The sequence below is a fragment of the Eximiradius proteiniborus genome (assembly GCF_058546985.1).
The window spans coordinates 115,343-173,013 of the sequence record NZ_CM178592.1; the positions used below are offsets into that span (position 1 = coordinate 115,343).

Annotated in this window: 51 protein-coding genes, 3 tRNA genes and 1 other RNA gene (2 of these 55 running past the window's edge); 37 read left to right on the plus strand and 18 right to left on the minus strand. The window is 34.0% G+C overall.

The window, feature by feature from the left end; all coding sequences use genetic code 11:
• On the minus strand, nt 1-333 hold the beginning of the coding sequence (locus tag ACY2LT_RS00465) for a proline dehydrogenase family protein (RefSeq protein WP_491815628.1). The gene continues 564 nt to the left of window position 1, outside the view; only the first 333 of its 897 coding nucleotides appear in the window; it begins with the start codon at nt 331-333; the stop codon falls past the left edge of the window.
• 161 nt (nt 334-494) lie between these two features.
• On the opposite strand from ACY2LT_RS00465, the gene ACY2LT_RS00470 reads away from it, so the two are divergent.
• The 3 genes from ACY2LT_RS00470 to ACY2LT_RS00480 all read left to right on the plus strand — a co-directional run bounded on the left by ACY2LT_RS00470 (nt 495) and on the right by ACY2LT_RS00480 (nt 6,360).
• Nucleotides 495-722, plus strand: coding sequence for a hypothetical protein (locus ACY2LT_RS00470; RefSeq protein ID WP_491815629.1), 228 nt, complete (start codon nt 495-497; stop codon nt 720-722).
• A gap of 97 nt (nt 723-819) precedes the next feature.
• A complete protein-coding gene (locus ACY2LT_RS00475) occupies nt 820-3,672 on the plus strand; it encodes a S8/S53 family peptidase (RefSeq protein WP_491815630.1) in 2,853 nt (950 codons plus the stop codon).
• Between the two features lie 33 nt (nt 3,673-3,705).
• Complete coding sequence (locus tag ACY2LT_RS00480; protein ID WP_491815631.1) at nt 3,706-6,360, plus strand: glycoside hydrolase family 78 protein; 2,655 nt, start codon at nt 3,706-3,708, stop codon at nt 6,358-6,360.
• Between the two features lie 61 nt (nt 6,361-6,421).
• On the opposite strand, the gene ACY2LT_RS00485 is transcribed toward ACY2LT_RS00480, so the two are convergent.
• Both ACY2LT_RS00485 and ACY2LT_RS00490 read right to left on the minus strand, forming a co-directional pair.
• Nucleotides 6,422-6,505: transfer RNA gene (locus ACY2LT_RS00485), tRNA-Leu, on the minus strand.
• An 8-nt stretch (nt 6,506-6,513) separates the two neighbouring features.
• A tRNA-Ser gene (locus ACY2LT_RS00490) sits at nt 6,514-6,600 on the minus strand.
• Nucleotides 6,601-6,758: 158 nt separating this feature from the next.
• Here ACY2LT_RS00490 and tilS point away from each other — a divergent pair.
• The 4 genes from tilS to ACY2LT_RS00510 are packed head-to-tail and all read left to right on the plus strand — an operon-like array spanning nt 6,759 to nt 10,931.
• Nucleotides 6,759-8,462, plus strand: coding sequence for a tRNA lysidine(34) synthetase TilS (tilS, locus tag ACY2LT_RS00495; RefSeq protein ID WP_491815632.1), 1,704 nt, complete (start codon nt 6,759-6,761; stop codon nt 8,460-8,462).
• A gap of 7 nt (nt 8,463-8,469) precedes the next feature.
• Nucleotides 8,470-9,018, plus strand: coding sequence for a hypoxanthine phosphoribosyltransferase (gene hpt, locus ACY2LT_RS00500; RefSeq protein WP_491815633.1), 549 nt, complete (start codon nt 8,470-8,472; stop codon nt 9,016-9,018).
• Nucleotides 9,018-9,785, plus strand: a complete 768-nt coding sequence (truA, locus tag ACY2LT_RS00505) for a tRNA pseudouridine(38-40) synthase TruA (protein ID WP_491815635.1) — start codon at nt 9,018-9,020, stop codon at nt 9,783-9,785. The genes hpt and truA overlap by 1 nt, the downstream gene beginning before the upstream one ends.
• Before the next feature lie 3 nt (nt 9,786-9,788).
• Nucleotides 9,789-10,931: an amino acid kinase family protein gene (locus tag ACY2LT_RS00510; RefSeq protein ID WP_491815636.1), complete on the plus strand. Its 1,143-nt coding sequence runs from the start codon at nt 9,789-9,791 to the stop codon at nt 10,929-10,931.
• A gap of 56 nt (nt 10,932-10,987) precedes the next feature.
• Here the strand turns inward: ACY2LT_RS00510 and ACY2LT_RS00515 are convergent, their stop codons facing one another.
• Nucleotides 10,988-12,232 (minus strand): hypothetical protein, encoded by a 1,245-nt coding sequence (locus tag ACY2LT_RS00515; protein WP_491815638.1) that lies wholly within the window; start codon nt 12,230-12,232, stop codon nt 10,988-10,990.
• 136 nt (nt 12,233-12,368) lie between these two features.
• Nucleotides 12,369-12,467: signal recognition particle sRNA small type (gene ffs / locus ACY2LT_RS00520), an RNA gene on the minus strand.
• Between the two features lie 117 nt (nt 12,468-12,584).
• Here ffs and aspS point away from each other — a divergent pair.
• Nucleotides 12,585-14,354: an aspartate--tRNA ligase gene (gene aspS / locus ACY2LT_RS00525; RefSeq protein ID WP_491815640.1), complete on the plus strand. Its 1,770-nt coding sequence runs from the start codon at nt 12,585-12,587 to the stop codon at nt 14,352-14,354.
• A 51-nt stretch (nt 14,355-14,405) separates the two neighbouring features.
• Here the strand turns inward: aspS and tsaE are convergent, their stop codons facing one another.
• From tsaE to nth, 6 genes are all read right to left on the minus strand, one after another.
• Nucleotides 14,406-14,855 (minus strand): tRNA (adenosine(37)-N6)-threonylcarbamoyltransferase complex ATPase subunit type 1 TsaE, encoded by a 450-nt coding sequence (gene tsaE, locus ACY2LT_RS00530; RefSeq protein ID WP_491815642.1) that lies wholly within the window; start codon nt 14,853-14,855, stop codon nt 14,406-14,408.
• A gap of 39 nt (nt 14,856-14,894) precedes the next feature.
• Nucleotides 14,895-16,472 carry a T9SS response regulator signal transducer PorX gene (gene porX / locus ACY2LT_RS00535; RefSeq protein WP_491815644.1) on the minus strand — a complete coding sequence of 526 codons (1,578 nt, stop codon included), beginning with the start codon at nt 16,470-16,472 and terminating at the stop codon, nt 14,895-14,897.
• Between the two features lie 136 nt (nt 16,473-16,608).
• A complete protein-coding gene (locus tag ACY2LT_RS00540) occupies nt 16,609-17,937 on the minus strand; it encodes a PAS domain-containing protein (protein ID WP_491815645.1) in 1,329 nt (442 codons plus the stop codon).
• Nucleotides 17,938-17,939: 2 nt separating this feature from the next.
• Nucleotides 17,940-18,098 carry a CcmD family protein gene (locus tag ACY2LT_RS00545; protein WP_491815646.1) on the minus strand — a complete coding sequence of 53 codons (159 nt, stop codon included), beginning with the start codon at nt 18,096-18,098 and terminating at the stop codon, nt 17,940-17,942.
• Nucleotide 18,099: 1 nt separating this feature from the next.
• On the minus strand, nt 18,100-19,137 hold the full coding sequence (locus ACY2LT_RS00550; protein WP_491815647.1) for a cytochrome c biogenesis protein: 1,038 nt from the start codon (nt 19,135-19,137) through the stop codon (nt 18,100-18,102).
• A gap of 39 nt (nt 19,138-19,176) precedes the next feature.
• Nucleotides 19,177-19,800, minus strand: a complete 624-nt coding sequence (nth, locus tag ACY2LT_RS00555) for an endonuclease III (protein WP_491815648.1) — start codon at nt 19,798-19,800, stop codon at nt 19,177-19,179.
• Nucleotides 19,801-19,889: 89 nt separating this feature from the next.
• On the opposite strand from nth, the gene ACY2LT_RS00560 reads away from it, so the two are divergent.
• Nucleotides 19,890-20,774 carry a T9SS type A sorting domain-containing protein gene (locus ACY2LT_RS00560; RefSeq protein WP_491815649.1) on the plus strand — a complete coding sequence of 295 codons (885 nt, stop codon included), beginning with the start codon at nt 19,890-19,892 and terminating at the stop codon, nt 20,772-20,774.
• Here ACY2LT_RS00560 and ACY2LT_RS00565 read toward each other — a convergent pair.
• Nucleotides 20,771-21,856 carry a PorV/PorQ family protein gene (locus tag ACY2LT_RS00565; RefSeq protein ID WP_491815650.1) on the minus strand — a complete coding sequence of 362 codons (1,086 nt, stop codon included), beginning with the start codon at nt 21,854-21,856 and terminating at the stop codon, nt 20,771-20,773. The genes ACY2LT_RS00560 and ACY2LT_RS00565 overlap by 4 nt on opposite strands.
• Before the next feature lie 223 nt (nt 21,857-22,079).
• Between ACY2LT_RS00565 and ACY2LT_RS00570 the strand changes: the two genes are divergently transcribed.
• On the plus strand, nt 22,080-23,225 hold the full coding sequence (locus tag ACY2LT_RS00570; protein ID WP_491815652.1) for a hybrid sensor histidine kinase/response regulator: 1,146 nt from the start codon (nt 22,080-22,082) through the stop codon (nt 23,223-23,225).
• Nucleotides 23,226-23,303: 78 nt separating this feature from the next.
• Here ACY2LT_RS00570 and ACY2LT_RS00575 read toward each other — a convergent pair.
• A tRNA-Gly gene (locus ACY2LT_RS00575) sits at nt 23,304-23,376 on the minus strand.
• Nucleotides 23,377-23,531: 155 nt separating this feature from the next.
• On the opposite strand from ACY2LT_RS00575, the gene guaA reads away from it, so the two are divergent.
• From guaA to ACY2LT_RS00605, 6 genes are all read left to right on the plus strand, one after another.
• On the plus strand, nt 23,532-25,064 hold the full coding sequence (guaA, locus tag ACY2LT_RS00580) for a glutamine-hydrolyzing GMP synthase (RefSeq protein ID WP_491815653.1): 1,533 nt from the start codon (nt 23,532-23,534) through the stop codon (nt 25,062-25,064).
• A 16-nt stretch (nt 25,065-25,080) separates the two neighbouring features.
• Nucleotides 25,081-26,343: a UDP-N-acetylglucosamine 1-carboxyvinyltransferase gene (gene murA / locus ACY2LT_RS00585; RefSeq protein WP_491815655.1), complete on the plus strand. Its 1,263-nt coding sequence runs from the start codon at nt 25,081-25,083 to the stop codon at nt 26,341-26,343.
• Nucleotides 26,340-26,999 carry a radical SAM protein gene (locus ACY2LT_RS00590; protein ID WP_491815656.1) on the plus strand — a complete coding sequence of 220 codons (660 nt, stop codon included), beginning with the start codon at nt 26,340-26,342 and terminating at the stop codon, nt 26,997-26,999. The genes murA and ACY2LT_RS00590 overlap by 4 nt, the downstream gene beginning before the upstream one ends.
• A 165-nt stretch (nt 27,000-27,164) precedes the next feature.
• Nucleotides 27,165-27,449, plus strand: coding sequence for a hypothetical protein (locus tag ACY2LT_RS00595; RefSeq protein WP_491815657.1), 285 nt, complete (start codon nt 27,165-27,167; stop codon nt 27,447-27,449).
• Between the two features lie 159 nt (nt 27,450-27,608).
• Nucleotides 27,609-28,817 carry a sodium ion-translocating decarboxylase subunit beta gene (locus ACY2LT_RS00600; protein ID WP_491815659.1) on the plus strand — a complete coding sequence of 403 codons (1,209 nt, stop codon included), beginning with the start codon at nt 27,609-27,611 and terminating at the stop codon, nt 28,815-28,817.
• Nucleotides 28,814-28,993 carry a hypothetical protein gene (locus tag ACY2LT_RS00605; RefSeq protein WP_491815660.1) on the plus strand — a complete coding sequence of 60 codons (180 nt, stop codon included), beginning with the start codon at nt 28,814-28,816 and terminating at the stop codon, nt 28,991-28,993. The genes ACY2LT_RS00600 and ACY2LT_RS00605 overlap by 4 nt, the downstream gene beginning before the upstream one ends.
• Here the strand turns inward: ACY2LT_RS00605 and ACY2LT_RS00610 are convergent.
• A complete protein-coding gene (locus tag ACY2LT_RS00610; RefSeq protein ID WP_491815662.1) occupies nt 28,977-30,512 on the minus strand; it encodes an NAD(P)/FAD-dependent oxidoreductase in 1,536 nt (511 codons plus the stop codon). The genes ACY2LT_RS00605 and ACY2LT_RS00610 overlap by 17 nt on opposite strands.
• The gene (gene dnaE / locus ACY2LT_RS00615; RefSeq protein ID WP_491815663.1) at nt 30,487-34,026 is read right to left on the minus strand and encodes a DNA polymerase III subunit alpha; all 3,540 of its coding nucleotides are present in this window, start codon (nt 34,024-34,026) and stop codon (nt 30,487-30,489) included. Before dnaE ends, ACY2LT_RS00610 begins: the two co-directional genes overlap by 26 nt.
• Before the next feature lie 298 nt (nt 34,027-34,324).
• Here dnaE and ACY2LT_RS00620 point away from each other — a divergent pair, with 298 nt between their 5' ends.
• Genes ACY2LT_RS00620 through ACY2LT_RS00630 form a run of 3 tightly spaced genes read left to right on the plus strand, consistent with a single transcriptional unit; the run spans nt 34,325 to nt 36,616 of the window.
• On the plus strand, nt 34,325-35,878 hold the full coding sequence (locus ACY2LT_RS00620; protein WP_491815664.1) for an acyl-CoA carboxylase subunit beta: 1,554 nt from the start codon (nt 34,325-34,327) through the stop codon (nt 35,876-35,878).
• A gap of 11 nt (nt 35,879-35,889) precedes the next feature.
• Nucleotides 35,890-36,189, plus strand: a complete 300-nt coding sequence (locus tag ACY2LT_RS00625) for a hypothetical protein (protein ID WP_491815666.1) — start codon at nt 35,890-35,892, stop codon at nt 36,187-36,189.
• A 10-nt stretch (nt 36,190-36,199) separates the two neighbouring features.
• The gene (locus ACY2LT_RS00630; RefSeq protein WP_491815667.1) at nt 36,200-36,616 is read left to right on the plus strand and encodes a biotin/lipoyl-containing protein; all 417 of its coding nucleotides are present in this window, start codon (nt 36,200-36,202) and stop codon (nt 36,614-36,616) included.
• Nucleotides 36,617-36,662: 46 nt separating this feature from the next.
• Here ACY2LT_RS00630 and gmk read toward each other — a convergent pair whose 3' ends face one another.
• Together gmk and sucC are read right to left on the minus strand one after the other, a co-directional pair.
• Complete coding sequence (gene gmk, locus ACY2LT_RS00635) at nt 36,663-37,226, minus strand: guanylate kinase (RefSeq protein WP_491815669.1); 564 nt, start codon at nt 37,224-37,226, stop codon at nt 36,663-36,665.
• A 72-nt stretch (nt 37,227-37,298) separates the two neighbouring features.
• Complete coding sequence (sucC, locus tag ACY2LT_RS00640; RefSeq protein WP_491815670.1) at nt 37,299-38,540, minus strand: ADP-forming succinate--CoA ligase subunit beta; 1,242 nt, start codon at nt 38,538-38,540, stop codon at nt 37,299-37,301.
• A gap of 187 nt (nt 38,541-38,727) precedes the next feature.
• On the opposite strand from sucC, the gene ACY2LT_RS00645 reads away from it, so the two are divergent.
• The 16 genes from ACY2LT_RS00645 to ACY2LT_RS00720 all read left to right on the plus strand — a co-directional run bounded on the left by ACY2LT_RS00645 (nt 38,728) and on the right by ACY2LT_RS00720 (nt 54,337).
• On the plus strand, nt 38,728-39,360 hold the full coding sequence (locus ACY2LT_RS00645) for a protein-L-isoaspartate(D-aspartate) O-methyltransferase (RefSeq protein WP_491815671.1): 633 nt from the start codon (nt 38,728-38,730) through the stop codon (nt 39,358-39,360).
• On the plus strand, nt 39,353-40,291 hold the full coding sequence (gene miaA, locus ACY2LT_RS00650) for a tRNA (adenosine(37)-N6)-dimethylallyltransferase MiaA (protein WP_491815672.1): 939 nt from the start codon (nt 39,353-39,355) through the stop codon (nt 40,289-40,291). Before ACY2LT_RS00645 ends, miaA begins: the two co-directional genes overlap by 8 nt.
• Before the next feature lie 41 nt (nt 40,292-40,332).
• Nucleotides 40,333-41,172, plus strand: coding sequence for a phytoene/squalene synthase family protein (locus ACY2LT_RS00655; RefSeq protein ID WP_491815673.1), 840 nt, complete (start codon nt 40,333-40,335; stop codon nt 41,170-41,172).
• A complete protein-coding gene (locus ACY2LT_RS00660; protein WP_491815675.1) occupies nt 41,169-41,825 on the plus strand; it encodes a carotenoid biosynthesis protein in 657 nt (218 codons plus the stop codon). Before ACY2LT_RS00655 ends, ACY2LT_RS00660 begins: the two co-directional genes overlap by 4 nt.
• On the plus strand, nt 41,818-42,420 hold the full coding sequence (locus tag ACY2LT_RS00665; RefSeq protein ID WP_491815676.1) for a lysophospholipid acyltransferase family protein: 603 nt from the start codon (nt 41,818-41,820) through the stop codon (nt 42,418-42,420). Before ACY2LT_RS00660 ends, ACY2LT_RS00665 begins: the two co-directional genes overlap by 8 nt.
• 56 nt (nt 42,421-42,476) lie before the next feature.
• Nucleotides 42,477-43,517, plus strand: coding sequence for a glycosyltransferase family 2 protein (locus ACY2LT_RS00670; RefSeq protein WP_491815678.1), 1,041 nt, complete (start codon nt 42,477-42,479; stop codon nt 43,515-43,517).
• Nucleotides 43,493-44,233, plus strand: coding sequence for a tetratricopeptide repeat protein (locus ACY2LT_RS00675; RefSeq protein WP_491815679.1), 741 nt, complete (start codon nt 43,493-43,495; stop codon nt 44,231-44,233). Before ACY2LT_RS00670 ends, ACY2LT_RS00675 begins: the two co-directional genes overlap by 25 nt.
• Nucleotides 44,223-45,704, plus strand: a complete 1,482-nt coding sequence (locus ACY2LT_RS00680) for a phytoene desaturase family protein (RefSeq protein ID WP_491815681.1) — start codon at nt 44,223-44,225, stop codon at nt 45,702-45,704. The genes ACY2LT_RS00675 and ACY2LT_RS00680 overlap by 11 nt, the downstream gene beginning before the upstream one ends.
• A 62-nt stretch (nt 45,705-45,766) precedes the next feature.
• On the plus strand, nt 45,767-47,083 hold the full coding sequence (miaB, locus tag ACY2LT_RS00685) for a tRNA (N6-isopentenyl adenosine(37)-C2)-methylthiotransferase MiaB (RefSeq protein WP_491815682.1): 1,317 nt from the start codon (nt 45,767-45,769) through the stop codon (nt 47,081-47,083).
• Between the two features lie 16 nt (nt 47,084-47,099).
• Nucleotides 47,100-47,729 carry a tetratricopeptide repeat protein gene (locus tag ACY2LT_RS00690; protein WP_491815684.1) on the plus strand — a complete coding sequence of 210 codons (630 nt, stop codon included), beginning with the start codon at nt 47,100-47,102 and terminating at the stop codon, nt 47,727-47,729.
• Nucleotides 47,726-48,406 (plus strand): bifunctional demethylmenaquinone methyltransferase/2-methoxy-6-polyprenyl-1,4-benzoquinol methylase UbiE, encoded by a 681-nt coding sequence (gene ubiE / locus ACY2LT_RS00695; protein WP_491815685.1) that lies wholly within the window; start codon nt 47,726-47,728, stop codon nt 48,404-48,406. Before ACY2LT_RS00690 ends, ubiE begins: the two co-directional genes overlap by 4 nt.
• A gap of 1 nt (nt 48,407) precedes the next feature.
• Nucleotides 48,408-49,502, plus strand: a complete 1,095-nt coding sequence (locus tag ACY2LT_RS00700) for a hybrid sensor histidine kinase/response regulator (protein ID WP_491815686.1) — start codon at nt 48,408-48,410, stop codon at nt 49,500-49,502.
• Between the two features lie 12 nt (nt 49,503-49,514).
• The gene (locus ACY2LT_RS00705; protein ID WP_491815687.1) at nt 49,515-50,690 is read left to right on the plus strand and encodes a M20 metallopeptidase family protein; all 1,176 of its coding nucleotides are present in this window, start codon (nt 49,515-49,517) and stop codon (nt 50,688-50,690) included.
• Nucleotides 50,691-50,773: 83 nt separating this feature from the next.
• Entirely contained in the window at nt 50,774-52,390 is a 1,617-nt protein-coding gene (dnaX, locus tag ACY2LT_RS00710; RefSeq protein ID WP_491815688.1) for a DNA polymerase III subunit gamma/tau, read from the plus strand.
• An 8-nt stretch (nt 52,391-52,398) separates the two neighbouring features.
• Nucleotides 52,399-52,869, plus strand: coding sequence for a thioredoxin-dependent thiol peroxidase (gene bcp, locus ACY2LT_RS00715; protein ID WP_491815690.1), 471 nt, complete (start codon nt 52,399-52,401; stop codon nt 52,867-52,869).
• Complete coding sequence (locus tag ACY2LT_RS00720) at nt 52,862-54,337, plus strand: TatD family hydrolase (RefSeq protein WP_491815691.1); 1,476 nt, start codon at nt 52,862-52,864, stop codon at nt 54,335-54,337. Before bcp ends, ACY2LT_RS00720 begins: the two co-directional genes overlap by 8 nt.
• Before the next feature lie 83 nt (nt 54,338-54,420).
• Here ACY2LT_RS00720 and murQ read toward each other — a convergent pair whose 3' ends face one another.
• The gene (gene murQ / locus ACY2LT_RS00725) at nt 54,421-55,356 is read right to left on the minus strand and encodes an N-acetylmuramic acid 6-phosphate etherase (protein ID WP_491815692.1); all 936 of its coding nucleotides are present in this window, start codon (nt 55,354-55,356) and stop codon (nt 54,421-54,423) included.
• Between the two features lie 116 nt (nt 55,357-55,472).
• On the opposite strand from murQ, the gene ACY2LT_RS00730 reads away from it, so the two are divergent.
• Together ACY2LT_RS00730 and ACY2LT_RS00735 are read left to right on the plus strand one after the other, a co-directional pair.
• Entirely contained in the window at nt 55,473-56,549 is a 1,077-nt protein-coding gene (locus ACY2LT_RS00730; RefSeq protein ID WP_491815694.1) for an ABC transporter ATP-binding protein, read from the plus strand.
• A 201-nt stretch (nt 56,550-56,750) separates the two neighbouring features.
• Nucleotides 56,751-57,671, plus strand: partial view of an Ig-like domain-containing protein gene (locus tag ACY2LT_RS00735; protein WP_491815696.1) — the 5' portion only. Its footprint extends 765 nt past the window's final position; the window shows 921 of its 1,686 coding nt (coding positions 1-921); its start codon is at nt 56,751-56,753; its stop codon lies off the right edge, out of view.

Below are 57,671 nucleotides of genomic sequence, written 5' to 3' on the forward strand. Positions count from 1 at the left end.
TTTTCCTAAATACTTGATGTTTTCATAACAAAAATCAAAATCTACATCTAATCCTAACGAAGTTGGTTTAATTGAAAGGTATGTAGGTAAATCGTGCTTTACAATTGCCTCCAGAACTTTGGTGCATTCCTCTCTTTCTTGTAATGCTTTTTCTTTGGAACTGACAAACTCACCCAATACATCAATAGTAGTCATTCCTCCCAATTGAGCGAATTCTTTTGTAACTCGGACCGCATCTTCAAGTGTTTCGCCGGCAATATATTTTTTTGCAAATACATAGACCAAAGACTTTGGTACTAATGGTAAAGTTTTAATAATTAATTCATTAATCATAGTTCCGACCGTAATTTAATTTTGAAATTGATGCTGCAAATTTAATAATTTTTGAATAATGAATGTATAATTATTTTCTTTTAATCAAAAAAATATTTTGAAATATTTAAAATATTTATTATTTATACTCGTTAAATTTAAAAAAATGGGAGGAGTTATCTATGACAGTAGATGGTGTAAAATATCCAGAACCAACTGTACCAGAGAAGCCACAGAATAATGTTCAGATGGAACTGCAAAAGCAAATGCTTAAAGAAGCTACTATGGGAGCTACAAGCATCCAAAACCAAATGCTTCAAATGCTTGTTTCGTCGCAGCAAACTACTCAAAATCCGCAACAAACTGCTCAAAAGCAGCTCGAAAAAGGCTATCTCGATATTAAAGTATAGTTGTTTCGTTTCTTAATTATTAATATTTTTGTGTCATCTATTAAATCAATTCAAACGATTTAGTAGATGACTTTTGTTTTTTTATTCCGAGCTAATTATGAAAAAAATAGTATTTCTTTTCATTCTGTTTTTACTTGTTACTAATGAAGCTGATTCATATCTCAACATTCATTCAAAAAAATTATTGAGCGCCTACCACGAACGTCAGCTTTCAACTCCGGTGCTGTCCAACACTTTGCTTATTCGATACAAACAAGATTACTTCAATTCGAAAAATAAATCCAACTCAAGCAATAATAAATACTATAAAATATTAACTTCTGTTTTGCCTTTTAATGCTAAAATTACAAATAGAAAACATAATTTCTCTCCTGATAAGGTTGCAGAAATTGAACGCTCGGAAGAACCATTACTAAGAACATTTGTCGTCGAGTTCAATTCGCAGGAACATCCGCTTGATTTTGCTGAAAAAATCAAAAAAATTGACCCGCGTATTGAAATTGCAGAACCTTACTATGTCTATCAAACTTTGTCCACTCCAAACGACCCAAGATTTAACGAACAATATTTGTTTGCCAAAATTAAAGCAATTGATGCTTATAATATTTCCACTGGTTCACCTGATGTTGTTATTGCAATTAGTGATAATGGCATTTCACAAAATCATCCTGATCTGATTGATAATATTGCTATTAATGCTTCTGAGGTGCCAGACGATGGAATTGATAATGATGGTAATGGATATATTGATGATTACATTGGATGCAATTTAGCGTGGATGGATGATGGCACTCAACCTGGAAACACTTACCATATCGATTCTCACGGTACAGAAGTTGCTGGGATTGCTTCGGCAACAACTAACAATGGAATTGGAATTGCTGGTGTGGGATATAATTGCAAATTTTTCCCTATCAAATGTTCACCAAATAATAGCTTTGATGGTATTATCTATGGCTATCAGTCTATTATTTACGCTGCAATTCGAGGTTTCAAAGTAATTAATTGTAGCTGGGGTGGAGTAAAACCCTTCTCTGTTATTGAACAATCTATTATTGATTATGCTATTGCCAACGACTTGGCAATTGTTGCCGCTGCTGGAAATATTCGTTCGGGTATTTCTCAATACGAGGATTTCTATCCCGGCGCTTATCGTGGTGTTTTGTCTGTTGGTGAAGTTGACCAAAATGATAATGTTACTTATTTTACCACGTCTCTGTCAGCCGGTGTTAGATTTATGGCACCCGGTAAAGGCAATCTAACTACATCTGGTAATAGCTATGTTTTTGTATCCAATGGAACATCTTATTCATCTCCTGTTGTTGCTGGTGCTTTGGGTGTTGTTCGTGTTCGGTTCCCTGAATTATCGGCTCGTCAAGCTGCCGAGTGGCTTCGCATTAATGGTGATGATATTACAGATATTAACTTCACTAATAGCAAACTTATTCCAAATAGAATAAACCTGTTTAATGCACTTGCTCGCAATCCTTTTTCTTACTGTGCCCTTACTGTTGAAGACTTCTATTTTATGAATTCCAACAACGAAATTGTTGATAGATTTTCTGCCAACGACACTCTTCGATTGGTTCTCAAGCTAAAAAATCATTTAGGTCCTGCCGATAGTGTTTATTTCAATTTATCATTAGGCTATGCATTGCAGGAAAATATTGAGTTTATCAATTCTAATGTTTTCATTCCTAAAATATATGAAAATGAAGAATTGACAATTGACAGCTTTAAGTTTATAATAAATTCTAATTTTAAACAATTAATTATCTTACGCCTTGATATTAGAACGCAAGATGAAAAATATAGAGATTTTGCAAAAATCCCGTTCTATTTTGGGAAAGAAGTTACTACATTGTCGAATAATGTTCTCTGCTTCTCAGTAGGTGATCTGGGAACATTTGGCTATGATAATGATAGAAAAAACGGGGTTGGATTTGAATCATTCTCGCTTGGCAATCATCTCTTTCGTGGTGGATTAATGGCAATTGGAAATTCTGCCTATGCTTTTAGTTCTATTTATGGTCAAGATTTTTCAGGGAACGATTTTACTTCTGTTAAGAAATTTATTAATCCATCTAATGTTGGAATAATAGAAGCAAAAAGAACTATATCTACTGTTTTTAATGAAGTATTGGGAATACAGATTACTTCTGAATTCCTCTTTCCAAATCAAAATCAACCAGTTGTTAAAAATAAATTAACTCTTAAGAATGTTGGAAATATTGCTATATCACAACCTGCAATAGGTTATATCTTCGATTGGGATATTGATCAGAAAGCATCAAAGAACTATGTTGAGTACTTTCCCGATGCCATCCCTCCGAAATATTTAGATAAATCAAATATTTCTGCCGAAATTGCCTATTCCGTTGATAAAAAAACTTACGTTGGTGCTGTTGCTTTTTCTGAGAACCCAAGCACAACTGCCCAGTCTGCCGGATTAAATATGGATGATGTCTATAATCAAGGCGGGCTTAGTCAGTCCCGGCAAGTGCAATTGCTTTCTTCCGGTAATAGTATTCAGACTTCATTGCTTACTGACATCGGTTTTGTTGTTGGGATGAACTTCAATAACACACTGCTTCCGGGTGAACATACTTATTGTTACGTTTGCATTGCAACGGATTCCTCGCGTGAAAGTTTGGCTACTCTGCTTAAAACTTGCGTTGATTCAACATATAATTCAATTGCTGAATTTGATTCATTAAGTGATTTTGATTTGTTTCCAAATCCGGCTTCTCATTTCTTTAAAATATCGAACCCAAAATCTCTTGTTTTCAATCTTAAAATTTATAATTATATTGGTAATCTCGTTTTTGAAAAATCAAATGTTAGCAATAATTCGTTCTTTGATATTTCAAAATTTCAGAACGGTATTTATTTTGTTCACATTTCTTTTGAAAATAATATTTATGTTAAACAGTTAATAATTTCAAAGTGATAATTTTTACTCATAATATATAAGGATTTCATAATGAAAAAATTCAATTTTTTTGTTTTTCTATCGGCATTGCTATTTATTTCTGCTTATGCAAATGCTCAGAACTTTGGATTGTTCTCTCCACCTAACAATGTTAAGTGTGCTCCACCGAATATCCATCTCGCTTGGAATGCTGCTCCCGGCTTTAATTTTTATCGCCTTGTTGTTGCCACAGACACTAATTTAACCAATGTTGTCTTTACCAAAGATAGCATTACAATTCTCTACGATGACGTTGAAAATTTAAACTACTCAACCAAATACTATTGGCGAGTTACTGCTTGGCGATCAATTGATGATTCAATCCGTGTTTCGGAAATCTGGAATTTCACCACCCTTGCCCATCCTGTAACGACTTTGTTTCCAATCGATAGCTCATTTTGCGTAACAAAATCGACAAAGTTCGTTTGGAACAAAGATCCTTATGCTATTAAATATGTTTTACAAATTTCACGTGTCCCTACCTTTGTCGGACCTACTGTAACATTTGATACAATTGCAATTGATACAACTAAGTTTATTACAAATTTGCTTCCAAACACTCGCTATTGGTGGCGTGTTCGCGCTCTATACGGAGATTGTGATGGCTATTGGTCTGCTTCAAAGACTTTTAGGACCGTTCCTTCTCCAATGGTTCTATTAAAACCTGTAAATGCTGCTTTTGGTGTTGATATTTTACCCAATGCTGCTCAATTTAATGTGGATTTTGCTTGGGCAAACGTTGCTGATGCAGATTTTTATCATATTCAGATTACTGATTATATCCAGTCTGATTCTTTGCTATACGAAACTACCGTTAGTAATTCTACTGCTACAATCCAATTGCCCAATTTTAACTACAATAAAACTTATTACTGGCGAGTTCGTGCTCACATTGTAAATGATAGTTTAAATTGCTTTACAGAATTTTCCAACTGGAATAATTTCAAAACACCTTATGCAGCACCTGCTTTGCATACTCCTGCCAACAATGCAACTTGTGTAGATTTCGAACAACCTCTGATTTGGAAAAAAGTACCCGGTGCTTCTTCATACGAAGTAATTGTATCAAGTCAAATTGATTTTGCTGATACTTTGCACTTCGAAACAAATATTTCAGACACTCTTATTGCTTTCCCGTTTGATAGGGAACTATCTGTTTACTACTGGAAAGTTCGAGCAATAGACAATAATAATAATGGTTACTGGTCTGCTCCATTAGCCTTTACTACAAAGTTATTCCCGCCTGATTTCGAATATCCGGTTGATAAAAAAGGTGGCTATCCGCTTACTGTTCATTATGTTTGGAAAAGCAAAGGTACTGGAGCAAAATATAGCTTACAAGTATCCGATAAAGTTGATTTCTCTAATTTAATTGTTGATGTTGATAACCTGACCGAAAGAACTTTCACAGTTTACCACACCGAACATTTCAAATATTACTATTGGCGAGTCCGTGCGGAACTTAACGGCTGCTCAAGCGATTGGTCCAAACCATTTATATTTAGAACAAAACTTCCAGCGCCTGTTCTGCTAACTCCCGAGAATAGTGTTACCAATGTTAATCATACTCCTAATTTTACCTGGACACCTGTTTCAGGTGCAAGTGGCTATGAATTTATGCTCGACACAAAAAGCAATTTCTCAACTGCAATTACACGTACTAATATTCCAACTAATGAATTGCGTCTTGTTCAAACTTTAAATGAAAACACAACCTATTATTGGAAAGTAAGAGCTGTCAACGAAGAAGGAGCAAGCGACTGGTCTACTGTATTTACTTTCACAACCGGATTTTTCCTGCCAGAAACTCCTGTTATTATTTCTCCAGCAAATGAATCCAAGAAACACCCGATAAATGGATTGAAACTCGTTTGGCATTCTGCTTTCAGAGCTCAAACCTATCAGCTTCAAGTTACTAAACTACCTGATTTCACTCAACAACTTGTTGTTAATGTTACTGATTTAATTGATACAACATATATTTTAAATAATTTAGAGAACTATACAGTATATCTGTTTAGAGTTAGAGCTGTAAATCAGGGTGGTCCATCTGATTGGTCTGTTCCTTTTGCTTTCAGAACAATCAATTTGCCCCCGACTACTCCTCCTGATTTAACCATTCCGGCAAATGGTGCATTTAACCAACCTTTAGGTCTGAGAATTAGTTGGTTGCCTGTTCAGCGCGCCGAAGGATACCACGTTCAGGTTGCTACTGATGAAGCATTCCAAAACCTATTCCTTAATGAACCAGAAGTATATCTTACTTACTTCAATCTCTTAAATTTGTCTCCCAAAACTAAATACTATTGGAGAGTTAAAGCTTGGAACGAGGCAGGTGAAGGAGGTTGGTCAGAACCATATAATTTCACAACTATGGATTTAACATCTGTTTCAGATAATCTTTTGAATAAATATAATATGATTGTTTATCCAAATCCTGCAAACAATCAGCTTCAGTTTTCATTTGATTATTCAAAAGATGCTTATGCTAATATTTCTATATTTAATTTGAATGGAATTAAAGTTCTATCAAAAGATAATAATTTTGTTCAAACGGGTACAAACATTGTCAAATTTGACGTAAGCAGTTTACCAAACGGAATGTATTTATGGCAATTGTCCATCGATGGAGAAATTCTATCCGGATATCTTACCATAGCGAGATAATAGTAGCACCAAATAAACAAATGGGCTGATAAATTTTATCAGCCCATTTGTTTTTTGTTTGTGCCCGGAACAGGACTTGAACCTGCACGAGATTACTCTCACTACACCCTGAATGTAGCGCGTCTGCCAATTTCGCCATCCGGGCTACTCCAGCGGTGAGGGTGGGATTCGAACCCACGGTACCCTTGCGGGTACAACGGTTTTCGAGACCGCCCGATTCAACCACTCTCGCACCTCACCATTTAGAACTACAAATTTAGTGATATTTTGCCTTTTTGCCAAAAAATTTATTATTGATGTGTTTATTATATATAAGTCTCATTTTTAATTATCAGATTTATTTAATATTTATCAATAAAAATCTTTATTTTTGCATTTATTTTTAACTTAAATAACTAATGGCTAAAAAAAAGAAAATATTATCAGATGAAGAATTATTAGCTCTGTTAGCTGAAAATCCTGATATAGAAAAGCCGAATGAGCCTCAGCCTAATATTGATTCTCCTCAAAAAAATAAAAAAGAATCAAAGAAAAAATCAAACAAAGTATCGAAAAAAAATACTACATCAATTTTACTTGATAAGCCTTCTCCTATTGAAGACAAATCAAAAAAAGTTTCTAAACAACTCAAGAAACACAAAATTGATGCTTTTACTATTTATAGATTACCTAAAAGCAAATCTGTAACGAATCTCCAAAAAAATAACCAAACCTTTCTCAAATTTGTTCAGAAAGTTGAGCACTTTCTCATCAATGATATGTTGATAGATGGTGCATCAAAAATTGTTCTGGCTGTCAGCGGTGGGGTCGATTCAATGACTCTTCTTGATGTTATGGCTATTCTTGCTGAAAAATATCAATTCAAACTTGCTGTGGCACATTTTAATCATAATTTGCGTGGTGCAGACTCAAATAAAGACTTAGATTTTGTTAAAAACGAAGCAAAAAACTACGGTATCCCATTCTATTTTGCTAGCGGAAAAGTTAAAAAATATGCTGAAAAAAATAGTACTAGTATAGAAACTGCCGCTCGCGTTTTGCGATACAATTTTTTTGAAAGGGTTTCCCGTAATTTTAATGCTGACTTCGTTGCAACTGCACACACTGCTAACGATTCTGTCGAGACCTTTTTTATCAATCTTTTCAGAGGTTCCGGACTTACTGGACTTTGTGGTATTCCGTTTCGAAGGCAACTTATCAAAGATGTGCTTCTAATCAGACCCTTAATTGATTTCAAAAAAAACGAACTTATTGAATATGCTAATATTAGAAACATAAAATGGCGCGAAGATAACTCAAACTCTTTGCTTGAATATACCCGCAATAAAGTGAGACTTGACTTGATTCCTAAACTGGAAAACGATTTTAATCCTTCGATTATAGACGTTATTAATCGTACTACAAGATTAATACAATCTGCTGACAGAATTATTCATAATTACGTTAAAAAACATTTGCAAGATATTATTGAAAATGTTTCACCTGATAGTTTCTGCTTCAATATTCCAATTCTCTCCACTTTCGATAAGTTTGTTCAGGGCGAAATGATACAAACTGCTTTTCTAAAGTACTTCCGTCTATCTCCGCCCTCACTTGCAAAAATTGATAGAATTCTTGACCTGATTGATTCCGAGACTGGTGCATTTTTCGAAATTACTAAATCTATTACTGTTGCAAAGGATAGAAATCATCTCGTATTCTTCAGAAATTTCGATAAAAAGGAAATTAATTTAATTATCAACAAAATCGGAACTTATACTATTAATGGTTATAAAATTAACTTGCAAGAAGTTAATAAGCGGCAAGTAAAGCTTTCAAACTCTCCTAACGAAGAATATTTAGATTTCGACTTAGTTCCTTCTTTGCTCTATATAAGAAACTGGAAAGATGGCGATAGCTTCCAGCCTTTAGGAATGCAAGGAACCGTTAAAATCTCCGATTTCCTTACTAATCAAAAAATTTCTTTTTTAGAGCGTTCAAAAATTTTAGTTTTGTGTTCTAAAAATGATATAATTTGGGTTATTGGCAAAAGAATTAGTGAAAAATATAAGATAAAAGAAGATACAAAGAGATTTTTAAAAATTGAATTAAATAATATGTGAGCCTGATATGTTAGTACTCAAAAATGAAGTTGTTTTGAATGATAAAAAATTCAAAATTCTTATTTATCCTGAACAAATTCAGGAAGCAGTCGATAAAATTGCAAAACAAATCAATCACGATTATAAAGATAAAAAGCCTGTTTTCATAGTTACCTTGAAAGGTGCAATTATTTTTGCTGTCGATTTGCTTAAAAAAATTCAGATTGATTGCGAAATTGAAACAATCAGGGCAAAGAGTTACGGCTCCGGTATGGTTTCAGGCGGAAGTGTGCTTATCTCTCAAATGACTGGCAATATTTCTGGCAAAGATGTGATTATTGTTGAAGATATTGTTGATACCGGGCTTACTATTTTTCAATTAAGAAGAGAACTTGAGTTATACAAACCTAATTCCATTCGTGTTGCTACTTTTCTTCTGAAACCCTCGATGATTAGCAATCCGGTTGAAATTGATTATGTCGGAATTGAGATCCCGCCCGACTTTGTTGTCGGCTACGGTTTGGATTATGCTGAACTTGGAAGAAATCTCCCAGCTGTTTATGTGCTTAAAGAATAATGCCGAATATTGCATTACTAATAGAGTATGATGGCACAAACTATTCTGGATGGCAGTTCCAGCCAAATTCTATTTCAATTCAGGAATCTATAGAAAAAGCATTGCTTTATCTTTATAAAACAAAAGTTTCTGTTATCTCTGCTGGAAGAACCGATGCAGGAGTTCATTCCTGTGGTCAGGTGGCTAATTTCAAAGTTGAAAATAATCCTATTCCTATCGACAAAATTCCAAAAGCTGTCAATTCTTTACTTAATCCCGATATTAGAATAATTAATGCAAATTATGTTTCAGATGATTTTAATGCCCGCTATTCAGCAATTGCACGTGAATACATTTATAAGCTTTCAACAAAATACTCAGTTTTTGAGAGAAACAACTGGCATTATATTCCATTCAAAATAGACATTGATAAACTTTTTGAAATTGCGACTGTTTTTATTGGTTCTCATAATTTTACCTCATTTTCAAAGAATAATCCTGATACTAAATCATATGTCTGTAATGTAGAACATTCATTTTGGGAAAAAGTTGATGAACATCATTACTATTTTACAATTAAGGCAAATAGATTTGTCTATGGTATGGTTCGTACAATTATTGGGACAATGATAGACTACGCTCGTGGTTATAAATCGAAAGAAATTATTGTTTCAGCTTTAAATAATTTATCTCGAAATAATATTTCTGCTCTTGCACCTGCTTCTGGATTATATCTTTATAAAATTTACTATCCAAATGAGATATTTTCAACAACAGGAAGTGAATAAATAATGAATATTATTAAAATAGGTGGTATTCTCCTGAGTGAATATAGTAATTACTGTAAATTCAAGAATTTTATCGAACAAACTTCAAAACCTAACTTTATTGTTATTTCAGCTATTGGGAAAACTACTCGTCTTCTTCAAAAAGCCTCTTATTTGGCTTTCGAAAATAATTATGATAATGCAAAAGAAATTATCGATTCAATCAGAAATCTGCACATTTCACTTGCAAACAGTTTATTCGGCAAAGAAAATGATGTAAATATTCAATTAAATAATGTATTTCTAGAAATTGATAATCTTATCAAAGGTATTTCTATTACAAAAGAATTGAATCATAAAATTATAGATAAAATTATTTCAAAAGGCGAAGTGCTGAGCTCTATAATTGTATTTCACTACTTGAAAAGCAATAATTTCCCTGTTTCTTTGCTCAATGCAAATGATTATATCATTACAGATAATAATTTTGGTTCTGCAAATCCAATTTTTGATGAAACTAAAAAAAGATTAGAAAGCATCGAAATTCAAAATAAAATCTATCTTATTGCTGGATTTTACGGTTCCACACTTAATCGTGAGATTACAACAATGGGATACGAAAGTTCAAATTTAACTGCAGCATTATTGGCTTCTGTCTTTGATGTTAATTCTGTTACTATAATTACTGATGTCGATTGTATTTACTCTGCAGATCCAAAAATCATCAAAAATCCAATCCCGGTGGAAAAAATTAGCAGCCGAACTGCTCAACTTCTCTCAAAATTCGGTCTCAAATTAATTCATCGCCAAATGATTGAAGTTATTGAAAATAAAGATATATTATTAAAATATACTTCGCTTAATCGTTCTCTATCTACGATAATTGCCCCTGGATTTGTTGATGTAAGCATTCCGATTATTTGTTATAACGACAGCATTGAAAACGACTCTGATCTTCTATTGTTAAATCGCTCGAAACCAACATCTTATGTCGCTATTGCCAATGTGAATAATGTGTTATTAGTGAATATAATAGAATTTCTTAATTCGAAAAATCTTACATTTGCAATTAACTATTCAAGCGAGAATAATTTTTTGGTGTTATATTTCAACGAGCAACTGACTAATGAAATATTGCAACAATTTCACGAAATAATTGTATGCTAATAAAAAAAAGAGAGTGCCAAATGACTTGACACTCTCCATACTTTCAGTAATTCTAACTAAAAGAACAAGTAAAAAACTAACAAAAACCTTAAACTATTAACTGCTTCAGAATCTTCCACTTTTTTGTTTGCTGGAGAAATCTTTTTCCCATAGTAAGCAGATGTCCATTCAGTTTCAAATCCAATTTTTGTTTTGTTGTAATTATAAGCAATTCTTGGGAAAACTTTGATGATTTTTTCTATGTCAAGACCACGACCGTAAACGCTTCCCGAAGGAGCAATGTCATCAGCTGCGCCCAAATTCTGTAAATATCCACCAACAATACCATATTCCCACTCATCTTTATACATTAGTTCCATCCATCCAGCAAAAGATGAAATAGGAGTAAATTCATATTTATGATTTACATTATCAATCGATTTTATTCCATATCCGCCAATTGTAAGAAAATCAGGATTATTTTGGAAATAATTGCCTTGTGCCTTTATCTGGAATTTATCGATTTTTACTTTTATATTGGCACTTGCTGAAAATGTTGTTGCCTTGTCTTCATTTTTATATCTGTCAGTTCCCATTGTGTAATATGTAAATGGACGGAATGTTTTTGCCGAAGCAGCCAGTCCTGCATAAAATTGAGGTGTAGAGTAATTAATACCAAAACTTGCCTCTGGAACTCCTGAATTTCTTACATATTTGCTTGAATATCCATCAGGTCCATCGATTGTAAAATCACGCTGTGTATTTATAGCAGCGAATAAATTAATATTATCAAACTTCTGCATTAATTTTATCTGTGGAGAACGATTAAATGGAATTAATGGAATGCCAGTATTGAAATTTAATACATCTGGAAAATTCTCTGTTGCAAACAATGGATGCCAGGATTGACCTGCACGTATAGTTGTGTTATCAAAAATCAAATCAACATAAGCGTGTCGAAGTCTTAATGAATTAATATCTGCATCAGTTGTCCCTAAAAATTCTGTTTCTATATATCCCGAAGTTTTTCCTCCAAAAATACCAGGTCCATCAATTTTAGCTCCCAGTCTTGTTTGAATAGAAAGTATGTGGAAATTGCCAACTTCATTCAAATCTTCACCGTTTTTGTCTAAATTCTTGCTGCTGGGCCATAAAGTAATGTGATCCTCTCTAATTGAAACCATATTTCGTGTGTTATAAAATGCATCAGTTTTAATAAATCCCATAAATTTAATACTGAAAGCATCGCTTTGAGCAAACAAACCAAAATTTGCAATTAATAATGTTGCAATTGTTGCAATTAAAATTTTAGAAAGTTTCATAGGAACCCCATTTATGAAAAAAAACAATTACATAGCACTAATAAAGAATTAATACTCTATTTATTATTTTATGAGTAAAAATTAATTCAATTTTAATTTTACTTTACTTGATAGATTGCAAAAAATGGATAAAAAATAAGGCCAAGCTTACCTGAACACTCTAAGATTTTGCCTACCGTTGCTTCCTTCCGGACCTGGCGGGGTTTGGCAACTCTTAGCTGTTAGGGGCTTGACCCGATAAATTTCTTTAAGAACTACAAAATTAACAAAATTATTGATAAATACAAAATTTTTTGAAAAAACTTGAATTTTAGTTAATTTAATATTCTTTATTAAATCACTTGGTGTAATTATGAATTGGTGCAAAAGAAATATTAAATGTGGAGAAATATCTGGCTCTCACCTAAATAATGAAGTTGTCATTAACGGTTGGATCGATACTGTTAGAAATATGGGAGGAATGATATTTTTCGATGTTCGTGATAGATACGGATTAGTTCAGGCTGTAATCGAACCGGAAAACAATCCGGAACTTGCCGAACGAGCAAAAGAACTTCGTTCAGAATATGTTATTTGGCTTAAAGGAGTTGTCAGAAAACGGGAAAATCCAAACCCAAATATTCCAACCGGTTTGTTCGAAATCCTTACAAATAATTTTGGTATAATTAATAAATCAGAAGTGCCTCCTTTTGAAATTAAAAACAATATCGGAACTAACGAAGAAATAAAACTTCGTTATCGTTATCTTGATCTGCGTCGTCCAATTATGCAGAACTATTTTATAGTCCGTAATAAATTATATCATATCACTCACAATTACTTTTTCGAAAATGATTTCATTGAAGTGGAAACTCCTGTTTTGATGAAATCTACTCCGGAAGGTGCTCGGGATTTTCTTGTTCCCAGCCGAATAAACAAAGGTAAATTCTATGCTTTGCCTCAGTCTCCTCAAATTTATAAACAAATCTTGATGATTTCGGGCTTCGATAGATATATGCAAATTGTTAAATGCTTCCGGGATGAAGACCTTCGCTCAGACCGCCAACCTGAATTCACTCAAATAGACGTTGAAATGTCTTTCGTTGATAGAGATGATGTTCTGTCTCTTATCGAAAAATATATAGCTCGGGTGTGGAAAGAAGTCTTAAACATCGAAATTACCACACCTTTTATTAAAATGAGTTACGACGAAGCTATGACACGTTTCGGTAGCGACAAGCCAGACCTTCGATTCGGTATGGAAATAAAAGAGTTATCTGATGTTGTGATGAATTCTGAATTCAAAGTTTTTGCCGAAACTCTTCAAAACGGTGGCAAGATTTATGCTATCAATGCAAAGAATTGCTCAGACTTTTCTCGAAAACAAATTGATGAACTTACTGAGTTTGCTAAAAAATATGGTGCAAAAGGTCTTGCTTACATTAAATTTTTGCAAAATGGTGAAATTAATTCTCCAATTGCCAAGTTCTTATCAGAAAACGAAATAAACTCCATTAAGTCAGTTCTAGATGCAGAAGAAGGCGACTTATTACTTATTTCCTCCGACAAAAAATATAAAGCATTAACAATTTTGGGTGCTTTGCGATTAGAAATTGCTCGTAGAACAGGAATTTTGGATTCTGTAAAGGATAATTTCAGTTTCCATTGGGTTGTTGATTTTCCATTGCTTGAATTTGATGAGGAGGCTAATCGTTACATTGCTATACACCATCCGTTTACTTCACCAATGGACGAAGATATTCCGCTTTTAGATGTTTCCCCTGATAAAGTACGTGCTAAAGCGTATGATTTAGTTATTAATGGTTCAGAAGTCGGGGGTGGTAGCATTCGTATTCACGATGGAGAAATACAGAAAAAAATGTTTGAACTAATTGGACTGGACGAGCAATCTGCCGAAAATAAATTCGGATTTTTACTTAGAGCTCTCAAGTTTGGTGCTCCTCCTCACGGAGGCATAGCCCTCGGATTGGATAGATTAGTGATGATATTGACCGGTACAGACAATATCCGTGATGTTATTGCTTTCCCCAAAACAACTACCGGCCTGTCTCTTATGGATGGTGCCCCATCCGAAGTGGACCAATCTCAGCTCGATGAATTAGGTATTTCACTAAAATTATAAAGAAAAAAAGGTTGTCCTCTGGACAACCTTTTTTTAATAAATGACAAACAATTAATTTTCAGATGTGATTTCTATTAATCTTTCATTTACATTTTCAAAATCAGCTTTAATTAGTATTCTATAATTAACAAACTTTACTATTTCAAAAGAATTTTCTGCCCATTCGACAAGCTTTATTGAGTCCGCTGAATATAAACATTCTTCAAACCCAATTTCTAATAGTTCCTTCTTTTCTTTCACTCTGTATAAGTCAATGTGAAAAATCGCAATCTCTTCGCCATTGAGCATTCCATTATATTGATTGATTATTGTAAACGTAGGACTTGTAACAATTTCTTCAACATTGAAATACTTACAAATGCCTTTAATAAACTCGGTTTTTCCTACTCCAATGTCGCCATAAAAGAGAACTACATCGCCCTTTTTTAATTTCTCTGCGAAGCTTTTGCCAAGCTCAATTGTTTCTGCTTCACTCTTTGTTGTATATGTTTGTGTTTCCATTCCTCAAATATACAAATAAAGCATAAAATTGCAAACAGATTATCTCTGCTCTAATTCAATTATTGGAACTATCATTTCTTCAAGTGAAATTCCACCGTGCTGCAAACTATCTTTGTATCTGTTCAAATACTGATGATAATCAGTTGGATAAACGAAATAGTAGTCTTCTTTGGCAATAATATTGTTTACAGAAATACCTAATGATGGAATTTTATATTTAGTCAAATCAGGAATTTGCATAGCGTGCCGTTTATCTGCCTTAACGTTTTTCCCAAATTTATATCTCAAATTAGTTGAAGTATCTCTATCGCCCAATACCTTTACTCCTCGCATACAGCGTATCGATCCATGGTCAGTTGTTATTATTATCTTAATATCTTTTCTTTCTGATAATGATTTTAATATCCCGAATAAACTTGAATGCCTGAACCACGAACTTGTCAGGCTTCTATATGCAGCTTCGTCTGGGGCAATCTCTTTCAGAATAGCATAATCCGAACGACTATGAGCAATCATATCCACTGCATTTATTACAACTGCTGTTATGCTGTTATCAACATAATCATTTATTTCGCGTTCGATTTTTCTACCAAAATCTGTATCGAAAATTTTAATAAAACCAACCTTTCCATTCGTTTTAATCCGTCTTCGTTCAAGCCAGGTTTCGAGTAATTCTTTTTCATACGCGTTTTGCTTGTGGTCTTCTGTGTTCGAATCAACATTCCACCATTGTGGAAAATATTTTTTTATATCAATAGGGTATAGCCCTGCAAATATTGAATTTCGAGCATAGGGAGTGGCTGTCGGAAGAATTGAAGAATAATAATTTGTTTTGAATGTATAATATGGTTGAAGTAGCTCTTTCATCATCAACCATTGGTCTAATCTCATACAATCAACTACAAAATAAAATACTTTTTTGCCTTCCCGAAGATGTGGAAGCACATAATAATCCGACACGTGTGGCGATAATACTGGATAATCATCATTTCGTTTGTCGTCAGGGTGATTGATCCAATCAATATAATTATTCTCGACAAATTTTGAAAATTCCGTATTACATTCACGCCACTTGTCTTGTAAAGTTTGAATTAATCCCTCTTCGTTATGTCTATCGAGTTCTATTGACCAGTTTACCAACTGAATATATATATCTCTCCAATCGCCCCAATTTAGCGGTTCGAGCATCTTCATCGAAAGTTGCGCAAATCCCGAAAGGTAGTCCTGTGTGAATTTTTCTTTTTCAATGCGTTCTCCTTCGATGAATTTTTTGCAGGCAAGTAATATTTGTGTAGGATTTACAGGCTTTGTAAGATAATCGTCTATCTTTTTTCCAATTGCCTCTTCCATTACGCTTTCTGCTTCATTCTTAGTAACCATTACAATTGGAGTTGTAGAGTCAATTTCTTTTATCCGTGATAACGTTTCAAGTCCACTTATCCCCACCATCATTTCGTCCAAAAAAATCAAATCATAATGCGTTCGGCGAACCATTTCTATTGCATCCTCGCCGTTTGTTGCCGTCTCTGTTTCAAAACCACGTTGATTTAGTAAAATAATATGTGGTTTCAACAACTCGATCTCATCGTCAATCCACAGGATTTTCCCTTTTTTCATTTAATTTTTCCTTAAAATAAATTGAACAGTGGTCTTGAACTGCTACATATTACTCCTTTGTTTCTTTCCAATTGACGAGTAAGTTACAAAATTAATTTTTGTCTTGTATGATTTTGATGATTAGCTAAAACTAATTTTAAAGAAAAATCCTGATAATATTAGTTGGTTTATTGCTGGAATTTACTAATACAACTTGTTTAGCATAAAAATTAGGGGTAGATACCTTCGTAATTTCCTTTGTTTCTATTGCTTCGATTGTTTTTGTATCAAAAATATCCGCATCTTCACTACTAAAAATATCTTCGTCTGTTTTCCCTTTAATTTGCTCCTTAGGAATACTAAATTTTTGCACAAAAGAATTGTTTACATATTCATATTTTCTTGATGGAAGCGATAAAATTGCTATCGGTGCAGGAATATTATCTAAAAATGTGCTAAGCGACCTGATCAACGATTGATATTCTGTATTCTTATTCATTAGCCATTTTTGATTGTTTTCTAATTCCACAAGTCTTGCTTCGGATTGCTTTGCAATTTGAGAATAATATTTTAGAGCCTTCGAGAGCTTTTCAATTTCATCTTTTGGTGTATTTGCAGAAAAAATTGGAAGATCATCTTTGATTATTGTAATTGTTCCAATCACTTCTTTTCTGTGGTTAAAATTCGGAAAAATTGTGAATACAACTTGTTGATCATTGCTTTTTACTGCAAATTTTACAGGCTTTTTCAATGATATGCATCTTGCATTTTGCTCAATTCTATACTTTATTTCATCAACGCTTTCATTTATAAAAATTTCATTATATAATCTTCCTTCAATTGGTGCTGTTTTGAGTAAATTAATATTACTGCTGAAAAAAAATCTCTTTGCAGAATTGTTCATAAACTCAATTTCATTCTTCATATTAAGAATGAAAACGCCTTCTTCGATTATATTAAGTGTGTCCCGCACAACTTTTCTCATTTCGTTTATTTCTTCGATATGCTTATCCTGTGCGGATTTAATAATTTGATTTGTTGGGATTACTTTAAAAAATGATTTGAAATTCTTGCCTAATCGTTTTATTTTCCAAGTTAATAAAAAGATTTCTCCGCTTTCCTTTTCGCCGACAATTCGTATTACTTTTTCTTCAAGTGTTCCTTCAACAAATTTGTTAATCAATTCTTCAATAGAATCTCCTTGTTCAGTACTATTGGGAAGTTCTTTGCTCGTTGCTTTGGTGTTGTGGGTTATTTTATAAATTACTTTCAAAAGATTTTCACCGCGTTCAAAATCGTCGATAGCTTCTTCAAATATTAAATCAATTGCACCTTCTGCATTAATTATTCTCATATCTCCGCGAGTTTCAACAACTGCCATCTCTGCATTTTGCAAGACCTCATTGCATTTATCTTCTAAAATCAGGATTTTTCTTTTAAGTTCAGCTATTTCATCTTTATATTTTTGTTCTCGGTCGTGTTGCATTGTTAATCATTATTATTTTGTTCAATATATTCTTTATATGTTTTTTCAATTTTTGTAAGCTTCCTGTCTATTGAAAACATATACATACCAATTCCGAAAATAATAATTAGCACTATAGTAAGCACAATGAATATCGAATTATCGTGAAAAAATTGTTCCATATTATTCCTCCACACTTTTCTTTATTATGTTTGTCCTATAATTCACATTTAGCATCCAGAAGAAAATCAGAGTAAAACCAATTACGCACAATGAAAACGAAAACATTAATGATGAATCAAGCATTCCTTTTTGTGTGCTTAATATTGGTCCGCTCATCCCTCCGCCTTGCGAACCTGGATGAAGCCCTGCTGTTATCCTTGGTAGTACAAATACAAGGAAAGGTACTGTAACAAAAGCTATTATTGAATATACAGCCGATGCTTTCGCCCGAATATCCTCTCGTTCAATGCTGCCGCGCAATGCAAAATATGCGAAATATATCAATAATAGTATAAAAATCGATGTTTCTCTCGGGTCCCAATTCCAAAAGCTTCCCCAATTGAATTTTGCCCAAACCGAACCCGAAACAGTAGCAAGAATAGCAAAAAGCGTCCCTAACGAAGCAGATGTTGCCGCCATCACATCATCATTTATTTCTTTCCTTCTTAAATACTTCGCCGCAAAAAACATTGAAATAAAATATGCCAATACTGCTATCCAAGCCATTGGAACGTGAAAGTTCAAAATTTTTATCCTATCATCTAATGATAAAACATACGGATAACTAATCCACGGCTTTGACTGAACGATTTCCTTCAACAACAATCTGTTTTCTTCCAATATCTTAACCTTTATTATCCAATGATTTGATTTTTTCAAGACTTCTAAGTTCTTTTCATTCACAAATAATTTATGTGGCTTATCAACATAACTATTTGTTCCATAAATCTCTATGAAATTTCTATTTCCTTCTTCATAAACAGTGTGTTCTTTGATGAAAATTTCTGTTGGAATTGGCATATTGTTTATATACGGTGCAATTTCGTCAATCTCCGATATTGATGCAGCAACACGTGGATACAAAGTGAGGATTGCCCCGGAAATTAATATCGCTATTGTTAATAATTTCCAAATAAATGGTTTTTCTTGCTTTAAACCTTTGTAAAATCCAATCAAGATAGCTAAACTAAATCCGCTTAATATTACTAATAATTTCATAACATATAAGAATGAGTATTAATACAAAATTAATTTATCTTAATTCTTAATATTTTCCAAATAATATTTACAGTATTGCGAAATAACACATTCATTGCATTTAGGATTTCTCGCCGTGCATACTTTTCGACCATGACTAATAAAATAATGAGTAAATATTACCCATTTTTCCTTTGGGATTAGTTCCATAAGTTTTCTTTCAATAATTTCAGCATTTTTTGTCGATACAAATCCCAATCTGTTGCTTATCTTAATTACGTGTGTATCTACAACTATTGCTGGAACGCTATAGCAATGCCCAAGTACTACATTAGCGGTTTTTCGTCCTACTCCGGGCAATTTTATTAATTCTTCCAACTGAGAAGGCACTTCTCCGTTATATTGTTTCAGTATCATTTCGCTCATCTCTTTTATATGCTTTGCTTTTGCTTTATAATATCCGGTCGAGAAAATCTCTTTCTCTAACTTCTCAATCGGAACATTTACGTAATCTTCTGGTTTCTTATATTTTTCAAATAGTGATGGAGTAACCTTGTTCACTCTTTCATCTGTGCATTGAGCAGATAATATTGTGGCAATTAATAATTCGAATGGATTAGAAAAATTCAACTGTATTTTAACATTCGTATATTCATTCGATAAAATATCTAATATTTTTGACATTCTCTGTTTTTCATTCATAATCTACTTGAATTTCTTTATTAAAAAAAAATAACTCAATAATTTTGCTTAAACGAATTGGTGAAAAAAATATGAAAAGATTTTTCTTTATTCTGATAATTTTATTAAGCAATACTTATTTATATTGCGGTACTTTTATTGATACAGTCTATTCATTTGTTCCTGGTTCAGGGCAAAACGCTGGGCAATCAACAGAATATTTCCCGAATAATATTTTTGGTGCTCCATCTGGCAATGCTTCTTGGACTATTCCGGAGTCACGCCCGGAAGAACTATGTTCTATTGGCATTGGAGGTGAAATTATTGTTGGAATAATAAATGGTGTTATTCGAAATGGGGAAGGGGTTGATTTTGTTATCTTTGAAAATGCTTTTCAGAGGCTAATAGATAATAAAATTTTCGCAGAACCTGCTATTGTATCTGTCAGTCAGGATGGAGTTAATTTTATTACTTTCCCTTATAACGAATGGACGCTCGAAGGTATGGCAGGCAAAACACCTACCAATGGGCAAATATCTCCATTCGATTATCCAAATTGTGGCGGTGATGGTTTTGATTTGAGCAATTTGGGGCTGGATTATATCACGCATATAAAAATTAAAGATGTGTCTTTGATTGTTTCAATAAACGAAACTCATCCATATTATCAACCTCAATTTTTAGTCTCTGGATTTGATTTAGATGCCGTTTCAATTATTTACCCAGATTATTCTTCTATCATTAACGAAACTATCGATAGACCGTCTATTCAAGAAACAAATGATAGATTAATTGTTAGTTTAAGTAAAGGCACAATAAGTATTTACAATATTCAAGGTATTATGGTTTATAGCTTAGAGGCTAATTCTTTTTGCGAAATACCAAAAAGTAGTCTTCCAAATGGATTTCTGATAATCTCAGTTTATGACAGTTCGAATAATCTTTTGATTACTAAAAAAGTTGTAAATTTCTATTAGAATTCAAATACTAATGAAATATTATGAAACAATCCACTCTCTGCATTTATTTCTTTACCAACCGTATAATCAATATGAGATTTGAAAGGTATATTGGGAAATAGTTCGTCTAATTTCGGTCTGAGCGAAATTCCTGTTCCCCAATATGTATTTGGGAAGAACTGTGGTTTACCGTATTTATCTCCATAAACAGAAATTCCACCACGTATTCCTATTAATTCGTGCAAAACCATCTCAGTTCCAATAATAAAAGTTGGTGTCAAATCATATTGATTGTAAACTGCATCCATCGATATTATCAAATATCTTGTTGGAGGTATATAAACAGTTTCTTCTTCACCATCAGTAGTAGAACGTGTTGTATAGACTTGTTCATTAAATCCGAATTCAATGCCAATACCAGCTCTGATTGTGAATGGAATATTTTCTGTGCTATGATTTTGCGTATTCCAAAGCATCGTGCCGCCAATATTCTGGACGGCTAATCCAAATGAAAACAAATCAAATACATTAAATTTTGCTCCTACATCGAGCGCCACTCCTGTTGCTTCAGTTGGAACTCCTGTTAGGTTATCTATCAAATACTTTAATCCAAATCCAATACTTGCAAACTCCATACTGTATGCACCATAAGCACCTATATTGTATTGATACGAAGAAAGCTGCTTATACGGATTACCACGAATATCTCTTTGAGTAAATGAACCAGCATATTGGCTATTGATGCCAAAGCCAACTCCTACATTGTCAGTAACTTGCTGTGCATAAGCAAGCGTTACGTTTGTTCTGTCAAAACCTAAATTTGAGGCAGACGATGCAACAATCGGTGTTGGCGAGAAAAAGCCAACTCCCGCTGGATTATAATAGATAGCAAAGGGGTCATTCGCAATTGCTGTAAAGGCTCCTCCCATAGCAAGTCCTCTGCCACCAACGTTTCTCGATAACCACGATTGAGCATAACCGCCATTCGTTTGGAATGAATACAAAGGTAAAGAGGATAGCCCAAGCAAGAATAATACTAACAGCCATTTGTTTCTATTGATTTGGCTAATATTACGCAATATATTTGTTTTCTTTTTCATTTTTTGCTCGATAATATTTGTATTTCAAGCCATTAATTCATTTCTGTTTATTAATATCAATTATTATGCCACCGTGTTTTTGTTTAAGAATTGATTAATAGTAAATTTCAAATATTATTATTCTTTGAAGGTAAAGTAATCATCAATATTAATTAATCAATTTTACTGAATTATTTACGTCAAAAAAATATTCAGCTATTAATTAATTACAGAGAGAATTGTTATGGTCGGGAACCAATTTTTAATCCTTGTAGTTGATGATAATCCGAAAAATTTGCAAATATTAAGTGCTGTCCTCTACAAAGAAGGATATACTGTTTTATTTGCATCGAATGGTAAGCAGGCTCTTGATATGGCTCAAAATCAAGTCCCGGATTTAATCCTGCTGGATATTAATTTGCCTGATATTGATGGGTTTGAAGTTTGCAAGAAACTAAAACAGAATTCCCTTACAAAGGATATTCCTATTATGTTTATTACAGGTAGAATTGAAACAGAGGATATTGTTTTAGGCTTTAAAGTTGGTGCCGAGGACTACATTACTAAACCATTCAATATTGTTGAGCTATTAAGTAGGGTGAATACGCATTTGAATTTAAAACGTTCTCGGGATGAAGTAGTCCGTTATAGCAAAGAACTCGAGAAAACACAAACCGAGCTTAAACAAGCTATTGCCCAACGCGATAAGTTCTTCTCCATTATTGCACACGATTTGCGAGGCCCCTTCACCGGGTTTATCGGTTTGTCTGAACTCTTGGTTGATGCTTACGATTCTTTAGAACGTGCAGATATTCAGCAAATTGCCAATAGTATGAATTCAGCCGCAAAAAAATTATTCGAATTTCTCGAAAATTTGCTCGAATGGTCTCGCTCGCAAATCGGTGGTTTGCAGTATAACCCTATTATTATTGATGTACACGACCTTTTCGATAGAGTATCTAGTCTTTTTAAAGATACTGCCAACAATAAAAATATCGAATTCGTAAAAGAAATTCAGGATGATTTATTCATCTGGGCTGATAATTATCAGACAAACACAATTCTCAGAAACCTTGTTTCCAATGCTATTAAGTTTTCTTATCCAAATAGTAAAATTATTCTCGGGGCTCGCGACTTCGGGGATAGTGTTGAAATTTACGTCAAAGATTTTGGTGTTGGGCTTTCCGACGAAGCAAAAGATAAAGTTTTCCGTATTGAAGCAAAATATACCACACCAGGCACAGAGAACGAACCCGGGACAGGCTTAGGACTTGTTCTATGCAAAGAACTTGCAGAAAAACAAAATGGCGTTCTCTACTTCGAGACTGAAAAAAATAAAGGAACTACTTTTTTTGTTAAGCTTCCAAAGCCTACTCAAAACCATTCTTAATAAAAAAGCCCTGCTATCGGGGGGATTGTGACAGCAAGGCACGCAGCATAAAGAGGAAGAGACGAACTTTGTTCGTCGAGCGAAAGACGAGACTCGAACTCGCGACCCCAACCTTGGCAAGGTTGTGCTCTACCAACTGAGCTACTTTCGCTTTATACCAAAGAACAACCGTTTGGTGAATACAAAAATATATTCTTTTTTTTAACTATGCAAGAAAAATTTTATCAATCTTCGATTTTTTTATTCATTTTTTATTTATTCCACTTTTATTATTTTTGTTTTTTTATTTCTAATTCTTAGGATATTATGGAAAAAATTGTAATCTTAGATTTTGGTTCTCAATATACTCAGATTATTGCCCGTAAAATTAGAGAATTGAATGTTTATGCTGAAATTTATCCTTTTTCAATAGATATTGATACTATTAAAGCCATTTCTCCCAAAGGAATAATCCTATCTGGTGGTCCTTCGAGTGTTTATTCTGAAAATGCTCCTATCCCTAAATTCGATGTCTTTTCTTTGGGGGTTCCTGTCTTAGGTATTTGTTATGGTTTGCAACTTATTGCTTATCAGTTAGGTGGTGAGGTCAACAAAGCTGCAAAACGTGAATATGGTAGAGCAAATTTAATTGTGGACAAATCCGACTTGATATTTGAAGGTGTGTCCCAAAGTTCACAAGTTTGGATGAGCCACGGTGATTCTCTTACGAAAATTCCTGATGGCTTCGAAATTATTGCTCATACTGAAAATGCCCCAATTGCCGCTATTCGCAATCAAGAGAAAAAAATATATGGCGTGCAATTCCATCCTGAAGTGCATCATTCGCTCGATGGAGTAAAAATTCTTGAAAATTTCGTCCGAAAAATCTGCCTCTGTCGGGAAGTTTGGGATATGCACTCTTTTGTTGATAGTGCAATTAAAAAAATTCAGGATGAGGTTGGTGCAAGCGAAGTCATTTGTGCTCTTTCGGGTGGTGTCGATTCAACCGTTCTTGCTGTTTTGCTTAGCAAAGCAATCGGAAATAAACTGCATTGCATACACATAGATACTGGATTAATGCGATTTCAAGAAAGTGCAAAATTAATGAAACTGTTCAAAGATAATTTCAATATCTCAATCGATTTAGTTGATGCAAGCGATGTTTTCCTTTCCCGTCTAAAAGGTGTTACCGACCCTGAACAAAAAAGAAAAATTATCGGTAATACTTTTATCGAGCTTTTCGAAATCGAAGCAAAAAAATTTAATAATGCAAAATGGCTTGCTCAGGGAACTCTCTACCCTGATGTTATTGAATCTGTTAGCGTTAAAGGTCCTTCTGCTGTAATCAAATCTCACCATAACGTTGGAGGCTTACCCGAAAAAATGGGTCTTAAATTAATAGAGCCTTTTCGAGATTTGTTCAAAGACGAAGTTCGTGCTGTAGGTCGTCAGCTTGGTGTTCCGGAGTGGTTTATTAAGCGACATCCTTTCCCTGGTCCCGGTCTTGCAATCAGGATTATTGGTGAAATTTCACAAGAACGAATTGAAATTTTGCAAAAAGCTGATGACATATACATTCAGGAAATTACCGAAGCTGGGTTGTACGATAAAATTTGGCAAGCTTTTGCTGTTTTATTGCCGGTGCAAAGTGTTGGTGTTATGGGCGACGAAAGAACCTATGAAAACGTTTGTGCGTTACGGGCGGTTACTTCTGTTGATGGTATGACTGCAGACTGGTTCCAGTTTCCTTATGATGTTTTAGCAAAAATCAGTAATAGAATAATTAATGAAATTCAGGGTATAAATCGCGTTGTTTATGATATAACAAGCAAACCACCCGGAACGATCGAATGGGAATAATTTCAAAGGTATTACTATGGATAAATTTGTAATTCAAGGTGGAAATAGATTAGTTGGTCGTGTGAAAATCTCCGGTGCTAAAAATGGTTCTTTGGCTCTTATGCCCGCAACTTTATTAGCACCCGGAACCTACCATCTGAAAAACACCCCAAATTTACGTGATGTCTGGACTATGTCCCGGCTGATGAACAGTTTGGGTGCTTTCTGCGAACTTAATGGAAACGAATTGTTCATTGATACGACTAATATCATAAGTTTTGAAGCACCTTACGAGCACGTCAAAAAAATGCGGGCTTCTTTCTATGTTCTTGGACCACTTGTCTCTCGCTATGGATACGCAAAAGTTTCTATGCCAGGTGGTTGTGCTTGGGGACCACGTCCGGTTGATTTGCATCTGAAAGGGCTCGAGAAACTTGGTGCTGATATTTCTCTCGAAAGCGGTTACGTCGTTGCCAAAGCCGAACGGCTAATTGGCAATCGCTTTCATTTTGATGTTTCAAGCGTTGGAGCAACGGGCAATTTGCTTATGGCTGCTGCTCTTGCAAAGGGCACTTCTCTTCTTACTAATGCCGCCACAGAACCTGAAATTACTGCTCTTGCTCGCTTTCTTGTGAAAATGGGCGCCAAAATTGATGGTATTGGTACGCCTCAACTTGAAATTGAAGGTGTTGATTCTCTTCATCCGGCGGACGAAATCACTATTCCTGATAGAATAGAAACTGCTACTTATTTAATTGCAGCTGCAATTACTGGTGGTAAATTGGAACTCGAAAACACAAACCCTTATCACCTTACCGCTGTTATTGCTAAATTAGAAGAAGCCGGTTGCGATATCGATGTCAATGCTGATAAAATATCTATAGAAATGAACGGCAAGCCAAAACCTGTCGATATTACAGCAACTATATACCCCGGTTTCCCAACTGACGTTCAATCTCAATGGACAGCTTTGATGCTTGCTGCCGAGGGCACTTCAAAAATTACTGATACAATTTATCCTGATAGGTTTAAGCATGTTCCAGAATTAATTCGACTGGGTGCTAATGTTGAAGTTGTTGATAATTCTGCTATTGTTCAAGGTGGTCGCAAACTTTCCGGAGCAACAGTTATGGCTTCCGACCTTCGCGCCGGAGCTTCGCTTGTGCTTGCTGCACTTATTGCTGAAGGCACAACAGAGGTGCTTCGTGTATATCACATTGACCGTGGCTATGAAAATTTTGAGCAAAGACTTCAATCCATTGGTGCTAATATCAAAAGAGTTAAAACTGATTTAATATGACAGAGAAATTAAATATAAATGAGATTTTCTTTTCCATTCAGGGCGAAGGAACACGAGCAGGATTGCCATGTATTTTTATTCGTATGCAAGGATGTATGCTTCGCTGCCACTGGTGCGACACTGACTACGCTCTCGAACTAAATATCAACAAAAATATTATGTCTATTGACGAAATTCTTGAAAAAATAAAAGAATACAAATGCAAGTTTGTCGAACTTACTGGTGGCGAGCCACTTGCCCAGGATAATACATACATTTTAGCAAAGTACCTGTGTGATTTAGGTTATCAGGTTGCTATCGAAACAAACGGATACGCTGATGTTTCCAAGCTGGATAGTCGTGTTATTAAAATTATGGATATGAAATGTCCCGGCTCAGGTATGAGTAAATTTAATAATTATTCCAATCTCAATTACCTTGATAAAAAAGATGAAGTAAAATTTGTCATTTCTGATGAAAACGACTTCCTATGGGCTAAAGATATTATCATAAAATATAATCTGATAGAGCGCGTAGCTGCTGTCTTGGTTTCTCCTGCTTTTGGACTAATTGAACCTCGCAAATTAGCTGAATTAATTCTCTCTTCATCTCTCAATATTAGATTGCAACTCCAAATTCATAAATATATCTGGGAACCAAATACCCGCGGTGTATAAAGTTTTTTTTCTCGATATTTTTTTATACATAATTTTCTTCTAATTTTGCATATAATTAAATTGTAAAGTTTTTAAGTATGATTGCAGATAATAGTCATAGTAGCATTTCTGAAACAGACTATTTATCACAAATAATTTCTTTTTTATTATTTCAAGGCAGGAAAAATGGAAATTTTGTTAATTCTGGCAATTTTAGCCATAATAACTTGGCTATTTAGATTTTTCGGCTTAAAATATTATTACCATCTCAAAAATATTGAAGAAAAAAAGTTTTTAGAAAAAAATGAAATTTCAGACGACGAACTAATAGCAATATTAACCGCCGCTTGCGAATCAGTGCTAAATAAATCTGTGATAGTCAGAAGCATTAAGTTTCTCCAAAACCCAAATGATTCAGCTTGGTCGAGAATTGGAAAACTTCACATTATGCAATCTCATTATTTAAGATAATTTGTTAATTAAAATAGATATATGTTTATGAAAAATCCGCTTATACTGTCGCTAATTGTTTATGCAATAGCATCTTTAATCTCATTCTTCGTGGTTTTTGTTATTAAATCGGTTTATTCCTTCTTAAAAATTATTAAAAAGAATTAGGGATTTTTACAAATGGGTGAGTTCGATATTGTCAATATGTTTCAAGGTATTTCAACTTTCTTTTCTGCTCCTCTTCTTATCTCTTTGGGTAGAATATTCTTGATTTTTTTAGGTGGGCTGCTTGTATATTTAGGAAGGAAAGAAATACTGGAGCCGCTTTTAATGATTCCTATGGGTTTAGGGATGGCTGCCATTAATGCTGGGGTTTTGATACTCGATAATGGTGCTCACGGCACTCTTTTTATCAATCCTATGATTTCCGATTACAATGAACTTCTTACAATACTGCAAATTGATTTCCTCCAACCTGTCTTTACTTATACATTTAGTAATGGATTAATTGCTTGTGTTGTTTTTATGGGTATCGGGACTTTGCTCGATGTCGGTTTTCTTCTTGCAAGACCTTTTACCAGTATGTTTATTGCTCTGTGTGCAGAACTTGGAACAATTCTAACATTTCCGATTGCTGTTTGGATGGGGCTTTCACCGAATGATGCTGCCTCAATAGCAATGGTTGGTGGAGCGGATGGTCCTATGGTGCTTTTTGCTTCACTGATGTTATCGAAAAATTTATTCATTCCAATAACAGTTGTCGCATATTTATATCTTGGATTAACTTATGGTGGCTATCCATATTTAATAAAATTAATGGTTCCGAAAGAATTACGAGCTATTAAAATGCCGCCACCAAAAAAAATATTAGTAATTTCCTCAAACGAAAAATTAGCATTCTCATTCGTTACGTGCGTTGTACTGTGCTTGCTATTCCCGGTTGCTGCACCTTTATTCTTTTCTCTGTTTTTAGGTGTGGCTATTCGCGAGTCCGGCATTAATCATTATATTTCTCTTGTTAGCGGACCAATGTTGTACACTGCTACTCTCTTTCTCGGCATTCTATTGGGGGTGTTATGTGAAGCAAGCATTATTCTAAATCCCGCTGTTTTTAAACTCCTTGTGCTTGGTATTTTAGCGTTGCTGCTTTCAGGAATTGGGGGTATTCTTGGCGGATATATTATGTTTTTCATAACTAAAGGTAAATTTAACCCTGTTATTGGAATTGCTGGTGTTAGTTGCGTCCCAACAACTGCAAAAGTTGCTCAAAAATCAGTCTTTAAAGAAAATCCTAACTCTATCGTTATGCCTGATGCGTTAGGAGCAAATATTTCTGGAGTTATCACAAGTGCTATTATTGCTGCAATTTTTGTAACATTGCTTAAATGAAAAAATATTATTTATTCTGGATAATTGGAATTCTAACCTCTGTTATTGGAATCTCTCTTACAAAAACATTACCGGCAGGTTCTCTCGGGAACTCTGCCGGTTATATACTTGCTTTTACAGGTCTTTCGATTATCGCTTTTGGAATTAAAAAGAATGCCACTAAATCAAAGTTGTAGCTGCCTTTATACCATCAACTGCTGAACTTATTATTCCACCTGCTCTTCCGCTTCCTTCTCCAATCACAAATAAATTAGCATATCCAGCAGCTAAATAATTCTCGTCTCTTATTACTTGTATTGGTGATGAAGTTTTGCTTTCAAATCCCATTATTACTCCTTCCTCGAAACCTTTTATTTTCCTTGAAAATTCTATTAATGACTTTCGTAACGACTGATATATCGCATCTGGGAATAATTCTCTGAAATCATAATCAAAAAGTCCAAATGAATAACTTGTTTCTGGGAACCTATTACTTCTTTTCTCTTCAATGAAGTTCTGGATGATATTTGCTGGAAGCTCAAAATTATTATGAAGTTCGTAGAAAACTTGTTCTTTTTGTTCAAGCCAATCTAAAGCTTCATTAGGTGTTATTTCCTTATTCAATAATTCTGGCAAAAAAATCCCTGCAACAATTGCTGAATTCGCCCACGGTGAACTTCTGCTGTAATAACTCATCCCGTTTACTATGCTCAATCCTTTTTGGGGACTTGCTTGCACTATTTTGCCCCCCGGACACATACAAAAAGAATAAACTGGAAGTGCATTTGTTGCTTTGTGAGTTAATTTATACTCTGCTGCTTTAAGTCCGTTGATTTTTTTCTTGCCCCATTGCGAAAGATTAATTATTTCTTGCAAATGCTCTACTCTCGAACCAATAGCAAATGCTTTATTCTGAAACTTCACACCTTTTCCTAATAACAATCGATATGTGTCATACGCAGAATGTCCACAAGCAACGAATAAATAATCGCAGTCAATCTTTCCTTTATCTGTTTCAATTGCAACTACTTGTCTATCGTTGATTACTATGTCTTGTAATGTTGTTTCAAATAAAATCTTGCCACCAATTTCCTCAAATTTTTGCCTTAAATTTCTTACCACTTTAATTAAGTTGTTTGTTCCTATATGTGGGTGCGATAAATAACGTATTTCCTCTGGCGCTCCCGCCTCAATATAACTTTCAATGACAAAATTCTTTTCTTTATCTATGTTTTTTGTTCGAGAAGTCAGTTTCCCATCTGAAAATGTTCCGGCTCCACCTTCTCCAAAAGCATAGTTAGCACTTTCACAGAATTCGCCTTTTTGCTCAAACTTGCTAATCAACTTACTCCGTTTTGCAACTTCACTTCCTCTCTCAATAATAATTGTCTCGTATCCTGCTTTTTGTAGAATATATCCCGCAAAAAAACCAGCTGGACCACTGCCAACAACACATATTTTATTATCTCTTTTTCTAAATTTAATATCTAAAAAATTGCTTTTAAAACTGAATTTGCTATCACCTTTGAATACATTTATTCTTATTTTCCAATGTATATCTCTTTTGTTTCTTGCATCAAGGCTTTTCAAAACTATATCATAAGAAAACAAATTGCTTCCTACCATTCGGGCAATTTGTTGCTCCAGTTCTGCTTTTGAATATTCAATCGGTAAGCGAACTTCAATTGTATTAATTTTTACTCCATCGATTTCCATTTTTCTTTGTTGTCTTTTCAACGTTGGATATTAGTAATCTTATATTTTCTTCACCAAAAATTTCGCATAATAAATCAATATTTTTAGTGCTAACAGAAAAATTTTGATTAAATGCTATATAATTTTTCTTTGATTCACCATTTTTAATAAAAAATTGTATCTTAGTTTCTTTGTCAGATTTTTCAAGCTTATCTGCCATCTCTTCAATCTTTTTTTCAGTAATATTATCGACATCAATCCATATTTTGAAGCCTTCTACATATTTCTGGAAAAATTCTTCAATGCTGTATGCCTGGTCGGCTACAATTTCAATAAATTCTCCGCTAAACGAAGAGTTACCCACAACTACCAATGGCTTATCTTTTTCAATAACACTCTGATACTGACAATAAGCATCGCTCCAAAAAATCACCCTCAATTTGCTGGTAAAATCTTCCAGAGTTATAAATCCAACTGTATTTTTATTCTTGTCCAATCTTGTTCTGATTTCAGAAACAAGCCCCATAACACGCAGATAATCTCCGATTTGAGGATTATCTACATTCGAAAAATTAAAATTATTCACAGACTTCAATATTATTTCATACTCTTGTAGTGGATGTCCTGAAATATAAAAATTCAGATATTCTTTTTCTTTTTCTAATTTTTTGCTTTGTTCCCATTCTTCTACATTCGACAATTTTGGCATCTTGGGTTCGGCATCGCTCTGACCACCGAACAAACTATCTGTTGCCTCTGCTTTGTAGTTTTGGTAAGCCTTTGCATAATCTAAAGCAGTTTCAATGGATTCAAATAAGGAAGCTCTGCTATTCGGATGAAGCTTATCAAAAGCACCAGCACAAATTAGTGCTTCAATCGTTCTTCGATTAATTAGCGAAGTATCGACACGCCTCACAAAATCAAAAAACGAAGTGAAATCTCCACCCCTTCTTGCTTGAACAATGTTGTCCACCGCTGGAATTCCGACATTTTTTATTGCTGCAAGTCCAAAATAAATCACATTTCCTCTCGCGATAAAATTTGTTGCAGACTGATTTATATCTGGAGGTAATACTTTTATATTAAACTTTTTTGCTTCATCAATTAATTCAACAATTTTATCCTGATTATTTATTTCATTTGTCATATTCGCGGCTAAAAATTCAGCAGGATAATGTGTTTTTAACCAAGCTGTTTGGAATGCAAGATAGGAATAAGCAAGCGAATGTGATTTATTAAAACCATAATTTGCAAACTTTTCAATTAAATCAAATATTTCCTGAGCTAATTTTTCATTGATACCATTATTCTTTGCTCCTTCAATAAATAATGGTTTCATTTTATCCATCTCTGATTTTTTCTTTTTTCCCATAGCTCTTCGCAAAATATCTGCCTGACCAAGTGAAAAACCTGCAATTTTTTGAACAAGCTGCATCACTTGCTCCTGATAAACTATTATCCCATAAGTATTTTTCAGTGATTCTTCCATATATGGGTGCAGATATTCAATTGGTTTTCGTCCAAACTTTCTATCAATAAACTCAGGAATATTTTCCATTGGTCCTGGTCGATACAAAGCGTTCATTGCTGTAAGTTCTTCTAAATTCTGTGGCTTTAATTTCCTCAGATAATCTTGCATCCCGTCAGATTCAAATTGAAACACAGCAAGCGTATGTCCCTCACTTATCAGATTATATGTCTTAGGGTCATCAAAATCAATTTTGTCAATGTCAATATCTTTTCCGTAATTTTCCTTTATCATATTTAGTGTATTTTCAATTACTGAAAGTGTTTTTAACCCCAAAAAATCCATTTTGACAAGTCCAGCTGATTCCAATTCAGCCATAGAGTATTGTGTAACAACATCATTAGAATCTTTATCACTTTTAGCTGGTGGAACAACAGGGACAAAATCGGTAATCTCACCAGGGGCAATTACTACTCCTGCTGCGTGTGTTGATACAGCTCTATTTCGATTTTCAAGCATTTTGGAATATTCAATCAATTCTTGAAGCTTTTCATCTTTTGTTTCTTTCAGCCATTTCAGGTCAGGAAGTTCTATCGCATCAACTATTGGTAGTACCTTTCCCAGAATAACAGGTATTTTGGAAGTTATTTCTTTTACCGTGTTCAGCGGTATGCTCAAAACCCTTGCTACATCAGTCAAAACAGCGCGGCTGGATAATTTACTGAATGTAATGATTTGTGCAACTGCATTCGCACCATATTTTTCTTTAACATAGTCAATTACTCTGTATCTCTTGTCGTCTGCAAAATCAATATCTATATCAGGCATCGAAATTCTGTCGGGATTTAAAAATCTTTCGAAAAGCAAATTATATTTAAGCGGGTCAACGTTTGTTATATCAAGTGCATATGCTACAATACTTCCGGCAGCTGAGCCTCTCCCTGGTCCCACTCTCACACCGCGTTCCTTTGCTGCTCTGATAAAGTCCCATACAATTAAAAAATATCCCGGAAATTTCATATTTTTAATTACTTCCAGTTCATATTCTGCTCTTTGAATGATTTCTTCCGTTACTTTATCATATTTATTTTTTAACCCTTCGAAAACAAGTTCCCGTAAATAATCATCTAATGTTTCAGCTTTAGAATGAACCGGAATAGGAAATTCTGGCATATACAATGTTTTTAAATCAAGCTGGCAATTGCATTTTTCTGCAATTTCAAGTGTTGATGCGATTGCTTCGGGAAAATCTTTAAATATTTCCACCATCTGAGCAGAAGTTTTAAAGTGAAATTCAGGCGTTCTATACCTTAATTTTTTATAATCAACTGCTTCGCTGCCCGATGCATCTCTGATATGCAATAATATATTATGAGCAATTGCTTCTTCCTGCTTCATATAATGAATATCATTGGTAGCAACAAGCTTTATACCAAGCTCCTTTGCTAATTTTGGCATATCACGAAGCACAATTTTGTCTTCATCATAAAAATGATTCTGAATTTCTAAATAAAAATCATCTCCAAATAATTCTTTGTAGTATTTTGCTTCTGCTTTTGCGGTTTCATAATCTCCTTTTAGCAAATGCGATGATACCACTCCTCCAAGACAAGCAGAAGTGCAAATAAGCCCCTCGCTGTATTTCTCGAGCACTTCTTTATCAATTCTTGGTCGGTAATAAAAACCTTCCAAGTGCCCAATTGAAGTCAATTTTATTAGATTTTTGTATCCCGTAATATCCTTTGCTAACAACAAGAGATGATAATAATTCTTCTTTTTTGTATCTGCTTTCAGAGACGTTTTGTCGAAACGCGAACCACTCGCTATATATGCTTCAAAACCAATAATTGGCTTAATTTGATATTCTTCTCCTTTCTCTTTTAAACTTTTATTTACATTTAACACTTCCTGATAAAATTCTATTGTTCCATACATTACTCCGTGGTCAGTCAATGCTATTGCTGGCTGTCTATCCTCAACAGCCGCAGCAACTAATTCTTTTATCGTAGGTAGAGCATCTAATATTGAATAATGACTATGATTATGCAAATGAACAAACTGAGGCATTTTTTACCCTTAAATTCATAATGATACCTGACAAATATAACGAATATTGAAAATCCAATTGCGATAGATTTTCAAATGTGGAAAATTTAATTTGATAATGTTTTATTGATATTAATATCTCGATAAAATCCGTAAAAATATTAAAATTTGTTAATAATAATTTGTAAGTCCTTGTATTTATTGGGGTTGTTGAGAATTGAGAATTATCGATAAATTTGTATCAAAAAGTTGTATAAGTAAGATATATTTTATAGTTTTGTATCATTAAAATCGTTTTTACAAAAAACTAATAATGAGTATGGCAACAGTAAAAGAAAAAATCGAAGAGCTTAAGAAAAAAGAAGCAGAAATCCTTCTTGGTGGAGGTATCGACAAAATCGAAGCTCAGCACAATGCAGGTAAATTGCTTGCACGTGAGAGACTTCATCTTTTATTTGATAATGGATTTTATGATGAAATTAACAAGTTTGTAGAGCATTCCGGCGACGCTTTTGGAATGGAAGGTAAAAAGTTGCCGGGTGATGGTGTTGTTACCGCTATGGGTGCGATCAATGGTCGCCTTGCATATGCTTCATCCCAGGATTTTACTGTTATGGGTGGCAGTGTCGGTGGACGCCATGCTTGGAAAATTTGCGAAGTTATGCTTAAAGCATTAAAAAATGGTGTTCCTTATGTCGCTTTCAACGATAGTGGTGGAGCTCGTATTCAAGAACCTATCAATTCACTTCGTGGCTATGGTGAAATTTTCTATCACAATGTTTTGTTGTCGGGCGTTGTTCCTCAGATTGCAATAATTGCCGGTCCTTGTGCTGGTGGTGCTGCTTATTCTCCTGCTTTAATGGACTTTATTATAATGGTTCAAGGCATTGGTAAATTGTTTATTGCAGGTCCTAATGTTGTTAAAGAAGCTACTGGTGTTGCAATCTCTGCCGAAGAACTTGGTGGTGCAATGGCTCAGGCAAGCCACAGCGGTAATGTCCACTTCGTTGCTCAAAACGATGCAGAAGCAATTGAAATTTGTAAAAGATTGCTTTCGTATATGCCTCAAAACAATACCGAAAATCCTCCTTCTTATGGTGATGGAACAATTCAAATTATCGAAGACCCATACCTCAATGAAATTGTTCCGGACGACCATCGCGAAGCTTACGATATGATGGAAATCCTTCTCCGTGTATTCGACCCCGGCAGTATAATGGAAGTGCAGGAACATTTTGCTAAAAATATGATTGTTGCCTTTGCTCGTCTTAACGGTAATGTAGTAGGTATTGTTGCTAACCAACCGAAAGAAAAATTTGGCTGTATAGATATTGACGCTTCAGATAAAGCTTCTCGCTTTATTCGTTTCTGCAATGCCTTTAATATTCCTCTCATCTCTTTTGTTGATGTTCCGGGATTCTTGCCAGGTGTAGAACAAGAATTTGGCGGAATTATCCGTCACGGAGCTAAAATGCTCTTTTCGTTATCTGCCGCCACTGTTCCAAAAGTTACAATTATTGTGCGTAAAGCTTATGGTGGTGCTTATCTTGCAATGAGTGCTAAAAGTTTAGGTGCCGACCGTGTAGCTGCTTGGCCAACTGCTGAAATTGCAGTTATGGGTGCTGAAGGTGCTGTTTCTGTGCTTTTCAAAGATGAAATTAAAAATGCTCCCGATCCAAAAGCTAAACGCAGAGAACTTATCGAAGAATACAGGATTCAATTCGCTTCGCCTTATCCAGCTGCAGAATCTGGTTTGGTTGATGCTATCATTGAACCTATGAAAACAAGACAATATCTCTCTATTGCTCTCGAATCTTTGAAAAACAAGAGAGATTTACGTCCACAAAAGAAACACGGACTTATTCCTTTATAATAGGAGTTCTTATGCTCGATAAATTAATTGAACAAGCAGCTTTAGTGCTTGTTATCGTTCCTCAAAACCCAAATAGCAAAGAAGTTATTGCTGCGCTTACTTCGTCGCTAAATACATCCAAGCAATTAAATAGTGCAGACAATGAGCAATCTAATTCCATCGACAAAGAAACTGTGGCTGCTATTACTGCTGCTGCAAGCTTTGTTCTCGGTCGTGCTTTTCAGATTCGTAAGATAAAATTTGTTCGCGACCAGGCTGATACTTCTTGGTCTCGTATTGGGAAATTGAAATTGTTTAGTTCACAAGAATAAAAGGTTTTTTATGAAAAAATTAAGAATAACTGTAAATGGAAAAGAATATGAGGTAGAAGTTGAAGTATTAGAAGATACTGATTCATCATCTGGACCTCAGCTTCCCTTTGTGCCTCCAGTTGCACAGGTTACTCCAATGACTCCTCCGCCTACGGCTTTTGCATCAGAACCTCGCCAGAAAGGTGCTTTCAAAGCCTCGACTTCTGCTTCTGATGCTAACTCACTTACTTCTCCTATGAACGGTGTCGTTATCGAAGTGCCTGTTAAACCCGGTGATTCCGTAAAAGAAGGACAAGTTGTTGTTATCCTCGAAGCTATGAAAATGAAAACTAATATTTCTTCTTCTCGAGATGGTGTTATTGCCGATATTAAAGTTAAAGTTAATGATTCCGTTGAATCAGGACAAGTTCTTCTTACCTATAAATAAGATTAATGGTTTTAGAAAGAGGCTGTTTTTTAAACAGCCTCTTTTTTTATTGGCAATTATCAATAAATACCTGTTCCACTTTTTGCAAAGTCTCTTCTAATATGTCGTTTACAATAATTTGATCAAATTCTTTGCTCATAGAAATTTCCAGTTCTGCCCTTGCAAGTCTATTTTTTAATTGCTCTTCTGATTCTGTTCCACGCTTTTTCAGCCTTTCAATCAATACCTCTTTAGATGGTGGTGCCAAAAATATCAGGAGAGTATCATTAGGAAAATGCTTTTTTAAAGACAAAGCACCTTTTACGTCAATATCAAAAAGCATAATTTTATTGTTGTCTATCGCTTTCTGTACTTCGCTTTTCAAGGTTCCGTAATAATTACCAAAAAGTTCTTCCCACTCGATTAATTGATTTTGTGCTATCAATTCTTCAAATTTTTCTTTAGTCAGAAAAAAATAGTCTTTTCCATCTACTTCATTTGGACGCCGCTGACGGGTTGTTGCAGAAACTGAAAAAATCACATCTGGAAATTTATTTAAAATATGTCTGGTAACAACCGATTTCCCTCCACCACTCGGTGCAGAAATTGCAACTAATTTCTTTTTGTTCATATCTTTCCTTCTTGTTATTCAATAAAAAAGACAGGTTCTTTCCCTGTCTTATTATATTTAATTATATGTTCTTTAATTATTGCTTAATACTTTTGATACAAGTTCTGCAGCTTCTTTCAAATCGGAAGCTACTTCGAATTGTAATCCAGAATTCAATAAAATTTGCTTGCCTTCTTCTGCGTTTGTTCCATCTAATCGCACTATTACAGGCAAATTCACTTGAACTGTCTTTAATGCTTCCACTATCCCGTTCGCAACTTTATCGCATCGAACAATTCCACCAAAAATGTTTATTAATACTGCCTTAACGTTTGAGTCGCTCATCATAATTTTGAATGCATTCGCAATTCGTTCAACGTTTGCACCTCCCCCGACATCAAGAAAATTCGCCGGCGAGCCACCCGATAGCTTTATCATATCCATCGTAGCCATTGCAAGCCCGGCACCGTTTACCATACAACCAACATTTCCATCTAATTTAATATAGTTCAAATCGTATTTCGATGCCTCAACTTCTAATGGATCTTCTTCGCTTATATCTCGCAATTCTAAATACTCCGGATGCCTGAAAATAGCATTATCGTCAAAAGTGATTTTTGCATCGAGTAAAACAAAATTATTATCGCTGGTCAGGACAAGTGGATTGATTTCGAGCAAACTGCAATCAAGTTCATCATAAGCTATCACTAATTTATGGATAAAATCTATAAAATTTTTATATGCTGCACCTTCCAAACCTAACCCAAATGCAAGTCTACGCGCTTGATAATCTTGAAATCCAATTTTAGGTTCAATTATTTCTTTCAAAATTAATTCTGGTGTCTCTTCTGCAACTTTTTCGATTTCCATTCCACCCTGAGTGGATGCCATAATAGTATTTTTCCCAAGTTGGCGATCAAGAACTATTCCAACATAATATTCACGTTCTATGCTGCATCCTTCTTCAATTAAAATTCGATTAACTATTTTGCCTTCTGCTCCGGTTTGCAATGTAACAAGCTTATTCCCAAAAATTTCCTTCGATATTCTATATGCTTTATCAGCTAACTGACCGTTTTTAATAATTGTAACTCCGTGTAATTGTTTTCCTTCAAACATTACAGGTTCATTTGTATCTGCGTTTTGAATAATACCTTTTCCTCTTCCTCCGGCGTGTATTTGTGCTTTCAACACAACCACACTTGTTCCCTGAGATTCAAATAAATCCCACGTCAATTTGCCTACTTCATCTGCTGAATATGCAACTGCACTTTTTAATATTGGAAGTTCATATTTTCTCAGTAACTCTTTTGCTTGATGTTCATGAATTTTCATATAATATCCTCAATGTAATTAATTTCGTATGTTATTTCAAATTTTATTAATCGAATATATTTTTTTTTTATTTTTTAATGTTTAATAATTGATAGAATTATTTTCATTAATCTTCAAAAATCATTATTTTAATTTATATTTAATAATTATCTGTTAATTAAAATTGGTTATTAATCCTAAATACTTTTTGGAAGAAAGAAATAAATTAATCGTCTCTCTTCGCCGTAAAGGAATAAAAGATGAGCGAGTGCTTACTGCTATTCAGAAAGTCCCGCGTGAAATTTTTGTCCCGGACGACCAAAAGGAAAAAGCTTACATAGATAACGCTCTCCCAATTGAGTGTGGTCAAAGCATTTCGCAACCTTACACAGTTGCTTATATGACGGAACTTCTTGATACCTTCGAAGGTTGCAAAGTGTTGGAAATTGGCACTGGCAGTGGATACCAATGTGCCATTCTTCAGATTCTTGGTTGTATTGTCTACTCTATTGAACGAATTGAATTTTTGCATAATAAAGTCAAAAAAATTTTTGCAAGTCTTAATATTCAAGCAAACTTGTTTTTGGGCGATGGCTCGAAAGGCTTACCTGAATTTGCCCCTTTCGATAGAATAATGGTTACCGCTGCTGCTCCGGACATCCCTTCTTGCTTAATTAATCAACTGGAAATAGGTGGAAAGCTTGTCATCCCGGTTGGTTCCCGAAGTGAACAAATAATGACACTTGTTATTCGTTCCTCTTCAAGTCAATACGAAATTATTAGGAAAGATTCTTTTAGATTCGTTCCACTTATCGGAGAAGAAGGTTGGAGTAATGAATAAAATTGAATTGTTTATTATTGCAGGTCCTACTGCATCTGGTAAAACAGAACTTGCTCTTGCTCTAACTGACTATTTACCTGTTGAAATTATCTCGGCTGATTCCCGCCAAATATATAGATTTATGGATATTGGAACTGCCAAGCCTACCGAAGATGAACTGAAACGCGCTCCACATCATTTTATCAACATAAAAAATCCTGATGAATACTATTCTGCAGGTATGTTTGAAAGGGATGCCGATAATGCTATTCAAGACATTATTTCTCGTGGTAAGATTCCTGTTGTGGTTGGTGGTTCTGGACTATACATCAAGGCACTTTGTGAAGGCTTTTTCCACGACGATACCCCTTCTGATGAACTCCTTGCAATCAGAGAGCAACTTGAACAAGAATTAGCTGAAAAAGGTAGATTAGCTATTTATCAAGAACTTTCCGCTGTTGACCCTGTTTCTGCTCAAAAATATTCGGATATGAACCCGCGCAGAATTATTCGAGCTTTATCTCATTACCGACTTACTGGCATTCCTTTTTCTGTTTCTCATCATTCTCAGTTTGTTGAAAAAAATTATAATTGCTGTTATTTTGCAATAGATAATCCAAGAATAGTTCTGTACGAGAAAATCAATCTTAGAACTGTTCAAATGTGGAATAATGGACTTCTTAAAGAAACTGTGCAACTTCTCGAAATGGGATATTCTGAAAACTTGAATGCTCTCAACACTGTTGGTTACAAAGAAACTATCCAATTCATAAAAGGGCAATTGAGTGAAAAAGATACAATTTCTAAAATTCAACAAAACACGCGTCATTATGCTAAACGCCAGCTCACCTGGTTCAGAAATCAGTGCCCCGAAATAATATGGTTAAATAAGAATTTAACAGAAAATACGAAGTTTATTGTAGATTTTGTTAAGAAAAAATATTTAATTTGAAATTTAGAATACAATTTTACAGTTATCTATTTTAAAAAAATATGCTTGAATTATATAAATCAGTCTCCTTTAAAATTAGCGAGATTATTACCAAACAATATAGCACTTCGTTTTCTCTTGCTACGAGTTTTTTGGAGAAAGAAAAGCGAGAAGCTATATTTGCAATTTATGGATTTGTTCGTCTTTCAGATGAAATTGTCGATACTTTTCACAACTTCGACAAAGAGAAACTGCTCAATGAATTAGAAGAAGATTTGCAATATGCATTAAAGCATAGGATTAGCTCAAACCCTGTGCTTTTTGCATTTGCTGAAACTGTAATCAAATATAGCATTCCGTACGACCTTATTGATGCGTTTCTTTCAAGTATGAAAAGCGACCTTAACAAAAGCATTTATTCTTCCAGAGAGGAGATCAAAAAATATATTTATGGTTCTGCCGATGTTGTAGGACTTATGTGCTTAAAAGTGTTTGTCGATGGAGACGAACACAAATATCATGAGCTTTATCATCCAGCTATGAGCTTAGGTTCTGCTTTCCAAAAAGTTAACTTTCTGCGCGATTTAAACTTCGATAATAATCAACTCAGTAGAATTTATTTTCCGGAACTCATTAACCAGAAATTCAATGATGAAGTAAAAAAGCAAATTATTACTGATATTGAAAACGACTTTTCAGAAGCAATCAAAGGCATTAGAAAGTTGGAAGGTAGAGCCCGTTTTGCAGTTTTAGCAGCTTATTATTATTATCGCTCTCTCACTTCTCGAATTGATAAACTTTCAGCAGATAAAGTGATGCAACAAAGAGTTAGCGTTCCTAATTTTATCAAATTATTGCTTACAATTAAGTCATTCTTCGTTTACAAATTGAGATTACTATGACCCTGAAAATAAGTGAATTAGAAGCGAAAAAACTAATTATTTTAATATACATTATAGGTTCATTAGGGTTTTCCATAAAATTTACTCACAATTTTTTTCAATATTTAACTCCACTCACTTTGATTTTTACAACTATTCTTATTTTCCTATTTCATCAAGATAGTTTCAAAGTAAAAGAGATAATTATTTTTTCTTTCGTATATTTATTCACTTTTTGCATTGAAGTAGCCGGAGTTCAAACTGGTGCTGTTTTTGGCAATTACTACTATGGAATTGGGCTTGGTCCGAAACTATTCGATACGCCTTTGATGATAGGAATTAACTGGCTCTTCCTGTCATACATAACTGCTTCAATTTCCAATGGATTAATTAATCCTAATGGGTTATTAAAAATTGTTTTTGCCTCTTTTTTGATGTTGTTTTATGATGTAGTTGTAGAGCTTGTTGCTGATTTTTTAGGTATGTGGTATTGGCAAAGTTCTATAATTCCAATTCAAAATTATGTAGTGTGGTTTTTTGTTTCTTTTTTTATTCAATCTATTTATTATGTTGCTAAAATTAGATTCAACAATCCATTGTCTTCCCTGGTATATTTTTCTCAAATGTTGTTTTTATTAATTGTCTTTATTGTAAAAAATTTCATCTATGATTGAAGCAAAACATAATTACGTTTATTATTTATTCTTTAAATTTTATACTCATTTCAAGATTAAGTTTAATTTTGAAAAAGTGTGTTTGCAAGGTAATTTCATTGATAGAAATAAGCCTATCCTGATATTAGCGAATCATCAAAGCTGGTGGGATGGATTCTGGCTCAACTACTTTAATGAAAAAATAACTCACAGAAAGCTTTATTTTATGATGTTAGAAGAACAACTCCTTAAATACAGATTCTTTAATAAAATTGGAGGTTTCTCTATCAGGAAAAACTCAAAAGATGTAGTTTGCTCAATCAATTACACTATTAAACTTCTCGAAAATCCTCAAAATGCTGTTTTCCTCTTTCCACAGGGTGAAATTCAAAGTATATATACAGATTACATTCATTTTGAGAAAGGTATTAGTAAAATCATAAATAAATCCGGCAATATTCAGGTTTTGTTTGTTTGTAATTTTATTGAATACTTTTCGTATCGAAAGCCTTCTCTTTTTATGTATTTCAAAGAATGGGAAGCTCAGAATATTCAGTCAATCGAAGCAGATTATAATGATTTTTTTCAATCTTGTAAGTTATCATCTCGTCAATGATGGAATTAATAACATATATTATTTTAGTTTTTTTATTCCTACAATTTTTGGTTGCATTGAGCAATTTACTCTTTCGTATTAAGTTGCCTCGAAATCCATTAGAGATGGAGAATGAACCTCTTGTTTCAGTATTAATTCCTGCAAGAAACGAAGAAAACAATTTGCCAATTCTTGTAAATGATATTTTATCTCAAAATTACCCAAACTTAGAAATAATTATCTACAACGATGCTTCAAATGATGATACAGGAATCATTGCCGGGAATTTTTCCAAAAAATATAGCTTCATCAAGGTTATCAATGGAATTTCTCTGCCCGAAGGTTGGTACGGAAAGCCCTATGCTTGCTGGAATTTAGGCAAACACGCAAAAGGTGATTATCTTCTTTTCTTAGATGCGGATGTACGCATTTCCGGGAACATTCTCCGACGTTCAATTTCATATATGCAAAGCAAAAAATTGGGGCTAATCAGTATTTTCCCTAAACAAATTATGGTGTCGTTTGGGGAGAAGTTGGTTGTTCCATTAATGAATATTATTTTACTCTCATTGCTACCATTGGTTACTGTGCGTTCAAGATTCTTTCCTTCTCTTTCTGCTGCTAATGGACAATTTATGTTATATAATCGTGATACTTATAATAAATTTAATCCTTATGAACAATTTAAATCAAATAGGGTAGAAGATATTGCTATTGCCTACTTTTTGAAGAAAAACAGAGTTCCGGTTGCTTGTTTTCTCGGTGATGATGAAATCACCTGTCGAATGTACTCTTCCTTTTCTGAGGCAATTAAGGGTTTCGCAAAAAATGTCATTTCATTTTTCAGAAATTCAACTCTTTTCGCTTTGTTTTATGTATTTGTCAATACATTTTCCCTACCTTTCACTCTCATCTTTACTGATTTCAAGTTTTTTATCGCCGTTTTTACAATCCAATTGACTACTTTATTTATTAATTTTATACTTAGCAATCAATCTGTTATCTTTAACATACTTACTCAACCTATTCGTCAAATAGTTTTAATTTTTTTGATTTTCAAATCATTAATCGAAAGGAGAAAAAAAGGATACTTATGGAAAGGTCGTTATGTAAAATGATTTTCTTTGTTATGTTTCCAATTCTTGCATTTTCCCAAAATAATGAAAAAATCCTTTCATTTTTTGTTTCAGATAAAATGAATGAATGGAAGTCTTTCATTGATAATAATGAAGTCCTGTTCAGAGATACACCCGAAAAAAAACTTGAATTTGTGAATTATCAATATGGCTACATTGCTTGGTGTGTTGGGAAGAAAAAATACGATGAAGCAAAAAAATATATCGAGAAAGCTGAAAACACTCTCGATGAATTAGAAAAAATAAAATTTTCTCTATCATCAGTTTATGCTTATCGGGCAGCTTTTCTAGGGTTTAAAGTTGCAATGTCTCCATTTAAAGCTCCATTTTTAGGGCCCAAAAGCGTCAATAATGCCGAAAATGCTCTTAAGTTGTCGCAGGATAATTGGTTCGCCCACCTTCAAATGGGCAATATTAAATTCTACTCACCTTCTATTGTAGGTGGCTCTAAAACCGAAGCTTTGAACTCATATCTGAGAGCAAAAAAAATACTTGAAACTAACGATTCTTATAAATCTAATTGGAACTATTTAAATCTTCTTGTGAGTATTGCTAATACTTATATCGAACTCGATAATTTTGATTTAGCAAAAAAATATTATGAAGCTACTTTGTCGCTTTACCCAAATTTCCATTGGGTAAAAAACGAACTCTACCCCGAATTAAATAAGAAGATTAGGAGTAAAAATGCAAAATAAATCTGTTCTAATTGTTGGTGCTGGTATTTCTGGACTTGCTGCAGCCCTTCGCCTTGCTTCGAAAGGTTTTCAGGTTACAATTGTCGAGAAAGCAGCAACCGCTGGTGGAAGATTAAACAAACTCTCTTTTGATGGTTTTACTTTCGATACCGGTCCGAGTTTCTTTAGTATGTCCTATGAATTCGAACAATTTGCAAAAGATTGCAACATCAAGCTTCCGTTTAAATACTATCCGCTCGACCCTCTGTATGTAGTCAATTTTAGCAACAGTTCCAAATTATTTTACCTTTTCAAAAACGAAAAAAAACTTGCCGAACAGTTCAATGATATTGAACCGGAGTTCGAACAAAAATTCAAAAAATATTTATCTAAAGCTGGTGGTATGTTCCACGATACTATTGATATTGTCATCAAATCAAACTTTGATTCTTATCTCGCTTATTTCCGAAATTTAATGAAAGTCAATCCTCGCCATTTACCTGTTCTTATGAGAAATTTTTATAATCAGGTTTCTCGTTATTTTGATTCCGAAACAGTCAAGCAAATCATATCTCTTGTTGCTTTCTTTCTTGGCAGAACTCCATTCGATACTATGGGAATTTATACTTTACTCTCGTATACCGAGTTCAAACACGATGGCTACCACAATGTAGTAGGTGGAATGTATAAAATTGTCGAAGGTATTCTCAAAGAACTAAAAAAACACAACGTTAAAATTTACTACAATACAGAAGTTATTGATTTTCTATCAAACGATTCAAAAATATCTGCTTTCCTTGACAACAAAGGTAATTCCTGGTCTGCAGATATATATCTTATCAATTCTGATGCTGCTTATTTTCGTGGCAGAGTTCTCAAAAGAAAAGATTTTGCTCAATCTCGATTAGACAAGATGCAATGGACAATGGGGTATCTTACAATATACCTGGGACTGAACATAAAACTCGATAATGTAGCTCACCACAATTATTTTTTAGGTGAAAACTACACTGATTATGCAAAAAACGTTTACCGTAATCCCGATACATTAGAAAAACCTTACTATTACGTAAATGTAATTTCAAAACATAATACAGAACTTGCTCCCATTGGATGCGAAAGTGTTTTTATTGTTTGCCCTGTTCCGGATTTACGATATAAAAATAACTGGGATGATGCTGAAAATATTGTTAATAGCATAATAAATGATTTTTCGAACAGAATAGGTATTAATATTCATAACCATATTGTATCTAAAAGATTCTTCACACCAATTGATTGGCAAAATAAATTCAATTTATATCGTGGAAGTGGGCTCGGGCTTGCTCACAACATGTGGCAAATTGGTGCTTTCCGACCCAGAAATTACGACGAAGTATTCGAAAATGTTTTCTATGCTGGTGCCTCAACTCATCCCGGCGCTGGACTTCCAATGGGAATAATCAGTTCCAAACTTGCTTTCGAAAGAATTATGCATTACATTTATAAGTAAAAATTTATTAATGAAATTAACGTCTATTTAATGTTATGTAATCGCATTTTTGGGATAATAAATTGAAAAAACTATACATTGAAACATACGGTTGTCAGATGAATTTCAACGATACGGAAATTGTTGCTTCAATTATGAAGAATTCAGGATGGGAAATTGTTTCTACCCCCGAAGAGTCCACTGCCATATTGCTGAATACTTGTTCTGTACGTGAAAATGCAGAATCCAGAGTTATTAGACGTTTGAAACAATACAACCATAAATTCAAGAAACTTAATAAGCGTTATGTCATCGGGATTATCGGTTGTATGGCTGAACGATTCAATGAGCATTTAGTCGATTTGGAAAATTCAGTTAATCTTGTTATTGGTCCTGATGAATATCGCCGTATGCCAGCTTTGCTCGATCAGGCACTATCAGGCAATAAAGCTGTTGCAGTAGAACTTAGCACAGTTGAAACTTACGACGACATTATTCCGCTTCGCACAGAAGGTATTTCTGCTTGGCTCTCTATTATGCGTGGATGCAATAACTTTTGTTCATATTGCGTTGTTCCGTACACTCGTGGTCGTGAACGTTCACGTCCTATGCAATCCTTGATAGATGAAGCCAGCCAGCTTCTCCATAAAGGCTTTCGCGAAATTACTTTGCTCGGACAAAACGTAAATAGTTACAAAGATGAATCGACAGGCTCAACTTTTGATATTTTGATAAGTAAAATTGCCGAAATTAGTCCACTGCTTCGTGTTCGCTTTACTACATCTCATCCTCGCGATATGAGCGATAAATTAATCCGGGCTATTTCTAATTATCCAAATATTTGCAAGCATATTCATTTGCCTGTACAATCTGGTTCCAATCGAATTCTGAAAAAAATGAACCGCCGATATACAGTAGAACATTATTTATCAATTATTGATAAAATAAAATCTGCTATCCCAGACGCTGCAATAACAACCGATATTATTGCTGGATACCCGTCTGAAACTGATGACGACCATCAACAAACATTAAACCTATTGAAACAGGTTCGCTTTTCTGGTGCATTTATGTTTAAATATTCACCTCGCGAAGGAACCCGTGCGTTCGACGAACCTGATGATGTTCCGGAAGAAACAAAAATTCGTAGATTGAATGAAATTATTAATTTACAGAACGCTATTTCAAAAGAATTAAATCAACTTGAGAAAGGTCGAGTTTTGGAAGTGCTTGTCGAAGCTCCAAGCAAAAAGAAACAACAAGAATGGATGGGACGCTCCTCATCGAACAAAGTTGTGATTTTCCCTAATCCCGATGGAGTTCATAAAATCGGTGATTATGTTCAGGTTTTAATTAAAAAATCAACTTCCGCTACTTTATTTGGTGAAGTCGTAGAATAAAATAAATAGGTCAATTATGAAAAAATTATTATTTGTTATTTTTTGGGCAATTTCTCTCGGAAATGCTACTTTTGCACAGGATACTGAAATTACTGCTGGTCTGAATGCGTTGCGTAGCGGTGATTATTCAGCCGCTTTTAATTTATATAACAAGTTTCTTTCCACCAACCAGAAATATGCACCTGCGTTCTATGGACGCGCAATTGCCAGCTATAAGTTAAAAGATTATGGCAAATCTCTTGAAGATTGCAAAAAAGCCATCGCTTTAGACGACAAATACCACGATGCTTATTTTCTTGCTGGACTCAATTCCATTGAATTGAATGATTACAAAAATGCTATTACTTATTTTTCTGATGCTCTTAGTATTAATCCGAACAACACAAAATATCTCTATTCTCGTGCAAATGCTTATTACTTCGCACAAATGGACAATGAAGCAATAAGTGACTACTCCCGTGTAATTGAATTGGAGCCTTCTTTCGGACTTGCATATTATGGCAGAGGAATTACATACTATATGGCTAATAAATTACAACTTGCAAAAATTGACCTTGAGAATTATATTGCTTTGAATGCTAATCAAGACAATCTTCAGGATGAAGCTCTACGAATTCTAAAAATTATCGAGAGAGCTAATAAATGAGCCAATTCGTTCAAAATATGTTTGCTTCTATCTCTAAAAAGTACGACCTACTTAACGACATTCTTTCTTTAGGTATTCACAAAAAATGGAGACGAAAATCTGTTCAATTAGCTTCTCCTGAAAATAATTCAAAAGTCCTTGATATTGCTTGTGGCACTGGTGATTTTGCCTTTGAATTCGAACCTTTTACATCTAATATTATTGGTATAGATTTTTGCGAAGAAATGCTCGAAATTGCTCGTCAAAAAGCAAATAAACGTAATAGTTCGGTTCAATTCATTCAGGGTGATGCTCTGAATTTGCCTTTTGAAGATGATTCTTTCGACATTGTTTCAATTGGTTTTGGCATAAGAAATGTAGATGATGTTAAAAAATCAATTGCTGAAATGTTTCGCATTCTTAAACCACAAGGCAAAGCCATAATTTTGGAATTTGGACAACCTGAAAATCCATTTTTTAGGTTTATCTATAATATTTATTCCAAATACTTTATGCCATTTATTGGCAATATTATTGCAAGTTCAAAAGAAGCCTACACTTATTTGCCAACAACTGCGGGATTGTTCCCTTGCAGAAATAATTTCCTTGATATAGCTCGAAATTCTGCTAATTTTAAAAAAATGAGTTATTACAGCCTGACATTTGGAATAGCATATATTTATATATTAGAAAAATAGTATGAAAACAATTTTAGTAATAGATGATGATAACCTTGTTTTAAGAAATGTAAAAGATGTTCTGGTTGCTACCGGTTTTAATGTTATTACTGCTACCGATGGCAAATCAGGGCTAAAATTTGCATCGGAAGCCAAACCAGATTTAATTGTTTGTGATTTAATGATACCTGAACTCAATGGTTTTGAACTGATAAAAAGTTTAAGGGGCTCAATTAATACAATTAGTATCCCAATAATAATAGTTTCAACTATTGAAAATAAGAAACAAATGCAGGAAAGCATTAATATTGGTGCCGATGATTTTCTCTCTAAACCTTTTTCTCCCGAAGCATTATGGATAAAAATTGATAATCTGCTCAAAAAAACTAAGGACGTTAAATACATTTCTGAAAATTCTATAAAACAGTTAAGTCTTAATCTCGCAAGTTCATTACCACACGAACTTCGTACTCCATTGAATGGAATTATTGGTTCTGCTGATTATTTGGTAAAATTTGGCAATACTTTATCTCAGAACGAGTTAAATGAATTTCACAAAGTTTTATACCAAGCAGCCAATAGATTAAATGAACTTATTATTCGATATTTACTTTTTGTTGATACAGAAATTATTCTTGCCGATGTTGATAAACTTGTTACTGCTCGTAATGCTATTGCTTTTCTCCCCAAAAATAGAATTGAAAATCTAATCCAGGATTTTATTAATACTAAAGGGAAAAATCACATTATCTCTTACAATTTCGAAAATAGTAACATTAAAATATATGAAGAACATTTAAATTTCATTATTAAAGAATTGCTTGAAAATGCTGTTAAATTTTCAAATGAACAAACTCATATATCAATTTCCGGATTAGTAGTTGGAAATGAATATGTTTTAGAATGTTCCGACAACGGAAGAGGTCTGAGCAACTCTGAAATTAAGCAGTTAAGTACTATGAAGCAATTTAAACGAGAATTCTATGAACAACAAGGCTTAGGACTCGGACTTGCTATTATTCAACGTTTAGTTAAAATTTATGAGGGCACTTTTAATATTGAAAGTGAATTAAATAAATATACTAAAATCACTATTAAACTAAAATGTATCAATTAATTTTTGATTGTTATGAAACCTTCAGTTATTGAAATTAGAAATCAGGTTGAAGAAATTTATCAACAGGTTGTTGATTTTCGCAGAAAAATTCACCAAAATCCTGAATTATCAAACAAGGAATTTGCTACTACTGATTTTATTATTAGCATTTTAAAAGAAAATAATATTGAATATAAGCGAATTACAGAAACTGGTGCAGTCGGTATTATTGGTAATGGCGATAATTGTATTGCCTTGCGAGCAGATATTGATGCACTTCCTATTAAAGAAGAAACTGGATTGCCTTTCGCCTCACAAAATCCCGGAATTATGCATGCTTGTGGGCACGACTTCCACACTGCTATCCTTCTTGGCTCAGCAATAATATTAAAAAAATTTGAAGAACATCTGAACGGAACTATCAAACTGATTTTTCAGCCATCTGAGGAATTAATCCCCGGCGGTGCTCTGAAAATGATTAAAGCTGGTGTTCTTGATAATCCTCGCCCAAAGTATGTTTTCGGACAACATATTTATCCTGAGTTGAACACCGGCGAAATTGCAGTATCTGCCGGTCCGGTTATGGCTGCTGCTGATGAACTTTATTGGAATTTGTATGGCAAAGGTTCACACGCAGCTCAACCTCATATGGGAAACGATCCTCTTATCGTTGCTGCTCATTTGATTATTCATTTGCAAGCTATGCTAAATAAAAACAAAAATCCTTTTTCTCCTGCTGTTCTTTCTGTTACATCTGTTATTGGTGGCAAAGCTACAAACATATTTCCTGAATTTGCTTCTATGCAAGGCACCTTACGCACTTTTGATGAGTCGCTCCGTTCAAAACTCCATAAATTAATTGAGAACAATTCGCGTCAGATAGCTTCGCTATTTGATGTAAAATGCGATGTTGAAGTTCGGAAAGGATTTCCAGCTTTGATAAACAATTCAGAATTGGTGGAGAAATTTAAGGATATTGCAAATCAAGCACTTGGCGTTAATAATGTCCATAGTTTTGAGCCCAAAATGTGGGCAGAAGACTTTGCTTATTTCGCTCGCGAGATTCCGTCTGTTTTCTGGTTCCTTGGTGTTAAACAATCTGTGGATAGTGAGGTTGTTCCATTGCACAACTCCAAGCTCAATCCGGACGAACAAGCTATGAAGACTGGTATGCTTGCAATGGTGAGTGCGGCTATGGAATTATTATAATATTGCACTGTCTTGATAAATTTAATTTTTGTTAAATGTTTTTTTTATAAATTGCAAAAGTAATTTTCATCTGGTAGCATAGTATGAGTAGCAATAAAGAATTTATTGTAACTGCAAGAAAATGGCGTCCCCTCACTTTCAGTAGTGTTGTCGGGCAAGAGCATATTACAACAACTCTAAAAAATGCCATCAAAACAGGTAGAATTCATCACGCCTATCTATTCTGCGGACCCCGTGGAGTAGGGAAGACCACTACTGCCCGCATTTTAGCTCGTGCCGTAAATTGTTTGCAACCAGTTGATTATGAACCTTGCAATCAATGCACAAATTGCGAAGCAGCATTGAATAACCGTTCCATTGATATTATTGAAATTGACGGTGCTTCCAACAATAGCGTTGATGATGTCCGAACTCTTCGTGAAAACGCCAAATACCCTCCGTCGCAAGGCAAATACAAAATGTATATTATCGACGAAGTTCATATGTTGTCCACTTCTGCATTCAACGCACTTCTTAAAATATTGGAGGAGCCGCCATCTCATTTATTGTTTGTATTTGCCACCACCGAAGCTCATAAAGTCCCAGCTACCATCATTAGTCGCTGCCAGCGTTTCGATTTTCGCCGTATGGAAATTCCCGATATTGTTTATCAACTTAGAAACATTGCCCAAAAAGAAGAAATAAATATTGATGAAGAATCTCTTATCACTATTGCCAAAAAAGCCGATGGCTCTATGCGCGATTCCCAGAGTATTTTCGACCAGGTTATTGCTCTTTGTGGTAAGAATGTTAATTACAGCGAAATGGCAAAATCTCTTCATCTACTCGATGAAGATTTCTTTTTTCAATTGTCGGAAGCTATTTCAAACAAAGATTCAGCCAAAGTTTTTGAACTCTCTCAAATCGTCATATCTCAAGGTTACGAAATTCAGGAAGTTCTCAGTGGATTGCTCGAACATTTTCGCAATATCTTAACTGTTATTATCACAAAAAATACCAAGTTGCTCAATACAAGCAAAGAATTCGAAAAAAAATATCTTGATATTTCTAAGAAACTTACTAAGTCAGATATTTTGCGTTACATTCATATAATTAATAATACTGAGCAAGCTATTAAATATTTGCCCCAACCTCGTGTCCGATTTGAAATCGCACTAATAAATATGGCTGAAATGGATAAAGCAATTGATTTGAAGTCATTAATTGAAGAAATCAGACAAATTAAGACAGGTAATTATGTTGTTTATTCTACAATTGAAAATCCTACACCTATCGAAAATACTAAATCATCAGTCGATATTCCAGAAACTCAAAATACTGCTACTGAAAAAATTTCTGTTCAACAATTTTTAGTCAATAATAGTTCAATTATTGAGGAAATTTCAAAACTTAACCCAATTTTTGCTGAATTAAACAATTGCGATATTGAATTAAATAATAATATACTTTCAATTAAGCACGAAAACAAAATCATTTCCCAAGCATTAAAGAAAAATGTAAGCCTGTTGCAAAAATACTTATCTGAATTCGTTTTGATTGACAATATTACGCTCGAAGTTGCTCAAAAACATATTATTGAAGAAAGCAACACGGAAACCCAAGAAAAATCGTCCTCACAAAACAGTAAAACAGATGATAAAGAAAAACATCCCGTTGAAAAGAAAATTATTGACTTATTTGGTGCAGTTGAAATTAAATAGGAGTATTTATGCTAAAAATTAACGATAAATCACCCGATTTTAGCGGACAAACTGCTAACGGCGAAATTATCAGCAACAAAGATTTCGCTGGGAAATGGCTTGTTGTCTATTTCTATCCAAAAGATAACACTTCGGGTTGCACAAAAGAAGCCTGTTCATTCCGCGATTCTATGGAGGATATTACCAAGCTTGGTGCTGTCGTTATTGGCATCAGCCCCGATAGCCCATCATCTCACAAGAAGTTTATCGAAAAATTCAACTTAAATTTTTATTTGATTAGCGACGAAACCAAAGAAATTTGTCAAAAATTTTATGCTTTGGGTGAAAAATCGATGTATGGCAAAAAATATATAGGAGTAATTCGCTCCACTTTTATTATTTCGCCTGATGGCTTGATTAAATACGCTAACTACAAAGTTAAACCCGATAATCATGCCCAACAAATTATTGAAGAACTGAAAAAGTTGCGAAATGATTGATACTCATTGCCATATAGATACAGAAAGATTTGACAAGGACCGGGATGTCGTTATCAATCAAGCAATTGCCGATGGTGTCGAATGTATTATCGTTCCTGCCATCGAACCCAAAACTTTTACTTCATTGTTAAAAGTTGTTTCCAGCTATGATTGCCTTTTTAACGGTATTGGAGTGCATCCGCATAACTCATTTGAGCTTAATCAGCAAGTGCTAACCGAAATTGAACAAATTGCCCAGGAAAACGATAAAACTGTTGCAATTGGTGAAATTGGATTAGATTATTACTACGACTTTTCTCCAGTAGATATTCAAAAAAAATCCTTTGCTGACCAAATTGCTATCGCTAAAAACTTACATTTACCAATTATTGTTCATAACCGTGAAAGCGATAGTGATTTAATGCAAATTCTTAAACAAAGTCAAGATGGTAATTTAAGAGGTGTCCTGCATTGTTTTTCCGGCGATGTTGAAATGATGCGTCAAGCTGTTGATTTAGGTTTTTTCGTGTCTTTTACTGGAAATATTACATTTAAAAATGCCTCTCAACTAACAGAAGTTGTCCGGCAAACACCAATCGAGAACCTACTGCTGGAAACTGATGCACCTTGGATGGCACCAATCCCACATCGAGGCAAACGTAATGAACCTAAATTTCTTAAACTAATTGCTCAAAAAATATCTGAAATAAAGTCTATCCCAATAAATGAGGTTATTTCGATGACTACTAAAAATGCTAAAGAGCTCTTTCATTTGTCAATATTGTTGATTTCTCTATTTATTTTATCATCAACAGTTTTTGCTCAATCTCGAACTACTGTATATGATGATGATTTCGAAGAATATTCATCAAAAGAAGATCATTACGATTTATATCCTCGTACCTTTGGTTTTGGTCCTATGCTTGGAACTAATACAATTGTGGAAACTTACGATGACGGGCAAGATATTTCTTATGATGGTTTAGTTGCTTATGGATTTATTACAAGCTACAGAGTGCTCAAATATTTAACTCTTGCTGCCTCTTATCATTATTCTAAAAGTACTCAATATGTTGAGAAATATAAAGTTGATCCAAATCATCATCACGCAATTGAATTTTCCTCCTTCATCTCTCCTAATCCTTATGGACGTGTCAATTTTTACGGTATTCTCGGATTATCTTACTTGATTAATAAATATGGACGTAGAATTTATTCTGATGAATTTCCTCTTGGACGTAAAGAATATGAAAATGATAATAAGTTAGCGGCAAATACAGGTTTAGGATTCAATGTAAATATTGACTTAAATAATGCTGGGATATTGTGCTTTATGCTTGAATGGAAACTTAATTTCGCTTTGCAAAAAACTAACCTTGAATTTGATCCAAGAATTGATCCAAAGCAACCAAATCATAATAGAAAAACTGATATTTCAACATTTTACTCAATTCCGCGATTATCAATTCTATGGTATCCAAAGTTTTAATTTAGTCATCAATAATTTTTCATTAATCATAAATGATGTTGCTATAATCAGCAACATCATTTTTTGTTTAATTTCAGGTTATACTATTTTTGTAAGACCTTTTCTAATGCTAATCGAACTTTTCCATTAGAATTTTTCAATAATTTATCAGCCTCTTCGAATGTTATTTCACCTAATATCATAAGCAAAGTATGTTTTACACTCCAATTAGTAGTCAGTAGAAATTCTTCGGCAACATTATAATCAACACCTGTTAATTTCATTACTATTCTTTTTGCTCTTTCTTGTAGCTTGATATTTGTAGGTTTCAAATCAATCATAATATTCCCGTACGTTTTGCCAATATGCACCATACTTGCTGTTGTGAGCATATTTAATATCATTTTTTGGGCTGTTCCGCTTTTCATACGTGTCGAACCGGCAATGACTTCCGGACCAACTGGCACGCAAATCATAATATCGGCAATCGCTCCGTTGTGTATCGCTGTTTCTTTGCTTACTGTCGAAACCAATATTGTTCTGCATCCGATTTCTTTTGCTTTTTTCAATGCACCTACAACATAAGGCGTTCTTCCCGATGCCGCAATTCCACATACTACATCTTTTTCGCAAACGTCATGTTTTTCGACATCAGTTGCACCATTTTCTGGTTTATCTTCTGCACCTTCCTGTGCAACAAATACTGCTTCTTTGCCTCCAGCAATTATTCCTACAACCATTTCCGCGGATGTCCCAAATGTCGGAGGGCATTCAGCAGCATCAAGTATTCCAAGTCTGCCGCTTGTCCCGGCACCAAAATAAAACAATCTTCCACCAGCTGAAAAAGCGTTTTTTATCGTTTCTACGGCTAATGCAATTTCCGGGATAACCTTTTCTATTTCAAATGCAACTTTTTTGTCTTCATTATTGATTAATCTAATTGTTTCCTCAATTGAAATTATATCAATTTCAGTTGTGTTCGGATTTATCTGTTCTGTTTCAAGTGCAGATAGCTTGTTAAATAATTCCAACTGTTTCAATTGCCTGTCCCTTTTTATTTAGAATTCTCAAAATTGATACCAAAATTAACAAAAAAATACTTTTCTTATGAAATTCTATGAAAAATAAATAAATTTGTTTTTTATTATTTGTGGGTATGGCTCATTTAAAATTATTAAATATTGAAAAAGTTTATCCCAACGGCACCAGAGCAGTTGAAAATATTTCCTTCGAAGTTGCAGAAGGTGAATTCGTTGTTCTGGTTGGTCCGTCTGGGTGTGGTAAAACTACTATTTTGAGAATGATTGCCGGTTTGGAAGATATTTCAAATGGGGAAATTTATCTTGACACCAAAATTATCAATAATTTGCCTCCTAAAGATAGAAACATTGGAATGGTGTTTCAAAATTACGCTCTTTATCCACATTTAACTGTTTTCGAGAACTTAGCTTTTCCATTGCAAATTCAAAAAATTAAAAAAAATCAAATCAAATCGAATGTCGAAAAAATTTCTGAACTTCTCCAAATTAGTGATTGCCTTTATAAAAAACCTAAGGAACTTTCTGGTGGACAACGCCAAAGAGTTGCTCTTGGGCGTGCATTAATTCGACAGCCTCGAATTCTGCTCTTCGATGAACCTTTGTCTAATTTAGATGCTAAATTACGTGTTGAAATGAGAACAGAAATAACAAAACTACACCGTTCTTTGAACGCAATTTCTATCTACGTTACTCACGACCAGATCGAAGCAATGACTATGGCAACCAAAATTATCATTCTTAATAATGGCAAAATCCAACAAATTGGCTCACCTGAAGAAATCTATAATTTACCAAAAAATAAATTTGTTGCAAGTTTTATTGGTTCTACTCCAATTAATTTTTTCGACTGCAAACTTCTCGAACAGAACGATTCTTGCACCTCATTTTCTCTAACTAACGGCGAAATGATTAATATTCAAACAAAACGTAAATTGCCAGAAAAGTTTACACTTGCTATTAGACCTGAAAATTTGTCTGTTTCTCAAATTCAGAATAGCAATTCAATAAAATGCAGAGTTGTCAATATTGAAAATTTAGGTTATGAAAAAAATCTGTATTTTGAATATGGAAAATCACTTTATTCTTGCAAAAGTAATATTGAAAATCCAATAAATATCAATGACGACATTTTTATTTCTTTTCTCGAGGACAAACTTCTTTTTTATAATGAACAAGGTGAACTAATTTACTGATATTATGAATAAGCTAACTAAAATATTAAAAAAATTCTTCCTGATGTTTGCAATTTTTTATACCTCGCTGACAATTTCTAACCAATTATTAGTATATTACGGGATATTATCAAAATTCTTTATGGGGTATTTTGCCTTTGGAATTTTACTATCTCTGGTCTTAAGTTTCATTTATGTTTTGTTAAATGTGAATAATCAAGATTGAAAATTAAATTAACATATTACTTGTTTTTCGTTCTATTTCTGCTTTATTCGTGTGCGAATGTGCAGGCACCATCTGGCGGTCCACCTGATGTTACTCCACCTGAAATAGTGAATACCTATCCTAAAAACGGAACAATTAATTTCGATGGCAAAAAAGTTGAATTGCAGTTCACAAAATATATGAACAAAAACTCTGTTCTTGAAAATTTATATATCCAACCTCTAACCGGTGCCGAATTTGATTGGTCCGGGAAAAAACTTTCTATTGAATTTAAGGAAAGTTTACTTCCGAATACCACTTACCTTATTAATTTGGGAACAGATTACACTGATTTCAGGAATATCAAGCCCAGTGAAGCATTTTCCTTGATTTTTTCAACTGGTGAAATAATTGATACCGGTAAAATCAACGGGCTTGTCATTGACAAAAATCCACAAGGTATCTTTATTTTTGCTTATGATATTACAAATATTGATACCGACACATTTCGGTTAACTTATGCTCTGCCAAAATATCGTGTTCAGGTTGGGGCATCAGGTAACTTCACTCTTCAAGGTTTGACTGACGGAAAATATAGATTAATTGTTGTTAAAGACCAGTTCAAGGATTTAGTTCTAACCGAAAATCAGGATTTTTACTCAACTGCTTTTCAAGATTTTTCCGTTAAAAATGGCAAATCAGATGATGCTCTTTTCAGATTTGGGAAAATAGTTGATTTTTCTCCTCCCAAACTTTTTTCTGCAGAATTTGAAAGCAATAATAAAGTCAAGCTGTTTTTTAGCGAGAATATCCTCATACATCATTTAAGTTCTTCTTCTATCGTAATATTTGATTCTCTTAACAATCATTTCTACAAAGTAAAAAATTATTACATTGATAATCAGAGCCAGAATATTCTCAATGTTATCTTGAATGAT

What these genes read in the sequence shown, in the direction of transcription:
- aspS (WP_491815640.1), top strand. Translation starts at nt 12,585, where the DNA reads ATGAATTGGTGCAAAAGAAATATTAAATGTGGAGAAATATCTGGCTCT.
- ACY2LT_RS00675 (WP_491815679.1), top strand. Translation starts at nt 43,493, where the DNA reads ATGGAAAGGTCGTTATGTAAAATGATTTTCTTTGTTATGTTTCCAATT.
- ACY2LT_RS00480 (WP_491815631.1), top strand. Translation starts at nt 3,706, where the DNA reads ATGAAAAAATTCAATTTTTTTGTTTTTCTATCGGCATTGCTATTTATT.
- ACY2LT_RS00625 (WP_491815666.1), top strand. Translation starts at nt 35,890, where the DNA reads ATGCTCGATAAATTAATTGAACAAGCAGCTTTAGTGCTTGTTATCGTT.
- ACY2LT_RS00655 (WP_491815673.1), top strand. Translation starts at nt 40,333, where the DNA reads ATGCTTGAATTATATAAATCAGTCTCCTTTAAAATTAGCGAGATTATT.
- ACY2LT_RS00470 (WP_491815629.1), top strand. Translation starts at nt 495, where the DNA reads ATGACAGTAGATGGTGTAAAATATCCAGAACCAACTGTACCAGAGAAG.
- ACY2LT_RS00665 (WP_491815676.1), top strand. Translation starts at nt 41,818, where the DNA reads ATGATTGAAGCAAAACATAATTACGTTTATTATTTATTCTTTAAATTT.
- ACY2LT_RS00620 (WP_491815664.1), top strand. Translation starts at nt 34,325, where the DNA reads ATGGCAACAGTAAAAGAAAAAATCGAAGAGCTTAAGAAAAAAGAAGCA.
- miaA (WP_491815672.1), top strand. Translation starts at nt 39,353, where the DNA reads ATGAATAAAATTGAATTGTTTATTATTGCAGGTCCTACTGCATCTGGT.
- ACY2LT_RS00690 (WP_491815684.1), top strand. Translation starts at nt 47,100, where the DNA reads ATGAAAAAATTATTATTTGTTATTTTTTGGGCAATTTCTCTCGGAAAT.
- ACY2LT_RS00660 (WP_491815675.1), top strand. Translation starts at nt 41,169, where the DNA reads ATGACCCTGAAAATAAGTGAATTAGAAGCGAAAAAACTAATTATTTTA.
- ACY2LT_RS00600 (WP_491815659.1), top strand. Translation starts at nt 27,609, where the DNA reads ATGGGTGAGTTCGATATTGTCAATATGTTTCAAGGTATTTCAACTTTC.
- ACY2LT_RS00545 (WP_491815646.1), bottom strand. Translation starts at nt 18,098, where the DNA reads ATGGAACAATTTTTTCACGATAATTCGATATTCATTGTGCTTACTATA.
- ACY2LT_RS00630 (WP_491815667.1), top strand. Translation starts at nt 36,200, where the DNA reads ATGAAAAAATTAAGAATAACTGTAAATGGAAAAGAATATGAGGTAGAA.
- truA (WP_491815635.1), top strand. Translation starts at nt 9,018, where the DNA reads ATGCCGAATATTGCATTACTAATAGAGTATGATGGCACAAACTATTCT.
- ubiE (WP_491815685.1), top strand. Translation starts at nt 47,726, where the DNA reads ATGAGCCAATTCGTTCAAAATATGTTTGCTTCTATCTCTAAAAAGTAC.
- ACY2LT_RS00570 (WP_491815652.1), top strand. Translation starts at nt 22,080, where the DNA reads ATGGTCGGGAACCAATTTTTAATCCTTGTAGTTGATGATAATCCGAAA.
- ACY2LT_RS00550 (WP_491815647.1), bottom strand. Translation starts at nt 19,137, where the DNA reads ATGAAATTATTAGTAATATTAAGCGGATTTAGTTTAGCTATCTTGATT.
- ACY2LT_RS00475 (WP_491815630.1), top strand. Translation starts at nt 820, where the DNA reads ATGAAAAAAATAGTATTTCTTTTCATTCTGTTTTTACTTGTTACTAAT.
- tilS (WP_491815632.1), top strand. Translation starts at nt 6,759, where the DNA reads ATGGCTAAAAAAAAGAAAATATTATCAGATGAAGAATTATTAGCTCTG.
- ACY2LT_RS00680 (WP_491815681.1), top strand. Translation starts at nt 44,223, where the DNA reads ATGCAAAATAAATCTGTTCTAATTGTTGGTGCTGGTATTTCTGGACTT.
- sucC (WP_491815670.1), bottom strand. Translation starts at nt 38,540, where the DNA reads ATGAAAATTCATGAACATCAAGCAAAAGAGTTACTGAGAAAATATGAA.
- dnaE (WP_491815663.1), bottom strand. Translation starts at nt 34,026, where the DNA reads ATGCCTCAGTTTGTTCATTTGCATAATCATAGTCATTATTCAATATTA.
- ACY2LT_RS00565 (WP_491815650.1), bottom strand. Translation starts at nt 21,856, where the DNA reads ATGAAAAAGAAAACAAATATATTGCGTAATATTAGCCAAATCAATAGA.
- dnaX (WP_491815688.1), top strand. Translation starts at nt 50,774, where the DNA reads ATGAGTAGCAATAAAGAATTTATTGTAACTGCAAGAAAATGGCGTCCC.
- murA (WP_491815655.1), top strand. Translation starts at nt 25,081, where the DNA reads ATGGATAAATTTGTAATTCAAGGTGGAAATAGATTAGTTGGTCGTGTG.
- hpt (WP_491815633.1), top strand. Translation starts at nt 8,470, where the DNA reads ATGTTAGTACTCAAAAATGAAGTTGTTTTGAATGATAAAAAATTCAAA.
- tsaE (WP_491815642.1), bottom strand. Translation starts at nt 14,855, where the DNA reads ATGGAAACACAAACATATACAACAAAGAGTGAAGCAGAAACAATTGAG.
- ACY2LT_RS00510 (WP_491815636.1), top strand. Translation starts at nt 9,789, where the DNA reads ATGAATATTATTAAAATAGGTGGTATTCTCCTGAGTGAATATAGTAAT.
- ACY2LT_RS00720 (WP_491815691.1), top strand. Translation starts at nt 52,862, where the DNA reads ATGATTGATACTCATTGCCATATAGATACAGAAAGATTTGACAAGGAC.
- porX (WP_491815644.1), bottom strand. Translation starts at nt 16,472, where the DNA reads ATGAAAAAAGGGAAAATCCTGTGGATTGACGATGAGATCGAGTTGTTG.
- ACY2LT_RS00610 (WP_491815662.1), bottom strand. Translation starts at nt 30,512, where the DNA reads ATGGAAATCGATGGAGTAAAAATTAATACAATTGAAGTTCGCTTACCG.
- ACY2LT_RS00605 (WP_491815660.1), top strand. Translation starts at nt 28,814, where the DNA reads ATGAAAAAATATTATTTATTCTGGATAATTGGAATTCTAACCTCTGTT.
- nth (WP_491815648.1), bottom strand. Translation starts at nt 19,800, where the DNA reads ATGTCAAAAATATTAGATATTTTATCGAATGAATATACGAATGTTAAA.
- ACY2LT_RS00515 (WP_491815638.1), bottom strand. Translation starts at nt 12,232, where the DNA reads ATGAAACTTTCTAAAATTTTAATTGCAACAATTGCAACATTATTAATT.
- gmk (WP_491815669.1), bottom strand. Translation starts at nt 37,226, where the DNA reads ATGAACAAAAAGAAATTAGTTGCAATTTCTGCACCGAGTGGTGGAGGG.
- ACY2LT_RS00590 (WP_491815656.1), top strand. Translation starts at nt 26,340, where the DNA reads ATGACAGAGAAATTAAATATAAATGAGATTTTCTTTTCCATTCAGGGC.
- ACY2LT_RS00595 (WP_491815657.1), top strand. Translation starts at nt 27,165, where the DNA reads ATGGAAATTTTGTTAATTCTGGCAATTTTAGCCATAATAACTTGGCTA.
- bcp (WP_491815690.1), top strand. Translation starts at nt 52,399, where the DNA reads ATGCTAAAAATTAACGATAAATCACCCGATTTTAGCGGACAAACTGCT.
- ACY2LT_RS00705 (WP_491815687.1), top strand. Translation starts at nt 49,515, where the DNA reads ATGAAACCTTCAGTTATTGAAATTAGAAATCAGGTTGAAGAAATTTAT.
- ACY2LT_RS00540 (WP_491815645.1), bottom strand. Translation starts at nt 17,937, where the DNA reads ATGCAACACGACCGAGAACAAAAATATAAAGATGAAATAGCTGAACTT.
- ACY2LT_RS00700 (WP_491815686.1), top strand. Translation starts at nt 48,408, where the DNA reads ATGAAAACAATTTTAGTAATAGATGATGATAACCTTGTTTTAAGAAAT.
- ACY2LT_RS00730 (WP_491815694.1), top strand. Translation starts at nt 55,473, where the DNA reads ATGGCTCATTTAAAATTATTAAATATTGAAAAAGTTTATCCCAACGGC.
- ACY2LT_RS00560 (WP_491815649.1), top strand. Translation starts at nt 19,890, where the DNA reads ATGAAAAGATTTTTCTTTATTCTGATAATTTTATTAAGCAATACTTAT.
- guaA (WP_491815653.1), top strand. Translation starts at nt 23,532, where the DNA reads ATGGAAAAAATTGTAATCTTAGATTTTGGTTCTCAATATACTCAGATT.